Annotated in this window: 49 protein-coding genes and 2 pseudogenes (1 of these 51 only partly in view); 19 read left to right on the top strand and 32 right to left on the bottom strand. The window is 56.4% G+C overall.

Annotated elements, in window-relative coordinates:
* From repC (NXC24_RS21740) to NXC24_RS21725, 4 genes are all read right to left on the bottom strand, one after another.
* The gene (repC, locus tag NXC24_RS21740; protein WP_104825525.1) at positions 1-1,215 is read right to left on the bottom strand and encodes a plasmid replication protein RepC; all 1,215 of its coding nucleotides are present in this window, start codon (positions 1,213-1,215) and stop codon (positions 1-3) included.
* Positions 1,216-1,363: 148 nt separating this feature from the next.
* Entirely contained in the window at positions 1,364-2,353 is a 990-nt protein-coding gene (gene repB, locus NXC24_RS21735; RefSeq protein ID WP_104825544.1) for a plasmid partitioning protein RepB, read from the bottom strand.
* Entirely contained in the window at positions 2,350-3,549 is a 1,200-nt protein-coding gene (gene repA, locus NXC24_RS21730; protein ID WP_104825524.1) for a plasmid partitioning protein RepA, read from the bottom strand. The genes repB and repA overlap by 4 nt, the downstream gene beginning before the upstream one ends.
* A gap of 586 nt (positions 3,550-4,135) precedes the next feature.
* The gene (locus NXC24_RS21725; protein ID WP_104825523.1) at positions 4,136-4,438 is read right to left on the bottom strand and encodes a cold shock domain-containing protein; all 303 of its coding nucleotides are present in this window, start codon (positions 4,436-4,438) and stop codon (positions 4,136-4,138) included.
* A 93-nt stretch (positions 4,439-4,531) separates the two neighbouring features.
* On the opposite strand from NXC24_RS21725, the gene NXC24_RS21720 reads away from it, so the two are divergent.
* Positions 4,532-4,960: a hypothetical protein gene (locus tag NXC24_RS21720; RefSeq protein WP_104825522.1), complete on the top strand. Its 429-nt coding sequence runs from the start codon at positions 4,532-4,534 to the stop codon at positions 4,958-4,960.
* Here NXC24_RS21720 and repC (NXC24_RS21715) read toward each other — a convergent pair whose 3' ends face one another.
* Positions 4,961-6,289: a plasmid replication protein RepC gene (gene repC / locus NXC24_RS21715; protein ID WP_158704521.1), complete on the bottom strand. Its 1,329-nt coding sequence runs from the start codon at positions 6,287-6,289 to the stop codon at positions 4,961-4,963.
* A 334-nt stretch (positions 6,290-6,623) separates the two neighbouring features.
* Between repC (NXC24_RS21715) and NXC24_RS21710 the strand changes: the two genes are divergently transcribed.
* Entirely contained in the window at positions 6,624-6,983 is a 360-nt protein-coding gene (locus NXC24_RS21710) for a helix-turn-helix transcriptional regulator (RefSeq protein WP_104825520.1), read from the top strand.
* A 41-nt stretch (positions 6,984-7,024) separates the two neighbouring features.
* Here NXC24_RS21710 and NXC24_RS21705 read toward each other — a convergent pair whose 3' ends face one another.
* The 6 genes and pseudogenes from NXC24_RS21705 to NXC24_RS21675 form a co-directional block, all read right to left on the bottom strand.
* A complete protein-coding gene (locus tag NXC24_RS21705) occupies positions 7,025-7,351 on the bottom strand; it encodes a single-stranded DNA-binding protein (RefSeq protein WP_104825519.1) in 327 nt (108 codons plus the stop codon).
* A 568-nt stretch (positions 7,352-7,919) separates the two neighbouring features.
* On the bottom strand, positions 7,920-8,132 hold the full coding sequence (locus tag NXC24_RS21700) for a hypothetical protein (protein ID WP_158704520.1): 213 nt from the start codon (positions 8,130-8,132) through the stop codon (positions 7,920-7,922).
* 28 nt (positions 8,133-8,160) lie between these two features.
* Positions 8,161-9,114, bottom strand: a complete 954-nt coding sequence (locus NXC24_RS21695; RefSeq protein ID WP_104825517.1) for a toprim domain-containing protein — start codon at positions 9,112-9,114, stop codon at positions 8,161-8,163.
* A gap of 718 nt (positions 9,115-9,832) precedes the next feature.
* A pseudogene (locus NXC24_RS21685) lies at positions 9,833-10,465 on the bottom strand (plasmid pRiA4b ORF-3 family protein).
* A 181-nt stretch (positions 10,466-10,646) separates the two neighbouring features.
* The gene (locus NXC24_RS21680) at positions 10,647-12,161 is read right to left on the bottom strand and encodes an ISNCY family transposase (protein ID WP_104825515.1); all 1,515 of its coding nucleotides are present in this window, start codon (positions 12,159-12,161) and stop codon (positions 10,647-10,649) included.
* 243 nt (positions 12,162-12,404) lie between these two features.
* Positions 12,405-12,770: a hypothetical protein gene (locus tag NXC24_RS21675; RefSeq protein ID WP_245464015.1), complete on the bottom strand. Its 366-nt coding sequence runs from the start codon at positions 12,768-12,770 to the stop codon at positions 12,405-12,407.
* Between the two features lie 213 nt (positions 12,771-12,983).
* Here NXC24_RS21675 and NXC24_RS21670 point away from each other — a divergent pair, with 213 nt between their 5' ends.
* Positions 12,984-13,586 carry a helix-turn-helix transcriptional regulator gene (locus NXC24_RS21670; protein WP_245464014.1) on the top strand — a complete coding sequence of 201 codons (603 nt, stop codon included), beginning with the start codon at positions 12,984-12,986 and terminating at the stop codon, positions 13,584-13,586.
* A 93-nt stretch (positions 13,587-13,679) separates the two neighbouring features.
* Here the strand turns inward: NXC24_RS21670 and NXC24_RS21665 are convergent, their stop codons facing one another.
* Genes NXC24_RS21665 through NXC24_RS21655 form a run of 3 tightly spaced genes read right to left on the bottom strand, consistent with a single transcriptional unit; the run spans position 13,680 to position 15,320 of the window.
* Entirely contained in the window at positions 13,680-14,378 is a 699-nt protein-coding gene (locus NXC24_RS21665) for a transglycosylase SLT domain-containing protein (protein ID WP_104825513.1), read from the bottom strand.
* A gap of 1 nt (position 14,379) precedes the next feature.
* Positions 14,380-14,886 (bottom strand): hypothetical protein, encoded by a 507-nt coding sequence (locus NXC24_RS21660; RefSeq protein WP_104825512.1) that lies wholly within the window; start codon positions 14,884-14,886, stop codon positions 14,380-14,382.
* Positions 14,887-14,897: 11 nt separating this feature from the next.
* The gene (locus NXC24_RS21655) at positions 14,898-15,320 is read right to left on the bottom strand and encodes a hypothetical protein (RefSeq protein ID WP_245464013.1); all 423 of its coding nucleotides are present in this window, start codon (positions 15,318-15,320) and stop codon (positions 14,898-14,900) included.
* A gap of 402 nt (positions 15,321-15,722) precedes the next feature.
* On the opposite strand from NXC24_RS21655, the gene NXC24_RS21650 reads away from it, so the two are divergent.
* Positions 15,723-15,995, top strand: a complete 273-nt coding sequence (locus tag NXC24_RS21650) for a hypothetical protein (protein ID WP_158704519.1) — start codon at positions 15,723-15,725, stop codon at positions 15,993-15,995.
* 87 nt (positions 15,996-16,082) lie between these two features.
* Here the strand turns inward: NXC24_RS21650 and NXC24_RS21645 are convergent, their stop codons facing one another.
* The 3 genes from NXC24_RS21645 to NXC24_RS21635 all read right to left on the bottom strand — a co-directional run bounded on the left by NXC24_RS21645 (position 16,083) and on the right by NXC24_RS21635 (position 17,628).
* On the bottom strand, positions 16,083-16,499 hold the full coding sequence (locus tag NXC24_RS21645; RefSeq protein ID WP_245464012.1) for a hypothetical protein: 417 nt from the start codon (positions 16,497-16,499) through the stop codon (positions 16,083-16,085).
* A gap of 209 nt (positions 16,500-16,708) precedes the next feature.
* Positions 16,709-17,251, bottom strand: a complete 543-nt coding sequence (locus NXC24_RS21640) for a thermonuclease family protein (protein WP_158704518.1) — start codon at positions 17,249-17,251, stop codon at positions 16,709-16,711.
* A 41-nt stretch (positions 17,252-17,292) separates the two neighbouring features.
* Positions 17,293-17,628, bottom strand: a complete 336-nt coding sequence (locus tag NXC24_RS21635; protein ID WP_104825507.1) for a single-stranded DNA-binding protein — start codon at positions 17,626-17,628, stop codon at positions 17,293-17,295.
* A gap of 273 nt (positions 17,629-17,901) precedes the next feature.
* Here NXC24_RS21635 and NXC24_RS35175 point away from each other — a divergent pair, with 273 nt between their 5' ends.
* The 3 genes from NXC24_RS35175 (at position 17,902) to NXC24_RS21625 (ending at position 18,976) form a co-directional block, all read left to right on the top strand.
* On the top strand, positions 17,902-18,045 hold the full coding sequence (locus NXC24_RS35175; RefSeq protein ID WP_158704517.1) for a hypothetical protein: 144 nt from the start codon (positions 17,902-17,904) through the stop codon (positions 18,043-18,045).
* Between the two features lie 283 nt (positions 18,046-18,328).
* The gene (locus NXC24_RS21630; protein WP_104825506.1) at positions 18,329-18,652 is read left to right on the top strand and encodes a hypothetical protein; all 324 of its coding nucleotides are present in this window, start codon (positions 18,329-18,331) and stop codon (positions 18,650-18,652) included.
* 66 nt (positions 18,653-18,718) lie between these two features.
* Positions 18,719-18,976 (top strand): hypothetical protein, encoded by a 258-nt coding sequence (locus NXC24_RS21625; protein WP_158704516.1) that lies wholly within the window; start codon positions 18,719-18,721, stop codon positions 18,974-18,976.
* Between the two features lie 265 nt (positions 18,977-19,241).
* On the opposite strand, the gene NXC24_RS21620 is transcribed toward NXC24_RS21625, so the two are convergent.
* Together NXC24_RS21620 and NXC24_RS21615 are read right to left on the bottom strand one after the other, a co-directional pair.
* On the bottom strand, positions 19,242-19,688 hold the full coding sequence (locus NXC24_RS21620; RefSeq protein ID WP_104825504.1) for a hypothetical protein: 447 nt from the start codon (positions 19,686-19,688) through the stop codon (positions 19,242-19,244).
* Positions 19,678-19,962, bottom strand: coding sequence for a hypothetical protein (locus NXC24_RS21615; RefSeq protein ID WP_104825503.1), 285 nt, complete (start codon positions 19,960-19,962; stop codon positions 19,678-19,680). Before NXC24_RS21615 ends, NXC24_RS21620 begins: the two co-directional genes overlap by 11 nt.
* A 148-nt stretch (positions 19,963-20,110) precedes the next feature.
* Between NXC24_RS21615 and NXC24_RS21610 the strand changes: the two genes are divergently transcribed.
* Together NXC24_RS21610 and NXC24_RS21605 are read left to right on the top strand one after the other, a co-directional pair.
* Entirely contained in the window at positions 20,111-21,721 is a 1,611-nt protein-coding gene (locus NXC24_RS21610; RefSeq protein WP_104825502.1) for a hypothetical protein, read from the top strand.
* Positions 21,711-22,736: a dienelactone hydrolase-related enzyme gene (locus tag NXC24_RS21605; RefSeq protein ID WP_104825501.1), complete on the top strand. Its 1,026-nt coding sequence runs from the start codon at positions 21,711-21,713 to the stop codon at positions 22,734-22,736. Before NXC24_RS21610 ends, NXC24_RS21605 begins: the two co-directional genes overlap by 11 nt.
* Before the next feature lie 109 nt (positions 22,737-22,845).
* Here NXC24_RS21605 and NXC24_RS21600 read toward each other — a convergent pair whose 3' ends face one another.
* From NXC24_RS21600 to NXC24_RS21580, 4 genes are all read right to left on the bottom strand, one after another.
* On the bottom strand, positions 22,846-23,160 hold the full coding sequence (locus tag NXC24_RS21600) for a hypothetical protein (RefSeq protein WP_104825500.1): 315 nt from the start codon (positions 23,158-23,160) through the stop codon (positions 22,846-22,848).
* A 448-nt stretch (positions 23,161-23,608) separates the two neighbouring features.
* Positions 23,609-23,959: a hypothetical protein gene (locus NXC24_RS21595; protein ID WP_104825499.1), complete on the bottom strand. Its 351-nt coding sequence runs from the start codon at positions 23,957-23,959 to the stop codon at positions 23,609-23,611.
* A gap of 583 nt (positions 23,960-24,542) precedes the next feature.
* Positions 24,543-24,725, bottom strand: coding sequence for a hypothetical protein (locus tag NXC24_RS21585; protein WP_104825497.1), 183 nt, complete (start codon positions 24,723-24,725; stop codon positions 24,543-24,545).
* A 59-nt stretch (positions 24,726-24,784) separates the two neighbouring features.
* Positions 24,785-25,042: a hypothetical protein gene (locus NXC24_RS21580; protein ID WP_104825496.1), complete on the bottom strand. Its 258-nt coding sequence runs from the start codon at positions 25,040-25,042 to the stop codon at positions 24,785-24,787.
* Between the two features lie 260 nt (positions 25,043-25,302).
* Here NXC24_RS21580 and NXC24_RS35790 point away from each other — a divergent pair, with 260 nt between their 5' ends.
* Both NXC24_RS35790 and NXC24_RS35785 read left to right on the top strand, forming a co-directional pair.
* Complete coding sequence (locus tag NXC24_RS35790) at positions 25,303-25,695, top strand: hypothetical protein (RefSeq protein WP_245464011.1); 393 nt, start codon at positions 25,303-25,305, stop codon at positions 25,693-25,695.
* 640 nt (positions 25,696-26,335) lie between these two features.
* Positions 26,336-26,750, top strand: a pseudogene (locus NXC24_RS35785) (transposase); the annotation flags it as partial.
* Between the two features lie 371 nt (positions 26,751-27,121).
* On the opposite strand, the gene NXC24_RS21560 reads toward NXC24_RS35785, so the two are convergent.
* The 9 genes from NXC24_RS21560 to NXC24_RS21520 all read right to left on the bottom strand — a co-directional run bounded on the left by NXC24_RS21560 (position 27,122) and on the right by NXC24_RS21520 (position 33,981).
* Complete coding sequence (locus tag NXC24_RS21560) at positions 27,122-27,841, bottom strand: GntR family transcriptional regulator (protein ID WP_104825494.1); 720 nt, start codon at positions 27,839-27,841, stop codon at positions 27,122-27,124.
* Positions 27,842-27,963: 122 nt separating this feature from the next.
* Positions 27,964-28,386, bottom strand: coding sequence for a RidA family protein (locus NXC24_RS21555; RefSeq protein ID WP_104825493.1), 423 nt, complete (start codon positions 28,384-28,386; stop codon positions 27,964-27,966).
* A 46-nt stretch (positions 28,387-28,432) separates the two neighbouring features.
* The gene (locus tag NXC24_RS21550) at positions 28,433-29,194 is read right to left on the bottom strand and encodes an SDR family oxidoreductase (protein WP_104825492.1); all 762 of its coding nucleotides are present in this window, start codon (positions 29,192-29,194) and stop codon (positions 28,433-28,435) included.
* A gap of 34 nt (positions 29,195-29,228) precedes the next feature.
* Positions 29,229-29,987, bottom strand: coding sequence for an amino acid ABC transporter ATP-binding protein (locus NXC24_RS21545; protein ID WP_104825491.1), 759 nt, complete (start codon positions 29,985-29,987; stop codon positions 29,229-29,231).
* Complete coding sequence (locus NXC24_RS21540) at positions 29,984-30,640, bottom strand: amino acid ABC transporter permease (protein ID WP_104825490.1); 657 nt, start codon at positions 30,638-30,640, stop codon at positions 29,984-29,986. The genes NXC24_RS21545 and NXC24_RS21540 overlap by 4 nt, the downstream gene beginning before the upstream one ends.
* A 2-nt stretch (positions 30,641-30,642) precedes the next feature.
* A complete protein-coding gene (locus NXC24_RS21535; protein WP_104825489.1) occupies positions 30,643-31,305 on the bottom strand; it encodes an amino acid ABC transporter permease in 663 nt (220 codons plus the stop codon).
* Between the two features lie 126 nt (positions 31,306-31,431).
* Complete coding sequence (locus NXC24_RS21530; protein ID WP_104825488.1) at positions 31,432-32,259, bottom strand: transporter substrate-binding domain-containing protein; 828 nt, start codon at positions 32,257-32,259, stop codon at positions 31,432-31,434.
* Between the two features lie 70 nt (positions 32,260-32,329).
* Positions 32,330-33,421 carry an LLM class flavin-dependent oxidoreductase gene (locus NXC24_RS21525; protein ID WP_104825487.1) on the bottom strand — a complete coding sequence of 364 codons (1,092 nt, stop codon included), beginning with the start codon at positions 33,419-33,421 and terminating at the stop codon, positions 32,330-32,332.
* 56 nt (positions 33,422-33,477) lie between these two features.
* Positions 33,478-33,981: a flavin reductase family protein gene (locus NXC24_RS21520; protein WP_104825486.1), complete on the bottom strand. Its 504-nt coding sequence runs from the start codon at positions 33,979-33,981 to the stop codon at positions 33,478-33,480.
* 373 nt (positions 33,982-34,354) lie between these two features.
* Between NXC24_RS21520 and NXC24_RS21515 the strand changes: the two genes are divergently transcribed.
* From NXC24_RS21515 to NXC24_RS21485, 8 genes are all read left to right on the top strand, one after another.
* Positions 34,355-35,281, top strand: coding sequence for an SMP-30/gluconolactonase/LRE family protein (locus NXC24_RS21515; RefSeq protein WP_104825485.1), 927 nt, complete (start codon positions 34,355-34,357; stop codon positions 35,279-35,281).
* 51 nt (positions 35,282-35,332) lie between these two features.
* The gene (locus NXC24_RS21510) at positions 35,333-36,088 is read left to right on the top strand and encodes an SDR family oxidoreductase (RefSeq protein WP_104825484.1); all 756 of its coding nucleotides are present in this window, start codon (positions 35,333-35,335) and stop codon (positions 36,086-36,088) included.
* A 1,087-nt stretch (positions 36,089-37,175) separates the two neighbouring features.
* The gene (locus NXC24_RS21505; protein WP_104825483.1) at positions 37,176-39,104 is read left to right on the top strand and encodes a HAMP domain-containing methyl-accepting chemotaxis protein; all 1,929 of its coding nucleotides are present in this window, start codon (positions 37,176-37,178) and stop codon (positions 39,102-39,104) included.
* A complete protein-coding gene (locus NXC24_RS21500; protein WP_104825482.1) occupies positions 39,104-39,583 on the top strand; it encodes a chemotaxis protein CheW in 480 nt (159 codons plus the stop codon). The genes NXC24_RS21505 and NXC24_RS21500 overlap by 1 nt, the downstream gene beginning before the upstream one ends.
* 39 nt (positions 39,584-39,622) lie before the next feature.
* Positions 39,623-39,865, top strand: a complete 243-nt coding sequence (locus NXC24_RS35170; RefSeq protein ID WP_158704514.1) for a hypothetical protein — start codon at positions 39,623-39,625, stop codon at positions 39,863-39,865.
* Between the two features lie 288 nt (positions 39,866-40,153).
* Entirely contained in the window at positions 40,154-40,588 is a 435-nt protein-coding gene (locus NXC24_RS21495) for a transposase (protein ID WP_104825481.1), read from the top strand.
* Complete coding sequence (gene tnpB, locus NXC24_RS21490; RefSeq protein ID WP_104825480.1) at positions 40,572-40,925, top strand: IS66 family insertion sequence element accessory protein TnpB; 354 nt, start codon at positions 40,572-40,574, stop codon at positions 40,923-40,925. Before NXC24_RS21495 ends, tnpB begins: the two co-directional genes overlap by 17 nt.
* A 44-nt stretch (positions 40,926-40,969) precedes the next feature.
* Positions 40,970-41,883, top strand: partial view of an IS66 family transposase gene (locus NXC24_RS21485; protein ID WP_104825542.1) — the 5' portion only. The gene runs 685 nt beyond the window's last position; the window shows 914 of its 1,599 coding nt (coding positions 1-914); it begins with the start codon at positions 40,970-40,972; its stop codon lies beyond the right edge, outside the window.

The following is a 41,883-nucleotide window of genomic DNA, read 5'->3' as shown; positions in this document are numbered from 1 at the left end:
CTACGAGGCTCTTCGCGCCGTGCCAGCATTCGTCCGCATCAGCGCCATGAGCATCGGCCCAAGCGAAAACTCGCCCCGCTCCGCCTTGCGGCTGAGATCGCGCAGATATCCGCCGGCTGAGTTGATATGCCCTGCCCTCTCGAGAATGCAGGCCATCACCGCCGCCGCGTTTTCGGGACCCAGTGCATCGCAGGCATCCTGGTAAGCGCTCGGACTGACTGCCAACATCGATCGGACCACGACCGCGGCCGACATCAAGTCTCGCCAACTGCCGACGGCGCCGCCTGGACCGTAATTGACGATCTCCGGGCAGGCCTGCAGCACCATTGCCAGCGGAAACGCCTTTATCGGCTCGCGCGTCGGCCTGATATCCTGGCTCGATTTTGCCCCCTGCTCTTTTTCAGAGCTAGGTTCAAGTTCATGGATGGATTCGGATTTTGAATTCTGTTTGTGGCATCCGTTTTGGACAGCATTGCCATCCGTATTTTCAGAATTTTCCTGAATTTCCAGCCGGTTGATGATCTCCTCGCGCAACATCTCCATTTCTTCGAGGATTGAAGTCAGATCCAAGATCATCGGCGAGCGCGGAATCCGGGCAACCAAGGCGATGAACAAGGCTTCGATATGGCTCCAGTCGCCGGGAGCTCCCTCTTCCACCGCAGCCGTGATCAGCTTGCGGACATCACGCCGGCAGACCGTCAGTGCCTCTTTGGCAATACGGAAGCGCTTACGTTCCGCGGCCACCTGCTGTGCGGCATGCGCCAGCTCTTCAGCCCGCGCTAATAGCGGCGCCAGGCTGAAGCCGAACGCATCTTCGATCGCGCCCGATCCGTCCTTGCGTGCATAGCGCTTGCCATTAGCACTGTCCTTGCGGTGGATGAGGCCTGCATCGACGAGCGCGGCAAGATGCCGGCGCAGCGTCGTGCCAGCGATGCCATGGGCGCGCACCGAGAGCTGGTCGTTCGATGGAAAAACCACGAGCCCGCGCTCCTCCGACAGCTCATTGTCCGGATAGAACGTCAGAAGCGCATCGAGCACAGCGAGTGCACGATCCTGGACGCCAAGCATCTCCCTCGCCTCGCAGACATTGCGAAACACTTTCCATTTGTCGGCCGTCTTGCCTGATTTGATTTCGGCCGTTTTCATCTGCCCTCTAACTTGGGCGAGCGACATCGGCCGCCGCCCGAAGGGCGTCGTCACATTTCCAACCTGCATTTTCCTTCACCTTTCAAAAGGCAAAAGAAATCTGCTCACCAAAACGGCGCCAAAGACTCTTGACTGCGATTCGTGGAAATGCGATTCTTCAGTTGCTAAAGAGAAGAGAGGCTTCCACGACGGCAACGTTTGGGGGCCTTTTCTTTTGCTACTTTGTCTCCCTGGTTTTCACAAACTCGTCGTAAAGCTCATCAAGCCGCTCGGACAGATAGCGGCCGAACGGAGCGGCATCATCCGCCTTGAGCGCAAGCGCGAACGATCTCTCTTTGGCCCTTATGGTGCCCACAACATTTCCCCCACGCTTCGGTTTCCACTCACGCTGGTCGGCTATACTTTCACGTTTGAGAATGAGAGAGGCCAAAACGGCCTCGAAACGCTCGTCCGAAGAGAGCTGTAGGAAGCTGTGAGAATGCACTACCCTTGTCACATCCTTTTGCTTAGCGTGGATGTAAATGTTGGCAAATTCAATCCATCTGCGTCTGCCAATGCCACGCGCACTACCGATCGCTTGAATGACGTCGGCTGGAACAGCCGAGGCCACTGAAATCAGTTTCGAAAGCTCTGTCTTGTCCGTCGAAAGAGCCTGCATAATGACCGGTCGTGCGAAGCCACGGCTTTCAAGGGTGAAGGCAAATACGGCACGTTCGATGTAGGACAAGTTCTCTCGCCCGCTGTTCTCAATTCCTTGGGCAACAACCAAGGCAGTATCATCGACCTCACGCACAATTGCGCGAACTTTGATGCCCAGAACAGACGCAGCTTTGAGACGTCGATGGCCATAGGCCACCTGAAAGCGGCCATCTTTTTCGGGATGTGGGCGTACTAAGATAGGAACTTCTTGACCGGTCTCCGCGATGGATTGCAAGAACGGATCGCCCTCAGTGAAGACAATCTCATCGAGACGGTCGCGCACGAAAGAGGAGTCAATTAGTTCTGGATCCAGCTCCTGCACATGCTGTCCGGACTGAAGCGCTTCGTGAAAAGCTTTCGCTTCTTCCTCCATCTTGCCGAGAGTTAGAGCCATAGAACGGACCGGACCCGCCGGACCGCGATGATCGGGCTCCTGATCCAAGTTGGCCGCGGCCAACTCTTGAACAGATTGTTCAAAAATTCCGCTGAGTATCGATCTTCTGCTCATTTGCGCGCCCATACCTTTCGGATGTTTGCGAGAACTTCAGAATTCGCGGCATTCACCGATTCTAACGCTCTGTCATAGGTCGTCTTTCGAACTTGGCCGCGTTCGATTTCATAAAGCGTCTGTTTCGAGAGCCCAGCATCGGAGATTGCGGTGGACTTCAAAATCGTGGCGGTAAGGACATCATCAGAAAAGAGGCTTCTCAAAAGTGCGACGATTTGGGACTGAGGGCCATCGAAAGGTTCATGGCGGGTGACGACGTACTTGATGAAGTCGTGGGAAAGATCACCGCCAGCCTTCCTTACTACAGCCAAAAGATCTGACGTCATGAGAAGGAACTGCGACATCGAAGCCACGTCGACCATCTGAGGGTGAACGGTGATCAGCATAGCCGTTGACGCGCAAACTGCGCCGAGCGTCAGGTAGCCGAGCTGAGGCGGGCAATCGATGACAACGATGTCGTAGTCTGACTCGACCTCGGCGATGGCAGTCCCAACCCGTTGGAAAAATGCCTCGCCCTTCCCTGCCCGTCTCTCGGCCAACGCACGAGGCGTCTCGTGCTCAAATTCCATCAGTTCGAGGTTACCTGGCACAAGATGCAGGCCGTCGAAGTAAGTAGGACGTATGATCTCACGCAGCGATTTGCGCTCATCGTCGTAGCGAATTGCGCCGTACAGAGTGTCACCATCGCCCAGGTCGAATTCGGGCTGTACTCCAAGCATTGCAGAGAGCGATGCTTGCGGGTCTAGGTCGATCGCAAGAACGCGATATCCGGACAAAGCCAGATATTGAGCAAGATATAATGATGTCGTCGTCTTCGCCGAGCCGCCCTTAAAATTGGTGACAGCTATGGTCTGTAACTTCTCTCCGCGTTGCCGGTGAGGCAGGAAGGAAAGAGCATCTTTCGGCTTCGATGTTGCAAGATGGTGGCGGAGCTCGTTAATTTGACTAAGAGTGTAAGAGCGGCGTCCCGAGCTACTCACGTCTGGAGCCGGACCTTTTCCGTCCAATGAAAGTTGCCGCAGATAGCCGTCTGACACGCCAATGAGCTGCGCGGCCTCGCCTGACGTAAACGTTCGCAACGATTTCTGTGAATGCGGCGGGAAAAGGTGTTCAGATAGAACCTTGAGCTGCCGCGAGAGCTGTTTTGCTTGCCGCTCGATACGAATATCAGTTGATGATACGCTGGCTGTGTCCAAGATGGAAATTCCTCGCAAAACGAATTTAGTCTCGATACGGAAACTAATCGTTTCTCATTAAAAAACCGTATCACTTATGACACGATTCGTTTACCACGCCAAATTGTGGACTTTTGCAAAGTTGGCCGCGGCCAACTTTTTAAGAAAGTCAGCCTCTCCAAGCTATCGTGCAATCTCTCTAGAACCGAACGCACGTGGTTTGCACTTGGCGACTCAAGCACAACGCGGAGGCCAGACTGAGCCCCTAGCGAGCGAATTCTGGAAAGAAAGCCCAGACCCTTAGCACAGCTACATCAGTGGCTCAGCAGAGTTGGCCGCGGCCAACTTTTATTCGCGTAAGTAGCGGCAAGCCAGTATCCGTCCTTGCTAACCGCGGAAGGTATGGCTGAAGCTCGGACGGCATGTTCTCCATGAAAAGCACTGCCAGCACTTCAATTGCGAAAGTGGCGGCGGATTGAGCTTTCCATCTCGTTGCGCTTTCCCGAGCTTGGGCGTCAAACTGCCCATGACTTCAGCGAGCGCCAGCAATTCTTCTCGGAACGCAATCCGGAGGCTACGGCCTTCGATTACGATTGCGGGGCTCACTTTAAGCCTGACGTAGTCCCCATTCCTTTTCAAATTCGGCCGCAAAGTCGCTCTCCCGCTCATCCAGCATTCGAGCTGCGGATTTCGTACCCACCGCGGCAACAACTGCCGACAGCTCCTTTGCCGACCGCCTGGTGCCCTGAAGCTCAAGAGAATAGGCGATGGGCATATCTGCTCGCAGATGAGGCAGGTTTGCTTTCATGACCTCACTGAGATGCACAAAAACATCCGGGCTGCCATCGTCCGGCTTTATAAAGCCGTAGCCCTTGGCGGCATCGAACCACTTCACCTTACCTTCGGCCATCTTGCTCCCCTTATGGTCTTACGCATTGTTGACAAAGTTTCGATCGTGTCAAACCGTAGCTCGACTTTCCTGAAATCCGAGTTGAGAAGAATCATGCATGTAATAAATCCCAAAGAGGACTTTCCCGAGATAGGAACGGTCCAAAACCCCGCGGTGTTTTATGACGGGCGAGATGCCTCGGTTTGCTATGAGCCGTCGGTTCGCTCAGAAGGCGGCAATGTCGTTCTCAAATTCCGAGGGGTTATCGATTTCCGAATAACTCCCGTCAACATTGATGGCCTACGAGACTGTAGGTATCCAGTCAATCCGTGGGCCTTTAATGAGGTGATCGGCGGCGCGGAAACGGCCAGATGGCATATCCTCAAAGCGCGGCTCTGGATTGTCACTTTCAATGACCTCACGATCGAAGTTCTCTTCCGGACAGTTGAAATCATTCGCCGCGATGCGGAAGAGGGGCCACAAGATAGAGCGCTGGTAAACACTCTGAACGGGCTCCAAGGTACCGGCATTATTGCACTGTAGTTATCGCGACCGCTGGCGTCGCTTACGCTGCATCGCCATCAACCCCAGTGAAAGATCAAGCATACCTTCGGCAACCTCTTTGGCAACATAGCAGAAGAATCCGCCAGGCTTGCGGATCTCGGGGCGCGGCCGGGCCTGGTCATCGGCATAGAGCTGGTAGACATAGGCGGCGACGAACGGGAACAGCCCCGGGCCAAGCTGCTTTTTCCCCCGTTCAAGTCCGTGCGGTGCGACCTGAAGTAGGTGGGCCATGATCGCGCCGGCTCCGGCAACATCCTCGATCGAGCGAATCTGCGCATAATCCTCAAGCGCGGGGCAGGCGGATTTCCAGAGCGCAACGTCCAACAGCGCTGTCGGCGGGGCGCCTCGCCGAGGAGACGCCGCTTCGCGCCATCCTTCCTCTGTCTCGACCTCAGCGAGCGCTGCAGATTGTTCGTTTAACCGAACAGCTCGCCCCCACTTTTCTTCGAAACTCCCAAAAGTGCCGCCGGAGGCGGCTCCATCGTCTAAATGTTGCGGCGATTTTTCGCCGCTCCGTTTATGACAATTCTCGATAGAGTAATCGGTGTTTGATTCTTTATGACGGCAGAAATTGCCGTCAGTGGCGGCAGAATTCTTTGGTTTGCACACCTCGTAGTAGGTGCGTTCGGCAATTGTTTTCGACATTTGAGCCGCCCCAAGCACCTCGGCCAGGACGTCCGAAGTCACGCGGATACTGCGAGGCGGACGACTGGCCGCTATCGCGTCGTCAAAGCGGCTGGCGAGGTCGAAGCGGCCAAGCTCCTTAAGCGCGGCCACGAGATCCTGGAGATCTTTGTGAATAGCGCTGAGATCGTGGCGCAGCGATCGGACAAGAGCGCGTTCGGCGTCGTCCTCGGCGACCGCCGCCGCGAAGCGCTCTCGCTTCGCGAACAGCGGCCCCAGATCGAAGCCGTAGGCAATGGTGACGCTATTGCCCTGGCGGCGGGCAAAACGCTTTCCATTGGGGCTGTCGATGGCGATGATGAGGCCCTGCTGACGCAGAAGCGCTATGGCGCTGCGAAGCGTCCTCTCCGGCAATCCCGTCTTATCCATTAAGTAGCTGTTGCTCGGCCAGACCAACAGCCCTTGGGCAAGCTGTTGCTCTCCATAGCAGGCGGCAAGGGTTGTGAGGAGAGTTCGGGCAGAGCAGGGTAGGCGCAAAGCGCGTCCGGCATGTCCGGCGGCGGTCAACAGTGTTTTGCGTTCAACCCGACCTGTGAGAGCTTGATGGGCTTCCTCGCGCCACATATAGGTATAAGCGACCGGTGTCCGCCGCCCGTATGGGCGCGGATGGGTGTCTTGATCCAACAATTTCCATCTCCGCTTGCTGGCGGATCGCGGACAATAAAATCCCGTCGCGCGAACGCGCGCCTCTCTTGACGGCAATGTAGCGGGAGGGTAGAAATTACCGGACTTCAGATTTCCGGTGTTGGGCGACGCCAATCGCCTTCACCCTGTCGCTTCGAGAGAGCCCGCCACTGGCGGGTTTTTTCATGTCGCGATCATTGCTCCTCGTTCGATTCGACAGCACACTATAGCCATGCACTACGAGTCTGTCGTTAATTTTGTACGCGATGCCGTATGAGCTAGATGCTGAATCATTCTATTGAACAAATAGCGCAACCAAGCGAGGATGGCCACAATGACTAATCTGCTGCCAATAGGCACCATAAAGCGCCGGCCATCCGCCAATCGGATGGGCTTCAAGGAAGACTGGGCGCACGAAGCGCCATCGCTTTTGGGGCGCATTCGCGCTGTGCTCCTGGAGCACGAGCGCAGATCCGGCCTAACCCGGACCGACTTTGTGAAGACGTCGGGTTTCCCGCGACAAACCTTCTATGAGATCCTGGAAGGATCTGCGAATTTGCGCCTGAGTTCAGTTGATGCAATTGCAAAGGCGCTCGACATCAACATTTATGAGCTGCTGGGCGTACCGGCAGATATGGTCAAGGCCTCGCCCGAAATGAGCGCCGTCCAACAGGCGCTTCCGTCCAAGGATTGAGCGGAAGGGGAGGGGCCGCCCGAAGGCGGCCCGAGATCTTTCTACTCCTCGGCCGTGGTTTTCTTGGGCTGACGGCTGAAGCTCTCCGCTGCAAGCTCGACTGTGTAAACTGTTTCGCCGTTGCGCTCGAAGCTGTTCTGGCGAAGAGTGCCGACGATGCGGACGTAGTCGCCGGCGGTGACGTTCTTCTCGACGAAGGTACGGGTGCTGCCGTCGAAGATGGCGACTTCGTTCCAATTCGTGCGATCCACCCACTCACCGTTTTCCTTGTATGAGGCGTTGGAGGCGATCGATACGCGCACCACCTTGTCGAAGATCTTGATCTTACCGACGCGGCCGATGATTTCGAAGCTAGCTTTATCAAACATAGTCTGTCTCCTGAACTGGCGGCGGGACCATTCCCGCTCGCGATGCGAAACGTCATCAGCCGGAGCGAGCTGAACGATCACAGGAACCGAAGGTGGAGGGGAACCACGTCCGGAGACGGGAATTTTGCAGCGCGGTAGCGCGGCCGCGAGGAGGGCCACAGGACCGGGGAAAATTCTCGGCGCCAGTGGTTGATTGGGCGGCGGCCGGCTGTAGTTGAAAGCATCAGATGCGAGCGGGAAGGTCTCTGCCGGGATTCACGAGATAGGAGGGTATGGCGCAAGCAGCTTCGAGAACATTGAGTTGGAGAGAGCGGAATAGGCACGGACCAGGCACGAGGTTTCGAACGCCCTCGCCTACGTGTGGGAAAAGAAAGGTGCTGGTGGCACGGGGCGGGCGATCGTCCTTGATGAGGCACTATCCGTTCGTCGAGATTGTGCGAAACACCGCCGTCATCTCTTTGTGTCCAAGGCACGGAGCGGGATGACGGTTCTTGCTGGGGGTGAAATGACACGCCGACTATCCCCAGGGCAGCCGGTTCGGCACTCTGCAGCGGGTGGTGTAGCCCTGTCAGGCCGATCTATCGTCCGAAAAAAGCACCAACAGAGTGAATAACACTACGATGATGGCGGCTTGAATCAGCACCCACATTTCCGCTCCATAGACAATAGTCCACAAGGCCGCAGCGCACACGGCAATCACCGAGAACAGCAACATCGTCATTCGGCTCGGGGATTTGCGTTGCCTGTCTGCTTTGATCCTTCGGAAAACGATGACAATCATGACGAGACCTACAAGGAGGAATAGGGACTCACTCATTGCGGATCCTCATCATTGAAAGAGGCGAGGCCCCTGTCGGCAATGGCTCGGACGGGCTGAAGAATTGTTCCAAGGGTAAGATCTCGGGTGTTGGGTTGTCTTCCCAGAGCTTGGCGAAATCTCGATCGTCGGGCGGTCTGTGGATGACGACCTCGCGCTGAGGGTTGGCTTCACGAACACGCTCGGCGGCAGTGAGACCGGGCTTGTCTGGATCGGCGAATACGACGATCCGCTGCACGATCTCGGGTAGCTGAAGAAATGGCAAACGCGTCGCGCCAAGTGAGCACCAGACGGGCAGGCCATAACGCAGCATCGCGGCGTGGCCGGTCTCATAGCCTTCGGCAATTCCAAGGGTGTCAGCGGCCTGGGCGAGCCGCAGGGCAAAGCCACGGCCCGGGCCGATGATCCGGCGCGGTTCGTCCAACGCGGCCTTTTCGGGCCGCGTCCGGTGCAGAAGTGTGAGCTGCACCGAACAAACCGACCGGTCTGGCGCTTGCAGCGCCGCGACGAGTGCCGAAAAGCGTCTCTTCTTCAACCTATATTCTGGCAGAAATCGCAATGTGGGTAATGTCGTCGGCAGGCGGCGAGAGGAGAGGTAGGCTTCACCATGTGTGCCGGCGAGCGCAATCGCACTAGACCAGAGCGCGAGCGCATCAGCCGTGGTGGTTTTGGGGTCAGTCGGACGAACGCGATGTTGAGGCACCGGAGCCGGCTTTGACAGATCGAGATCCGCAATGGCGTTCTCGATATCGATGGAATCGCAGCCGGCAAAGCAGTGGAGCAGAAGGCGATATTCGCCGTCGCGAACGGAGAGGGAGGGATGGCGGTCGCCTTTGCCTTGCCCGTGGCCTGGCACAGGGCAACGGCACAGGGAGCCGCCTCGCGCCGGGAACCCTCCCAAGGCGCGGCGCACTTGTGCAGCGCTCGGCCATGACAGCTTTGTCATCGGCTTACACTGGCATCTTGCGCCTATCGAATCAATAGAATGTCTTAATGACACGATAGTCACGACGGCAATTGCTCCACAAATTTGAATCGCCACGGACTGATTATCGAAGCGATTTCAGCGGAAAGAGGTCTTCGCTGGTTAGGTCGCGTAGCGTGTTCATGATGACTTCCCGAGAGAGCGGATGGTGCGTGAGGAAACTGGGGAGGGGCCGCGGTGGTGCGGCTTTTCGCAGTCGAGGCGGACGATAAGGCCTTTGTCGTCAAGATAGGTGCCGCGCCCTTCTTCCTCCGCGAACAGATCGCGGGTGACATGCCCGCCGGCCGCCTTGTAGGCAGCAAGACCGACGAATTGCACACAGGGATGGTAGCCCCGGCCTTGTTGGTAAGCTGCGCGCAGATGGCATCGGCCGAACGGTCCCAAGAGAGTACGTTGGCAATAATCGCCTCCTGCTGCTCATGATCGTCCGTCAAAGCAACGGGCTCAAGCTGCTGCATCGTGACATCGCCTTGCCTGAACTCGTCTGCAGGCGAGGGCAGACGTTTGCGAGCGTCAGACGGCGACGAACCGTTATTTGTGAATGCCGAACCGGCCGCCAATCTGCTCCGGTGACAAGCTTTCCTCGCGGCGTAAGGTATCGAATGCCACAATCTCATCGCGGCGCTCTGACCTTCTTTCGAGTGTATCTTTGGCTGCAAAGCTCTCTCGCGTCTTTCGATCAGGCACTTTCGAGACGGAAGCGATAGCCGCCTTTTGATTTTCGCATGGCCGAGGCGATTGCTTTGTTGATTTGATCGATATCACAAGCTTATGGATGGAACTTGCGGCCTACCCATCTGCGCATGTCTTTGTGTTCCTCATGCTCAGGATCGAGCCAAGCGTCGAGGAAGTCGGCATAGCCAGAAGTACCTCCAATATCTTCGGGAGGTCCGGAGCGTTTGCCAGCGATACAGCGGGGATATTTTGCACCTTCCTGGCGTGCGACACGTTCCAGCCGCAGCAGATGACGCCAGCAGTCCCCAAAATCGTATTCGTAAAGGATGGTCAAGATGTTCTCGTCGCGATCGTATGGGAAGTGAAGGTCGATCATTCTGACCTCCGTGGCCTCGAAGATCTTGCTGTCGAACATTCCGTCCTCATCGAACTCCGGCGCGCCGAAGATCAGACCACCGATGTTGAACTGGTGCAGATGACTGTCGGTCCAGCCGAAGGCAGCCTGAAGAACTTCATGAAGTTGAGCGAGATTGAGTGTGATCGGCAGCTCGAGTACACGGCTGATCTCGGGTTCGATGTCGAGGATATGGACCTCGGCGCGGACGATGAAGCTATCTGGGTCAAACGGATCAAGCATAGGGGGATCATGCTGCGCGGCGACAATCACGGTGAGACTCGTATTGCCGCACTTAACGATGCTCCCCGAGATTGGCACGTTGCCTCATTCATTTTGCTCCCAGGTTGGAGCGAAGGAGGCCGGGCGCGGAGATGGCAGGGGTTTCGCAGCGCCTGGCCTCCTTCGCGAGCGCCACGGCGCCTCAGTGCGGCCTTGCGATCTGCTGGATCGATGGCTCCTTGTTCAAGGTGCCAAACAGCAACGCGTCCGCCTGTTCGCTACGCCAGACCTTCAGCCGACGCTGAAGTGTTCGAAGCAGTTTGTCGGGGTAATCGCCGGGATACTCGGCCTGCAGTCGTGACAGAAGTTCACTGCCGGTTCGCCATGGTTCGGCTTCGAACCAATTTCGCAAGTCGGTAGTCGCCTTAACGAGAGGGTCAGGACGCCGCCGTCCTCTTTTGGCTTTCGCAATCGGGCGATCCGTCGGCCGGGTAGCTCCGTCCTTCCAGGCAGTCCGCAAACTCGCCAGGAAAAGGTCGATCGGCTGAGTTTCCCCGTCAGTGCGCATGGCCGGCGGCGTGTCGGCAAGCGCAGCGAGTCGCTCCTGTAGGGCGCGAATATCGCGTAATAGCAGGACAGGATCGAGCCCGGCGTAGACTTCCTGCAGACGGGAGCGGACTGCATCTGACGTGCGAGCGTCGGCAACCAGACGCTGATGCGGCGTGGCTGGCGGACTATACGTCTTGCGCACACGAGCGCCGTCGCGCTGCTTCGCGATTAATTTGAATGATGGCTGAAAGAAGTTCACGAACAGCCGCGCTGATCGGTAGAGCTTCGCTAGCAGCGTGGCGGCCTCCAGTCCCTCGAACCGACGATATCCGACCATCCTGCGCACCACGGCACCATTCTTCTGCTCGACAAAGGCCTGGTCGTTCTTGCGGTAGGGGCGGCAGCGCGTGAAGACGATGTTGGCCGCGTCACAATAGGCCTTCAGCGTCTCGTTCATGAAGACGGTGTCGTTGTCCGTATCCAGGCCGAGAAGCGCGAAGGGCAGCTGCCTGCGCAATTCTGTGAGAACACTGCTCAACAGTGTCTGTTCGCGAACCAGCAGCGGCGCACATTCCGTCCAGCCAGTCGCGATGTCGGTGAGCACAAGGGTTTGGATGAAGCTGCCGCGAGCCGAAGGGCCGCAATGGGCGACGAGATCCGCCTCAACGAAGCCTGGCGCCGGATTGTCCCAATCCGCCGACGTTCTAATGGGAATGCTCCGTCGCAGGGCGTGCGCCGCGGGCCGCCGTCGAGGACGTCCCAAGCCCTCTCGGATCGGTCCCAGCGTCCTGTCGATCGTGGCCGCGCTCATCGCCAGCAATTTGCCACGGATCTCAGGCGCGAGGTTAAAATGACCGTGGCGTTCCATCGCCTCGACAAGAACGGGCAGCAACGCCTTCAGTCGCTTCCCGCAGACCCGGTCAGACGCCTCCCACAGCAATATGAGCGCATTGCGTTCCGCTTCATCATAAACCCGCGGCCGCGCTCGCCGACCTGTAGGCTCTCTCTCGTGGCGCCGCAGCAGCCGCATCGCGTGCTTGCGGTGAAAGCCCGTGATGACGACGAACTCATCCAGAATTCTCGCCTTCTCCGCTCGTGTCGAAGCACGATAGCGCTCCGAAACCGCCGCCGTCAGTTCCTTCCTTGTCGCCATGCTCAGCTGTCCCATAGTCGCCCCTGTTGATACCCTCGGTAGGGAGCAAATTATGTGAGGCAACGGTTGAATATTCAGGAACAGTTTCGACGAGGCAATGCGGGTGTTTCGGTGTGAAGTCGTTTGGGAATTCGGGCACAGACGTGTGGGAGAGCATCGAATCATTTGGTCTGCCGTACGAGGAGATCGCAGACCTAATGGAACAGGAGGGCCGATCTGTAGGAGTGATCGAGCAGCTATTGGCGAGGTGGGTAGGCGTTAGAGTTCGAAGCGGCCAAGACGCAGATCGTTGAGGCGATATTGCCAGACCAGGTTCAAATCGTTGGGATCGACACCTGAAGTTGACCAGTCGGGTTCGGACGGGTTACGGAAAGGCAGCTCGTCGTTGAAGCGTGCCGGCTGTTGACGTGGGCGAAATTGACGGCGTTCGATCCCGCGAGCCAAAAGCTCAATGACCCGGACGACCGCGAACGTAGCAATCAGGAAAGCAGTGGAAAAACCGAGCATGCGAAGGCCTGCATCGTGATCAGGTAAAGCGAGGAATCCCAGCACGCTGCCGGCAAAAACTGTAAGCGCAAGCTTCATAAGCATCACACGGCACCTCCTATTCACGACGATGATCATTATAATATCCCGGATAGAAAGTCATTATAATGATCATCGGAGCCGGGACTGTGCCTGCACGGATCAGGCGATTTTTGGTGGCTATGGATCTGCTGCCGCTTTCGCTGATCAAACAGCGCAGAGCGGATCATTTAATTATTCATTTTCAGCGTAGAGCAAGGATATAGAAAATGTCGTGGTTTTGTGAAGGGCCGTCGGATATAGCCAATCGCTTTGCTGCACACTTTCAAGAAATCTGGCAGCGTGCCGCACCACTTTAATGAAAGGGTGAATCAACTTAACATGGGGATACCCACCCAAGTTATTAGTGGACATTTAAAAGAAAAAAGGTCTTATCCGAAGTCGACTGGCGGGAGGATATCTGTGCCGATTTTTAAGAATAAGACCGAAGACTCCGATGGTTGGCTTTCGATCCTGCTTGCCCTCCGACTTCGTCAAATTGAGAGCGAGTATCCAGACTATGCGAGTTTCGCCGATGCGACCGGTCTATCGCGCGGCACGCTCTACCAGTTGCGGACAGGGAAGGGGAATCCCACCTTTGTCACGCTTGAGCGGCTGGCTCGGTACCTGAAGGTACCTGTATGGTCGCTCATCGGAATCCCGGGCGACGAAAAGAATGTAAAACAAGCGATCGAGACGTTCGGTTTCAGCTATGACGAGATAGCGCGGCACATCGAGGCCACGCGAGCAGTCAAGCGCTCGATGACAGAGTTTAGTGGTGTACCGACTTCCCATGAGGACGCTGGTGCTTCTGGGGAAGCTTCTGAGAAAAAGCGGATATCTGCGGCGAAAAAGGGAACCAAGGTAAGCCGATAGTTCTGTTAAAAGTGTTCGGCAAGCTCTCGCCGAGGCATCTGGCCCATTGAAGGCAGTAGGCTGAAGCGGCGACCTTCAATGGGTAAATTGTGATCAGATCTGACCAGCGGCAACGTTGATATCGCTGCCAGCAGGACCAGGGGTGGAAGTGGCGAGCAGCGTATTGCCGCCACCGGGCGCAGAAAAGTCGCCTGGCCCCGTGCAGACTGCTTGCGAGCTGCAGCCCTGAGGAATGCTGGCCTGACCAACTGAATTGAGATCCGCATAACGGCGGGTCACGTCATTCGTCCAGTTTCGGCGTTGGCTTTCAGTGCTGCCGTTGTAGAGATCGGCCAGGCAGCGAATGCTTGAGGTGCCGCCGCATGACTTGACGGCATCGCGAAGGGTCATCACCCCGCCTTCAATGTTTTCGGACAGAATACCGCGATCCATCCCATAGGCGCGCCCTGTTGCCCCTGTGAGCTGCATCGGCCCTAAAACGCCGCTGAAAGAGCCGGCACACGCCGACATGGCGCCTTCATGGGCTGATACCGAGAGGGCCAGCTTGGGATCCACACCATATTTGTTCGCGGCGTCCACGATCATGTTGGCGATATTCGGGTTGCTCTGGATCATGTCTTGCGTGGACCCATAGCTCGGTAGACCAGCTCCATTCGTACACAAGGAACCCAAGCTGGTCTTGTCGTTTAGATTGCAGGAATTCGCATCCTGATTATAGGAGTTCGCCAGCGCAGCCGACGCTTGGCCGACGATCAGAAAGGCGGCGAGGAGCCGTGGCAAAGGACGTAACATCTTATTTCCCCGGGCAGAAGTTGTAGATGGTGCCGTTGATCGCAAGCGCATTGCTTGCTGGCCGCGTAATCTTAATCGGCGTGACGACCGGGGAGCCGCCGCGTTCTGCGCACGAGGCTTGGAACGTGTCGCCCGAATGCTTGCTGCCAGCTATCTTACAGGTGTTGGCGCCGACCGTTATTGCGTCGCCGTCGAACTCGGCAAGCTCGAGGGCGCCAACCCCTTGGTCGAGGTCGGCACATGTACGTGTCGATGCAACATACGTCCCTTGCGGGGCTTTCAGCGGATCGAGCACCTGCGCTATTGCCGGCGAGATCAATATTGCTAGCGTTGTACAGACAAATGGACTGGCCATGGTGAACCTCCGGAACATTTTCTGACGGCGGCCATCGGCGCGAGCGCCGGTCAAGGCCGCGCGTAGCGCGCCAAAGGAGAAGCCTTGACCGGTCAGCGAGGGTTGGTGGCACACTGACGGGTCAAATTGGATCGGGTTCACCGTGTCGACCATGATTGGCTCCTTCAAGGTTGCGGAATTGATACTCGAAATTGGCATTCCTGGGCGATTTCGCCTTGAAAGACGATACCGGCGCGAATGGTTTTGGTCTGAACATCGTAGGCGCCCATCGCGCCATTTCGAGCAAGGTCAGGGCGGGCATTGTTCGGGAGCGGGCCATATTCGATGAAACAGCCGGTGCCGGCGTCGGCGACCTTGGATTGGCCATTCTGGTAGATAGCCAAGCGCATGGGGCATCGTTTCAGTGTGGCATTAGCGCCGGCATCGGTGCGGATCGGCGAGCAGCTGCTAAGCGTGTGCAGGACTGAAAGGACAACCGTTTTCGTCGGACTCCGCACGACGATGTGGCTTTCTGCTGCCGGAGCGTTGGCGGCAGCAAAGCGCGTGTCGCCCTTGGCCGTATAGGCGTTGTTGTTCTTTTTCAGCATGTCGGCCCAGAGAGAAGCGTAGGGCATTGCTTCTGAATTCGGAAGCTGGAGATCGGAATAGGCGACAGCACGCCAGGCGTTCGGGTCAGGCGTAAGAGACTGCGCCGACGCTAGAGGCGCCCACGTAAGGGCAGTGGCGACTGCAATTGGTGTTAGACGTTCGCGCATTCCCTGCCTCGCTATCATGCCCTATGATTAAATCATTGTACCAGTGACTGTCGAGCATGATATTCTGGATGGAACGATAAGTTCGCCTATCGGGGCTGGATGAATTGCGTGGACTGGCGATCGGGCTTGTGGTGCTGTCGCACGTTGTTCTTATGGACTGACGAAGATGGTTGAAGATCCGCTTCGCCATCTCGTCCGCGAATGGTCAAATCGAACTGCGCGGGAGGTTTCACCGTGACGGAAGACAATCGTCAATGGTCGCTTGGTGGCAAGGATGTTGATCAGATTCCACGGGGCGCGAAGGCGCTGGCCGAACAGCTATTGACGGAGAACGGAGGCGACACCGTGGCGGCGCTCGTCGGGGCTTGCTGCATCGTTGGTGCCATGTATCCGGCGATTTCGAGGGGGATGCTGCGCAACGGATCTTCATTCGGAGTCGACATTGCGCAAGTGCTGGAACTGCTCATGCGGACCGAGCCCTCGGCCGCCCACGAGCAGGGCCAGTAGGTGATGACACATCCACTTATTGCTGGTTTACCTGAGGAAGCACGGCTCGCAAATCTCGGCGCGGCCGGTTGGTAGGAAGCCAATCGGTTAATAGCGGTCGCCGAACCAGCCCTTGCTCTTGCGCGGCGAGGGCTCCTGATAAGCCCACGATGCGGCCTTATAGGATGGCCTTGGGTCTCGTATGCGCCAGGCTTTCTGCCAATAGTAGAAATTGAGGGGTACGCGCGCGAGCACGCCGCCGTTAGCCCCTAAGAGGTCGGAGGCACAAACGACGACGGGGCCGTCGTAATGTTGCACGCGGCCCGTATAGCCATCGAGGGCACTCGGTCGGCAGGCGAAAAGGCGAACGCCAGCAGCGACAGCATTCGAGGGCCCTGCCGAGACGGAAATCGTCTTTATGCCTTCCTTGGTAACGAGCGTTCGCACCGGCACGGAACCCCATGACGAGCGGCGCAGGGCGTTGTTCGCCTGCTCTTCAGTCGGATAACCGGTGCGCTGCGTCATGACTGGTGGGAACCGACCCCAGTCAGGGGCATATTCCTGACGGCTACGGCTGACTGAGCCTGGCCGCCAATAGGAATCAGCGACCGGAACTGGGCGATCCAAGCCGGCTTTTGAAGCCTCGGGCATCCGTCCCGCGCAGCCAGCGAATAGGGCCGCGGATGCGACGACCGGAAGGATGTACGGAAAAGAAGACATGTCGTGCTCCGGAATCATGGATTTGGAGGTGAGGATTTCCGATAGAGCCAAGGCATCTGAAAGGTGCTGGCCCAAATACCGCGATGGGATTTGCGCGCATCACGTTCGAGCTGGGCATAGCTCGGAATACGGCGATCGGGAGGGTCGGGGAGGGTGATGGCTATGCCAGCTTTCAGCATCTCGCTTGCGATGTCTGCCATTTCGCCGGTCGCACAGCGGCCGACGATGATCGTTTCGTCTTTCCGGATCGGCGAGCAGACAACCCATTTGTCCAAAGTTGCGCTGACGAGCCATGCCATGGCGACAACGCCACATGGCCACGTCTGCTTGCCGAGCGTCGCGGTCTGACCCATGTCGCATGCGTCGCCGTATAGCCGGTATGTCTGCTTGGTTTCGACATCCTCTAATGTCGTGGGCGAGACGACGACGACCCGCATTGGGTTGGTCGCCTTGCTGTCGCCCGGCGTATAGATGTCGGGCGCCGTGTCGGCGTCCAAAGTGGAGTTCCGCGCTTGGGCGACCAAGGGCGTTGTCAGGGCTATGCCCTGGGATGCCATCAGGACTACAAGGGGAACGCCGATGGTTTTGCACGCCGGCCTCACTGATCGCGACTCGTGCTGCCGGGCACGAAAATGTCGATGTCCTCGGCGATCACATCCGTGGTGTAGTGGGTTAGGCCATCCTTCTGATACGAGCTTTCGGAAACTCGGGCCTGGACAAGCACCTTGTCGCCTTTGTGAACATGGCGCAGGACAAAGTCCGCCATCTTTCCCTCGAAGAAGGTGACGGTGACCCAATCGCTCACCGATTTTCGTTGGCCCTCACTGTCGACCCACGACCGATCAGTGGCGACGCTGAGCTTCACGGTCTTGCCGATCTGCCGCGGTTCCTGGCCAACATTTCCACGCAGCGTGAGTTGGTTCGTGGTTCCCATGACGTCCTCCTCTAAGATTCATTAAATCAATAAACTATTTTACAAATCATTGATCAAGTATCCAGGGCATAAAATCCGGAGGTGGACCTGACCGAAGCTCGATGCGCCGGGCTGCGACCTCCCGTGAGCTTCTCGCTCATCCGATGCTCGACCCGGAAAGCCACGCGCTGGCGGCATCCGGATCGAAGAGTGCGACCGTATTCTCGCCGAACTTCAGCGAGAGCGAGGAAGCGATGACGCATGAAGCCTCAGATCCTGTGAAGTCGAAATCGCATGAAACGCGTCATCGGAATACGGCGCGGCGCCTTCACCAAGCGTTGGATCGGCTTCTGGCCGGAACCTCGCAACATTCCTCGCTGGAAGGGCTCCTTTCGGCTCACCGTTGCTGCGCTGGCACGCGAGGCTGGGCAGCCGTAACACGATTGATGCCGAACACACCGAGTTCCTCGACGAATTGGCGTCCGCAAATCCGCGTGGCCCGGCAAATAATCCACCCGCTCCAAACAGAGACTGCCACACTCCGGGCTTTGATCGGGCAGCTTCAGGAGCAGAAGCGCTTGCTCGCGACAGAGAACGCTGCTCCTGAAGCGGGCGATCGACGCGGAGAAGGCGGTCGCCCGTCTGGAAAAAAAGAATGCGAAGCTGATACAAGACCTAGTAGTCCGTCGGCAGACGGCGCTCCCAAATCTACGGAGGGGATATGAGACTTGATGCAGCAACTTTCGTCCAACCAGGCTATGAGGCGGCGCCAGGTGATTGGTCCGACACAGACAGGCGCGCGATTGCGTCCCTTCGTGGGTTCTATCCAGAAATTGCACATTGGGGTGATTTGGCGATTGGCGTTGCCTTTGGCGAGCTCTCTCAGGAGGTGCTCGATGTTAGCTGGGCCGACTGGATGTTGGACCAACGAGACGAGATTTTCCTGAACTATTGCTGTTGGCGCCAGACCCGAGGCCAATGGGATGGCGGGCTTGATGCTGAAGCTCTGGCACAAGCCAACGAGTGGAAGAAAATGGCTGAATAACCCCGCAGGCATTGACAGGATCTCCTAAGCACCCGATTAGCGCGTGAGCAAGCGGTTGGCATGTCGATGTCTGAGCCCGTGGAAATCGAAGGTCAGTTACTTGAGATATCCCATCATACCATACCGGAACAGCCCGCCTCGAGCACGAGCGGTGCCCCCATTCGCCGGCTCCGCCGGTCGCCTTCGACGATCCTCGACCCGATCTGCTCCGGCATCGTGCCAGTCTCTCGTCTTCAAACAGAGGAGAGACACATGCTTATCGTCTTCGACGAAATCCGGCAGCTGCGCACCGAGCTTGCCGCCTGCATCCACACGCCCAGCTAACGCACAGCAGCTCTGGCGGAGCTCGAAAAGTTTCTCGCAGGGCAGGCAGCGATTGATCGCCAGTTCGACGGGATGATCGCGAACTGCGCCGAGACGTTGCCAGCGACCCCGACGACGAGTGGACGCCGGTGCGATTGGAAAAAATCAAAACCCATCCCGTCCCCAGGGAGAGCATCTTTGCCTTAATGAATGAGGGGATTGGCGCCTTCGTGAGAAGCTACGAGATTGTTGACGTTATCGACTGACGTGCCGGCCCAAGTATCTGCTATGTTCCCGATCCCACTTTGCTCTCCGGTCGTCGGACTACAAAGTTCGGCAGAGATGGATAAAGGCGGAGGACCTCAAGCGCGGTTGCCAGTGCTTTCTCTCGGCGGGTCGTCGGCCATTGGGCATAGATAGAGGTCTGGGCATAGCTAAGAACCGGTAGTCTTTTGCCGCGTTGGACAAAAACGGTCATGCAGCGCTCAATCCCGTGGTCAAGGACAGCAGCCGCAAATTCATGAAACCCAAGAGGATGACGGCGGACCCGTGCAACGGCGATCAACATCGCAGCGATCAGATCAGAGGCGTCCTTCTCGCATGCAGAGCTGCCGAAACAGGCATCGACGAAAGCGATGATCTGGGGGACGTTGGTCGCGCCGGGCAATATCGTGTAAGATGATTTCTGAAGTTCGCTTACTCTGGCGATGCCAGTCACAATTTCAGGCACCATTTTGGCGAACCTGTCGAAGCTGCTTTTCGATCGCGATATAGCGCGCCGTGATCAAATTCAGCTTCTTAAAAAAATGGGTCGTCTGATTGACGTCATCTGGCACCGGGGGAGGGCAAGAAAGAAAAAGAGCTTCACGTTCTGCGTCTAATTGTTCCAGCTCAGTGTTGAGACGGCATATCGCGTGCTCGTCCATGTCAACCGCGTCGGCGGTTATTCTGTGGGAGGAAACGTCACTGGCTGATACCAAAAGCTTCCGGCCGATCGCGCTCACCATTTGATCACCTCACGGTATCTCTTCTGTGCCCCTCTAAAGTTCACAGGGCACTAAATTGCATCGAGCTGATAAAAACGTTGATTACGGACGACGGCACGGTAGGGTAAGAAATTAGACGAAACGAAACGAAATCAAAGCCGATAAGCCTTTGTTAAAAAACGGAAAATTTTTTATCCCTCCGCCGAAGGACGGGAGCGACTTCAAAGAATTGTTCAAGCGATTGGCTGCGGCTGGAGCGAGACGGCCATTGGGCAGCGATGGTTTTCCTGAGGGACCATGGACGCCAGAGCTTCTTGCAGAGGCGATTTCACAGATCGATTCCAACCGGGTTGGGGTGGATCTGCGAACGGTACAGCTTTGGTTTCAAGAGAACGAGAAGGGAATTAGCACTGCCAACATCCGTTGGCTGGCAAGGATTTTTGGGTGCGATGATCCGGCAGCAATTAGCGAATGGCAGATGGAGCTTAGCGAGGCGCAATCTCGGTTGGCGGCCAAGAGGCGAGATGCGAAGAAATCGGGAGGCGGCGCTGCGCTTGCGGTTCCAGGTACGTCATGGACTGCAACCGTCGAGGATGAGACAGGATCCCCGGCGGAGCTGACACGGGAGACCGATATCAAGCGGGCGGAGCGGCGTTTCAGTTTGGCGACAAAATCGGAAGCGCTTTTTAGTCGCGGATCTCCCTTGAATTTGCCGGCTTCGGTATTTGCGGGTGCCTCCGCCCTTGGGTTTTTGTCGTATATTGTGGGGATTCACAGCGTTACCTACGCTCGTGCGGACGGCGTCGTGAAACAGGTTGGGTTTCTTTGGGCACCGAATTGGACATTCCTCTTCATGGTGCTTTTGCCACTGTTTTTTGCGCTCGTCATTGAGCTGCTTGTTTTTTGGAAAGGCGAAGGGCGCCTAAAGCTTTTGGCGCGGGGCGACAAGATGGAAAGCGACCGTGATTGGGGCCGCAATGTAGAGGCTTCCTCCTATTCATATTGGGCCGTTCTTTTGATTTGCGTATTGTTCGCCGGTCTTTTTCAGTGGATCGGCGTATGTTTGATCCCATTGATGAACGGCGGAAACGACTATGCGATAAGTTGGGGTACGTTAGCTATTGTGCACCCTGAACATATATCGGTGCCAATGTCGATTTTGTTCACGGCACTCGCATATCTGTACATGTGCCTGTGCTTTTATCTGTTCTTCGTCGGTCTCATTTTGCTTCACACAATGGTCCATGATCTTTGGAAAATTGAAGAGGCATCGAAGACCCGACCCGAAGTGGAATATCGGCACGAGCTCACCGAGCTCGGCCTAAGGCTGATGCGCGGAATTTTTCGGTGCACGGTGTTGGGTATTCTGGTCGCCATATGCATGAAAGCCCAAAGCTCTTATCTGACATCCAGTCGAGAGAGCATTGTGGCTTGGTTTGTCGGCGATGTGTCATCAGCCCTGCGTCAGCACGCAGATGTTGGTAACAGTTTCGGCTATAGAATGCCGACGCATTACAGCAGCCTTCTTGTCGCTGTTTCGACCTGTGTTGTTTTTCTATATGGGTCCATCCGTTTAGGTGCGGGGAGTCGATTTCATGTACCTTTGTGGAAGATGTCGGCGGTCGTAGCGTTCCTCTTTGCTTGCTACTTGTTGATCGATGCGTTTGCAGGCTTTTCGATCCTTCTCAGCATTGGAGTGCTCCTCGGGGTCTACGGCCTCTGCGATCCAGGGTTTGGGCATCGTCGAACAAGTGAGGTAGGAAATCAGGGTGTATCATAGTTGGCTAGATCGTTGGGATGAGCGGCGGGCGCGGCGCGGCGAGGAGGGGAAGGAAAGAACGGCCCTCGTCCTTGACTCGGCCCGCGCCTTTCCAGGCGCCAAGAAGATCACAAATCTCGAGGAGTTTGGTGTTCTTGCGAACCAGGCGGTGGCTGATCCGTCGTTCTTCGATGAGCCGGGGCGGAACGACCAAGGCTTTCAAAGGCAAGATGGGTGGCTCAAATTTCCATCGGACATGTTTACCGACGTTGAAGAAAACAATGTCGTTTGGGCGAAAATTACAGAAAGCGGATCGTTCGATCAGGTGATGGTGATTTTTCACCATTGGAATGCAAGCGGCCGAAATCGCCAGATTGCCAACTTTTTCTCGAAGCGTGACATCACGGTTGTCGAGATTGCGATGCCCTATCACTTCGAGCGCAGTCGTCCAGGCGCAGCACACGCTGATTACATGCTTAGCCCTAATCTCGGTCGGACGATCCAGTCCGTGAGGCAGGCCGTTTGGGATGGCCGAAAACTCATACGTTGGTTGAAGAGCCAAGGCTATCGAGAAATTTCGGTTCTCGGTATGAGCTTGGGTTCATGGGTTGCAGGGTTGATTGCTGCGCACGACGCGAATGTGTCGAAAGCCTCGTTATTTCTGACCGCGGGAAGTCTCGCTGATATGGTTTGGACGGGGCGAGCGACACGATCGATACGTGAAAGCCTCGAGCCTGAAATGAAGCTGACTGACCTCCGCCGGGCTTGGGCGCCGCTCAACCTCGAGAACTACGTGCAAAATCTCGCACGACCGGATCTCGCCCTTCATGTTGTTCTCGCCAAACGAGACAAGGTGGTTTTGCCCGATCTATCACAGAGGTTCATGCAAAGCCTGAAGGACGCGGGCGCTCAGCCAAATGTCCTGGAATTAAACTGTGGTCATTATTCCCTTGCCATGCCGCCCTACATTTTGTTGGCCGGATTAAGCTTAAAGGGGTTTCTGTCGAGCGCCGACCAATCGGCCCGGCGAGGATGAGCTTGGCGTTTGCCGTCACTTCGCCAGCAAATTCTCCGGCAGGAAGCCCTTGAGGGACTTCGCCTATAGCCGGGGCGTTGTAAATCGTCTCGATGTGAAAAGTAATGATTTACATAATGCTTCGGCGAAAAGAGAGGGCAGGTGCCGCGAGTGCGGATGTTAGGGCAGAAATGGCTTTTGGCGATGGCTGTAGGTGCGGTGTCACAAGTTTCGCAGGTATTAGCGGAGGGCACATTTCCAGCGGTGGCATAGACATGAGACTTTTCTCGGCTGACTGAAACTGAGCCGCTTCTTCCGGTTTCTGCCCCCATTGTGCCGGTGTTAGCTTCGGATCAGTGGTGACCTCCGCAAGCTTGGCAATATTCCCGTCCTCAGATAGCTGGAATATCGTCACAAGTTTGAGTTTGCCATAGGAAGTGAACATCGAAATTTTCCCCGATCCAAGATCAGAGAATGTAACGTTTTGCTGTAAAACGGTAGAATTCCCGCCATCTACATACACAAAGTTGCTATTTCGAACCGCAAGATATGCACTGGCGCAATGCCTGCCGGCCATGTGCAATTCGCTAGTCGTAAATTTCACGATATTTGGACTTTGTTCGCGATCTGAGCATGAGGCCACCCTCGGCGAGCAGGCGCCGGCAAGTCCGTCTACTTCGAAAAGTCTTTCAATATATCATCGCTGAGCAGCAACTAACACCGCGCAATAGCGGTTCCTGATGCAATGCTGTCGCGAGTTGGTTTCAGTTTGATCAATCGCTCGGACTGTTGCAATCGGGAATGCCGGTCCCCCGTCGGACCGAAAATCCGCGCGCCTCAGGAGGCGGCATGAACGAGATTCAGCGGAATAGAGAAAGCCTAGCCGCTATTGGTCAGCGTTCTTCGAATTTCATAGTCCTTTTTTCGGGCTCCAGCATAGCCCTCTTGTCAACAACACGTTCAATTCGTTGGCCGGTGCGATATTTTTCAAGCAGTAGGAAGAAGATTGCGGCCAGCCATAATGCAGCGATGCCCCTGAGTGTCCAGGCGAAGCCTGTTGGACCCAAAAAATCGTACAAATTTCCCATGCGGTGAGGCCGCTTCTCGCCGTCAAAAATAGATGTGTAAACAATGAGAGCTGTGAAGAATATCACCAGCTTATTTTCCTTGAAAACTTTCACTGCCAAGCGGGTCCGGGACTTTCGCTTACCCCACTGGAGCTTATATCGCTGGTCACCTAGCATCCTACGTTTCCATTAAGAGCCGTTTTCAACCGGCCTGATTATAACTCGCTCGTTCGCGCACGAGGTAGATTGCGCTGGCTAAGTCGTGCCGCGAGCTCACACTAGTTCTCAGGTGTCTGGGCGTGAACAAAACGACAGGGCGCAAGCTTTTCTTCAGCAAATGCTATCGCTTCCGAAGAAAACTAGACTGGATTAATCGTAGCGAAGGTCATGTTAAAATTGAGTGCGAATCTTGTCAAAAAACTTACGTCGCTAGCCAGCAAGGGCGCTTTGATGCCACGTCAGGATACTACAAGAAGTGTAATGCGACCAAGGTTCGCGGGACGGCTGAATATTACACGTCCGACAGAGGTTTCGTGGGTAACGACAGAGTTATCTCACTCACCTGATATCGATTTGTTCCATAATTTACCTTACGAACCAAATGTTATAACAGTTCGCCATTAAACTCTAGCAGGATGAATCGACCGACAGCTATCTTACGACACCCATTGATCCTATGAACCAGATCGGAATGAACACGGGCTGGCGAAAAGCTTCCAAAGCGGCCGCCGGAGTTCGTCGCCTCGATCATTCCGAAACGTCAGAGGGCCACGCCAGTTATAGGATCGACGATCGGCCGCTCGCTCTCGTCCTTGCTGCCAGCGGGCTGGACGGTTGGCGGCGCGAGTGATTCTTTGTCGGCCTTTTCAGGCTTTTCCGGTACCGGATTCACGTCCTTGGGTCGTCGCTGCTCGGGCGTCGCATTCGTATCGTTGGTGCTCATCGTCTTCTCCATCAAACTTGGCATCTGCCTAAAAGAACAATGATTGTCGGCACCGCCCCTCAATCGAATTGTTCACCGTGGCCGATCTGTTCGCGAACCGCATCGCCAATTGGCGGATCATCAGCAGGATCCGGGTCCGCACTGTTGGCGTCCTCGAGAGAGTGGGCCGCCTCGACGAGGGCGCCGAGTACCTCTCGCGTGCCCCACCCCGCTTCGTTCGCCGAGGCGATAACTTCTTCCAGGGTTTTTCTGGCCGCCGCCTTCAATTCCTCGAAGCGCTGCTGCAAATCCTCGGATCGTGGTGATGGAAACGGCATGGTCTGCTCCTTTCGTTGACGAGGTAACCCGCAGGACATCGGTCGGTTCCCGCTGGCGCCTTGACGCATCCCAGCGGAACAACATTCATCATCACGGTGCATAGCTCGCCGCCACAGTTCGCCTGGCGGTATCTGTCTTCGGCTCTCGATGAGAGAGTTGCCAAATATGCCGACAACGCCTATCCATCCGGATACTTTCTATGTTCTCTATGCTCCTCGCATTTTTATTTTTATAAAGATTCGCGCCCACTAAAATGCCAATGCATGCAGATTCAGCCGAATTGCGCGACAGGTGCCGCGCTTTCAGTATCGACGAACTGCTGGCGGATGCCTCCTTTGCAGCTGCTCTCCGTGATGCCGCATTGGAGTTGCTGGCGATCCATCGTACGGCGCCGAGAGTGGTGCGTTATGTCGCCGACCTGCAGAAGTGGCTGCTCAGCCAGGCGACATTGGCAATGAATTTTGAGCGTAAGCTCGATCCGAGCTACCCGCCAGTCACGGTTTCCAATCTGAGAAAATTCTTGGTCGAGAACCATGTTGCCAGCCACAACACAGCGATTGTCGATACCGGATCAATACTCCCCAGCGTGTTGCCTCACGTAATTTTGCTATTGTGTGCCTCATCTACAATGCTACTGCCTTGTCCAGCATGAGGGATCTGGAGCGACATGTGAGCCAGAGTGCCGGCGTCACCGATGAGCCGCTGCACGGCTTGCTGTCGCCACAGCCTTACTCGCTTCTGTAGCGTGCGAACCTGTCGGAAGCTGTATTGTCCAGGGTAACGGGCTTGGAACTCGACAAGTGCCTGCCTCTCCTCCCAATGCCATTCCGATGCTGCGGTGGACATCTCCCAGGCGACTGGTGCGGCGACAAACCGCCCGGTCACATCACCGAAGTTCTCGGCGAATATGCGCCTCCGGCATCTTTCGTTGCTGCAACGCAAGCGGCGGAATTTAAAGTTATCGTGACCACCCGCCCTAGCCACGGCAGGTCCGCAAGGCGTCTCTCGTAGTGGCTATGAATGCGATGCGAAGCTTTGCAGCAATCGGGACATTTGGCTCCTGTCGATCGGAAGCGGCAATCGATCGATATTGCCTCCTTTGACTGCTGAATGTGGTCGACGACCAAAGACGGCGGGATCAACGGTAGAATGCGCTCCGCCATTCTATGCTCCTGCTGATTCGGATGTCGAATCAACAGGATTTGCACTGAAAATGGGCGCAACGAGGAACGTGTCCATCGCCCCCCACGATCTCCGCGGAACGCAGTTTGTCGCGAGCGAACGCTAGGATCTACATATTCGGGGCGATCTGCCCGAAGAAGGGTAGGGATGCAGCCATTGTCATGCCCTGGTGTGAAACAGAGGCAATGAACGTGCACCTTCAGGAAATCAGCAGCGAGGTCAATCACGGTGCGCACGCGGTTCTGATCCTCGATCAGGCGGGTTGGCATTCATCGGCCAACTGATCGTCCGGAAAATATCACCTTGCTGTTCCTGCCGCCGCAATCCCTTGAACTGAACCCTGTTGAAAATGTGTGGCAATTCCTGCGCGACAACTGGCTGTCGAACCGCGTCTTCGCACCCTACGACGACATCGTCGTTCATTGCTGCGCCGTTTAGAACGAACTGGTCGACCAGCCTTGGAAGATTATGTCAAGCGGAATGCGCGACTGGACACATCGGTCTGACCAATGCCGATTGGTATAATCAGGAAGCCACCGATAGTTCACCAGGGCGATGATCGTCCGCAACCTGAAATCGTTGCTCGACGTCTAACCGGATCGCTTTGGCCCGATATTTCTATGGTGAAAACGCCGGCGCGGATCTGGCTGCTTAAGATGCCGAAGGAGCAGACAGAAGAAATTGCCGAAGGAATTCTTCGAACCCGAAGCATGAACGCACCAAGCTATTCCGCAGCCAAATCCTGTACTCAGCCGAACAAACAGTTCTGTGATTCGCCCAGCCTGTTAATCGTGCAAGCAACGTTGGCCTGTCACTGAATGGACTCACGCACTTAGTGATGCAGGAGGTATCGGCAAGATACCTCCACCCATCCCGACCGAAACGTCCTGGGTCGACTATCCTGCCTTGCTCGCGCCATCCGAGTTTCCGCGCTCGATAATTGAGAGATAGCGTTCCGCCGCCTTAGCGAATTTGGCCTGCCAAATGGAGTGCGCTTCACGAAGATTTCGGTCACGAATGGCCTCGAACAACTTCATGACGTAGCTTTCCGCGTCACCCTTGCGATCCGTATAGACAACTCCCAGAAGATTGTTGAACCGGCGGACATCGCCGGTTAGTTCGGAGAAATATCGTATCGTCCTCTGAAGGCCCGTTGCATCGATAATTGCCTGTTGGAATTCGAGATCATTGTGAACGGTCTCTTCTTGACTTTCCAGCTCGGCAAAGCGGACAGCATTGTGTGCCAGCTTCTCCAATCGTTTTAGATCCGTCGGAGTAAGCCGGTCATTCTCGCTCATCAGATAGTCGAGCGCTAACATTCCGAGAGCCACCCTGATATTATAGACTTCCGTTACGCTATCGGCCTCCACCGCGCTGACAGAGGCACCTTTGTTGCGCTTGAGTTCGACGAAACCCTCACGGGCGAGCAACCTCAATGCTTCGCGGACCGGATGACGTGACACGTCAAGCATGTCGGTCAGCTGCTGTTCGATCAGGCGATCTCCAGGTTTGAAATGACCCTCTATGATGGCCTTGCGAATCTGCTCTGCAGCAAACTGCGTCGCCTCCATTGTGCTCATAGGAGTGATGACTGGAGTTGAACCGGTTCTAGCCATGATGCCCTCGCTTCAATTGCAGAGCGTCATAATGTATCGGCTTTTTTTTGTCGATTATATACAAAGCCGCGAGACAATTACGGGCTCTCGCTGTTCGGATGAGAAGGCGCGAGCCCGAAGAATCATAGTGAGATCGAGATCTGCTTGGCCGGCTGGGCTCCCGCGCCCCGATAGGCCGTGATTTCGATTTCAAACAGATACTCCGGACCACCGAGCGGGCCACAGCTCACGCAGCTTGCCGGATCGATGCCGCGAAACTTCTCGCCCATATAGGCCATGACATCAGAAACATCCTCCTGCCGCGGAATGAATATCCGCCGCCGGACGACGTCGGCGAGCGAGGCGCCAACTGACTCAAGAGCGCCTTCAACGTTTTTCATCGCTTGCCTGGCCTGCTCGACTGCAGTGTCTGGCATTGCCCGGGTTTTGTAGTCGCGTCCTGCGGTCAACGACATGAAGATCCAGTCCCCGACCGCCACGATGCGGGAATAGCCCTCTTTGTCTTCGAGGATGCTGCCCGACTTGACCTTTACGATTTCCGTCACTGATGATTTCCTTGCTTAAATTCGGTAGAGTTCCGGGAACCAATGCTTAAATCGAGATGCCGCCGTCGATGGCGATTGTCTGACCTGTCGTCATCTTTGCGGCGAATCCGAGATAGACGATGAGCTCGGCGACTTCGGCCGGCGTGGCGAGGCGTTTCATCGGCGTCGCAGCGATCGTCGCCTGGCGGCGCTCGTCGGACCATTCGATGCCCCACGAGCTGTCGACCGCACCCGGCGCGACCGAGTTTACGCGGACGTCCGGGGCTAGCGAGCGGGCGAGGTTCTTGGTCAAGTTGATTACGGCTGCCTTCGATCCACTATAGGCAATGGTGCTCGCGACCGCACCAAGGCCGGCAATCGATGCCGTGTTGACGATCGCGCCACCTACCTCCTTTAATGCCGGTGCTGCGGCCTTGGAGCAGCGGAAGACGCTCATGAAATTCACGTTCAAAAGATTTGCCCACAGCTCTTCGGTGATCGAGTCCAGATCGGTGATCGGTATTGGATGGCGAACTCCGGGCGTCCCAGCATTGTTGACGAGGAGATCGAGACGGCCGAGATCGGCGATCGCCTTCAACACCATGTCCTTCGCACTCTCGGCATTGCCGACGTCGCCGGACGCCGCGACAACCTTGAACCCTTCTTTTTGTAAGGCTTCGACGGCTGCCGGTCCTCGCGGATCATCGGGAAGAAAGTTGATTGCAACCGTCGCACCGCTCTTGGCGATGAGGCGTGCTGCTTCCAGGCCGATGCCGGATGCCCCACCCGTAATGAGGGCTGTACGTCCGGAAAGGTCGAACGAGATCATTTGAATGCTCCTTTGTGTTTAGCTTGCGCCAGCGCTACGCGGCCGACATCTTGCAGCCTCCACCGGCCGGCCGCTTCTCGCGTCGCAGAAACTTCTGAGTTTGTTCCATCCGAGGATTGTCGATAACCTGTTCGGCAGTGCCGAGTTCACAGACCTCCCCCTGGTGAAGGAATGCGACACGATCGGCCGATTCCCGGACGAAGTTGATGTCGTGCGTGACGACCACCATGGTCATGCCTTCCGACTTGAGCAGGCGCATCGTTTCCAGAACCTCACCAACAAGCTCGGGATCGAGCGCTGAGGTTACTTCGTCGAAAAGCATATAGGAGGGCTCCATCGCGAGCGCCCTTGCGATCGCGAGCCGCTGCTGCTGTCCTCCCGAGAGGCGTGAAGGAAGATTGTCGGCCTTGTCCTCCAGCCCGACATACTCCAGATGCTTTTGCGCGATCTGGCGCGCTTCGGCCCGGCTCTTCTTGGCAACCACGCGTGGAGCGAGCGCCACGTTCTCGAGTGCGGTCAGATGCGGAAACGCGTTGTACTGCTGGAAGACAATCCCCAACCGGCGTCTCAGCAGATTGATATTGGTGCGACGGTCGTGCACGGCGATCCCGTCGACCACGATCTCTCCCGACTGGATCGGTTCCAAGCCATTGATGCATTGGAGGAGCGTCGACTTGCCGGAGCCGCTGGCGCCGATCATGCAAAGAAGTTCGCCTTTATTGACGTTGAGACTGATGCCCTTGAGAACCTCGAGCGGACCGAAATTTTTCCTGACGTTGCGAATTTCAATCATATCAAGATCCTTCTTTCCAGGTAACGGCTGTACCGCGAAACCGGGTAGCAGATGATGAAGTAGAAGAGCCCGGTCCCAAGCAGGAGAAGCCAGGTTTCGTGCGTCCGCGTCATCAGCGTCTGCGCATTGCGAGTGAATTCGACGTAACCGATCACGCCTGCAAGCGAACTGTCCTTGATGAGGCTGAGGAACAGGCCGATCCAGGACGTCAGTCCGGCGCGATAGGCAAGCGGGCTCGAGATATAAGCGAGCTCCTGGAAATAGTTCATTCCTAATGAGCGCGCGCCGCGCCGGTAATTTTCAGGTACGGCAAGGAAGGCCGAGCGGGCAACCTCGGCAGTGACCGCCGCCATCCATATGCTGAGCGCGGCAGTGCCAAACCAGAACGGCGACGTCTGGAACCCCGCCGTGGAAAGAAAGCTGTTGGCCAGAATGAGCTGGATGACCATTGGGACGCCGCGGACGATGTCGATCATGGGCGATGTGACGAGCCGGATTGTCAACGATAGCGTGCGCAACCACCCGAGTACGATGCCGACGACGGATCCGATGATCGCGGCGCAGACAGCGATACGAACGGTATTGACCGCACCGAGCAGAAGAAAATAGCTGTCCGACCACTGCAGTCCTTGATGTGCAAGCTGAAACTGCATTGCTAACTCCTGTACATAAATCGGAAAGCCAGCTGGGCGGAGAGCTGCAGAATCTTTGCCATCAAATAGTAGATCGCAGCGGTGACGATGAAAAACTCGAAGGTCCGGAAGGATTGGGATTGCGCATATTGTGCAGTGCCTGCCAGTTCCCTCAGCCCAACGAGCATGCCAAGCGACGTATTGAGCAGGCCCCAGATGCCCTGAGTGACGAACGCGAAGAAGATCACCTTGAACACCTGGGGGAAAATGACGTGCAGGAAGCTCTGCAAGCTGTTCATGCCGAGCGAGCGGGCAGCCGACATCTGCTGACGGGGGATAGCAGCAAGGCCGCCCCTGAAGATTTCGGCAAGATAGCCTGCATTGTTGAACGAGATTGCCGTCAGGACCGAGGCGTAGCTGGAGATGTTGATACCGAGGGTGCCCAGTCCAAAGTACATCATGTAGACCTGGAACAGCACAGGGGTGTTCCGGGACAGCTCGACCCAGGCGGTGGCCACACGGTAGCTCCAGCCCTCCCCACTCTGTCGCGCGACAGCCATAGGCATTGCAAACAGCGTTCCAATAATGAGCGATAGAAACGCGATCTGCAGGCTGATCCAGGCGCCGGCGAGCAGTTGGGGAAGCGCATCCCACACTATTGGCCAATAGAAGTTATATCCATTCATCGATTTCTTCCGGAATCGGCCATCGGCAATTCATTGCCGATGGATAGGCCAAATCAAGATACATCGTTGGAAGCATCAAGGCAGCACGGAGTCCAAGCTGCCCGGGTCACTTCGCATCCTGACAAATCAGAAATCCACGCCTGGCGCGTTCAGGTTCGGCACCTCGCCGTCGCCAAAGAACTGCTTGTAGACTTCCGCGAAGCGGCCGCTCGACTTCTGCTGCCAGACAAAAAGCTTCGCCCAATTGAGAAACTGCTGATCGTCTCGCTTCACTGCGATCGAGACCTGATCGTTGATAGGAGCGAGCCCGGCAGAGATGAATTCGGGGAACTGGCCACTTTCCGACAACGTCTTGAAGACCGCGGTGGCCTGAAGAATTGCGTCGACCTTGCCTTGCTGAAGCGCAAGGAATGCCTCGGTGTCGCTGGCAAAGCCCGTATAGGTCGCACCCGTGTTCTTCCAGCCCTTTTCGATCTGAGAGTTCAGCAGCTGTTCGGTCGTCGTTCCGATGACGCCGCCGAGCTTCGCGCTCTTCAGGTCATCCCAACCCTTTACGCTGGTTCCCTTTCGCGTGATGACGGTCGTCGTATAGTTCATGTACGGCTGCGTGAATGCCACGGTCATTGCACGCTTCGGCGTCGGCGTCGTCGAGGCGATCAGCACGTCGACGCGATTGGACACGAGCGCCGGAATTCTGTCGGGGCTTGGCGTCTCCACGACTTCGGCTTCGACGCCGAGTGCGGCAGCCATGTCCTTGCAGTACACGACGTCGAACCCATCGGGCTCGTTGGAGGTGTTTCTGAAGCCGGACGGCGGCGAATCAAGCATGATGCCGCACCGCAGCTTCTTGCTGTTTACGATGTTGTCGAGCGCCGATTCGGCATGCGAAGGGCCGGCGAAAGCCAATGTCGCCAGAGCGACGCCGACGAGCATGAGGCTGAATTTTGTTTTCATGGTAGTTCCCCTTGTTTTTAAGTTAGGCTTGTGATGACGTGGCCGGACTTTACGCCCCCATCCGCACTCTTTAACTGGCCTTTCGCTGCTGACTTGCTTCGTGGCCACTCGATCCGATAGGACCGAGTTCCTTCTCGATCAGCGGCACCACTTCCTTCTTGAACCGCATGATCGAGTTGTGCGCCTTTTCAATCGGCATGCATCCGAAGGAGAAGTTGCACGTGTAGTTGGTGGGATTGAGCCGCTTGATATCGGCGATCATCTTTTCCGCGACCATATGAGGGTCGCCGACCACCATGTTGTCGGCGTATTGGTCGAGCGTATATTCGCCATCATAGGGTTCGTCGCGGATATAGCCCTTGTCATCGATCGGCAACTCGGCCTGTCGAAGATGGTGAGCCATACGACCAACATAGCGGGCACGCTCGCCGACAGCGAGCGCTTCGCTGCGGCTGTCGGTGATGTTGACGTATTGCATGATCGCCAGCGGCTTCTTCAGCGGGTTCTCACCGATGGATTCCCATGCCTTGTTGAGCCCGTCCCCCATCTTGTACAAAACGGGCGAGCCCAGGGTGCTTGCCGCGATGAAAGGCGTCGCATTCCATTTCTTGAACCTGTCGAGCAGCTTGGGGTGCGACGTCGTCACGAAGATCGGCGGCAGCGGCTTCTGTTGGGTACTGACCGCGAAGCTGGTCTTGGGAACGCTGAAAAACCTGCCCCGATATTCGACTTCGCCGTCGACCAATGCTTTCTCGATGACGTCCCAATATTCGAGGAAGACGTCGACCTTGTCCTCGATGGCGGTACCGTAACGGTCGAATTCATATTGCTGATAGCCGGTTCCCATGCCGACGACCAGGCGTCCTTCCGTCTGCGTATCGGCGACCGCGATCTCCTGGGCAACGCGCAGCGGATTGTAGAGCGGCAGCACGATGACTCCCGGTCCAAGCTTGATCTTATTTGTCCAGCCCGCCGCGTAGGAGCACATCATCAGCGGGGATGGCGAACTGGAATAGTTGGCGAAGTGATGCTCGGCAAACCAGGCGATATCGAAGTCCAATTCCTCGGCGGTCTGGACCATCTTCTTCGTATCGCGCATGACGCCGACGGCACCGTCGGGATGGTCGCGCAAGGTCATAAGGCTGAACAAGCCGAGTTGCATGTCATTCTCCTAAAAACTTTTCTAAGGCGCCGGAGCGCCAAAGGCTTACCGGCCGTTCAGGCCGCATTCGAAAGATGAATCGGAGCGCCGATCGCGTAGAGGCCATCCTGATAGATCAGTGGCGAAACCTCGGCAGCGAAGCGCGAATTGCTCACCCTGCCGATGATGATGTCGTGCGTTGAATAGCTGTAGGCCATATCGATCTCGCAGAAGAGATTGGCCTGGGCGTCGGCGAGATAAGGAATTCCGCCCTCAAGCTCCCAGTTGCCATCGAGGAAACGTTCGCCGGCGGGAACACCCCCGCTGAAACGCCGTGAGATCTCGACCTGCGACGCCTGCAGGAGATTGATGCAGTACCGCCTTTCCTTGTGCAGCGGGGCCAGGACCGAAGCCTTCTGATTGATGCACACGAGGATGGAAAGCGGCGAGAAGCATAGCGACGTCACCGAAGTCACGGTGATGCCATGCCGCACCCCCTCGTTCTGACAGGAAATGACGCACACGGTGGCAGCGAGGCGCCGCATGGATTGACGGAAGTTTTCTTCATTCTGGTCGCGCATTGGATGCTCCCATTCATCACAATTAATTTTGCAGATTATCTACAATCCGTCAACGCACAAATGCGTCGCGAGGAAAGAATGTAAGTAACCGTCGGAATTGGTTCATAAAATCATCTCGAAGCGATCGTGCGCAAATAGATCCAAACCGCAGGCATAACGAACATTATGCGTCTGATCACGTCTGGGATACTGCGGTTAGATCCCTTCAACGGCAAGATGGACTTTCATATCCTCCCTCGCGAAGAGTGCATTTTTTGCGATGAGTCTCTCTACACACCTTGTCGATTGTAGATAATCTGCATTATGATTTACGGGAGAAACTCAGGGAGATCGACGCGGGGTCAGCCATTTGCGATGAGTTTGGGAGGTGCAGATGTTTTCCGACGCTTTTGAAATTCATGACGACCGTTTTCGGAGCCTGATCCTTCCGAACGTTCATGTCGAGAAACTATGGACCGGCGGGCGATGGCTGGAGGGACCAGCTTATTTCGCCGCAGGGCGTTACCTACTTTTTTCTGACATACCAAACGATCGGCTTATGCGGTGGGACGAGACGGACAATTCAGTTTCGGTGTTCGAGAGTCCTTGTGGATTTCAAAACGGACACACTATCGACCGCGAAGGCCGGCTGATCGCATGCGAACACGGATCGCGCCGCGTCTCCCGCGTCGAGCACGACGGCTCGATCACTGTCCTTGCATCGCACTATCTCGGCAAGCGACTGAATTCTCCGAATGACGTCGTGGTAAAGTCCGATGGCTCCGTCTGGTTCACGGACCCGACCTATGGCATCGACAGCGACTATGAAGGACAACGAAGCCCATCGGAGATCGGCAGCTCAAACGTCTACCGCGTCGATCCTGCGGACGGCCTTCTCTCGATCGTTGCAGATGACTTGGTCAAGCCCAATGGCCTTGCCTTCAATCAAAACGAGTCGACGATCTACATCGTTGACAGTGGCGCGACCCACAGCATCGACGGTCCCAGACACATTCGCGAATTTGACGTCGCGCCGGACGGCAAGACCTTGGGTAACGGCCAGGTCCTGGCGACATGCGATCAGGGCATCTACGACGGCATGCGCCTTGATGAAAAGGGAAACATCTGGGTCGGTACGGCGGACGGGGTTCATTGCTTGAGCAGCGGCGGGGAATTGCTAGGCAAGATCCGCATCCCGGAAACAACCGCTAACGTGGTGTTTGGAGGTGCCAAGAGAAACCGCCTGTTTATCTGTGCTACCCAGAGCCTCTATGCCATCTTTCTGCAAACTAGGCCGATGGCTCGACCGGCGACGACATAGGGCATCTCGATCGTGACTACCTCTGCGAACTTAACCAAAGGGAACAAACAAATGAACTCATCCTTCGCTGAACAAGTCATCGTGGTTTCTGGCGCCGCCGGCGGCGTTGGCCAAGAGGTCGTGGTTAAATTATTGGCGCAAGGTGCGCGCATCTGCGCGACAGATATCACGTCGTCGGTCCAGGATCTCGAAAACCTCGCGCCCGGCCGCATCGTCGCCGTCGTGGCAGACGTTACGCGGTCCGATGACGTCGAAGGAATTTTCAACCGTGCTGAAGATGCTTTCGGCCCGGTCGGTATCCTGATCAACAATGCGGGCTTTATCATTTCGAAATCGGTGCACGATACCAGCGAGGAGGAGTGGGACAGCGTCATGAATGCGAATGCCAAGGCGTTCTTCCTGATGGCAAGACGAGCGCTCCCCTCCATGATCGAAAGACAGTCTGGGTCGATCGTTGCAACTGGCTCGATCTCGAGCGTCGTGGGTCTCCCCGAACAAGCCGCATACTGTGCGGCTAAAGGCGCGCTGTTGCAACTCGTTCGACAGATGGCAATCGACTATGCGCCGAAAGGTATTCGCGTCAACGCCGTAGGCGCCGGCTCTATCAACACGCCATTTCTGACACGATACCTCGAAGGATTGGAGGATCCGAAAGCCGGAGAGGCAGCCATCAAGAGTGCTCATCCCCTTGGACGCTGGGCAGAACCAAGCGAGATCGCCGATGCGATTGTATATCTCGCAGGGTCAAGCGCATCATTTGTCACAGGGCACATCCTCATGGCCGATGGAGGCTATAGCGCGCGGTGAGAGGTAAACTGTTGATTTGTCAAACGGGGAAAGAGCACCAAAGCCTTGACTTGGATGAGTGACCGACGGCCCCCAAAAGTGGACATGGCTGCTTTTAAGGTGACGGGAAATCCCCGTTAGCTCAACGCCACTGATTCCTGCGATGGAAGCCCTCACTCCAGATTTCTTGTGCAGGGCAAGACAGTAACATTCTATGTAAGGCGACACGTTGAGGAATATTGCTCCGGTACTGACACGCCGTGCTAAGCGCAATCATCTCACTGTGATCGAACGGGCAACCGGAGCGTCAGATCGCGGGCCTGAAATGTACCGCCGGCTCGTTGGCTATGTCGCGAAACAAGATAGCAAAGATAACTCCGGCATTATGGAGCAAATGCCCCAAGCCGTTCAACGTTGCGCAGAGCCTGCTGGTGAGGGCAGATTCCAAGGTGCCGCTTCGCTTCCGAGGTCGGCCGCATTCGCGAACTGCTCAGCGATCTCCGCGTCGTCTTTGTCCGTCCTAAGCGGCGCAGGATATCAAGCACGATTGTGGCGGTTATTCTTGCCCTGACAAGCTCGGTGACCGCTCGCCGCGCATGTGAAGATGTTCGGTGTGCTTTCGAAGGCGGCGCAACCAGCTTGAAACCGGGATCGCGGAACCCGATCACCTTCTCGAATGCAGCTTTCTGATCGTCGAGAACGAGATCGCTCGCTGCAGCTCCTCGAGCCTGGTGTTGATCTCGACTCGTTTCACTTTCAATTCGTCTACGACTTCCACCATACTCTACACTCCCGAGGCCCCCAAGGAGATTGCATCAGCCGTCGTCGGAATCTTGTGGCACTTGCTTGCTCCATAATGCCGGATAACTCTCTTAGAGAGAACGCTTACTTCAACCTTGGCCGACGCACTGATCGACGTTGCCACATCGGGAAAGGCGAGCTGCTGATATCCAAGTTTTGTTGGCGTATCCGCAAAACGAAACTAACCCATAAGGCGTTGCACAATAAACAAGATCTTAAGTTCCCATTAACCATCTCCAGCGGATTTCGGTCTGGCTCGATCAACGAGCATTTCACATTGCTTCAAAGTTTCAAAAGGCATCGATAAATGCGGCTTACAATTAAATCGACACTGTTTGCCCTCTTTGGCGGCATTGCGGCCGTTTCCATCGGACAGGGCCTGATCTCCGCACGTAGTCTTGCTGTAATCAGTGAGGCGAGCCGTTCAATTGCTGATGACACGGTCCCTTCCGTGCTTACGCTTGGTCAATTGAATGCCGATTACGGCGACCTGCGTGTCGAGCACCAAGCCTATTTGCTAGCCGATGCCGAAAAGCACCAAGCGATTCTTGCCGATATCAAGGAAACAGAGTCCGAAATCGCTAAAGACCTGAAAGCCTATGAGCCCGCTGTTACAAGCGATAGCGAAAGGGCGATTTATCAACAATTTGTCAACGCCAACGTTGTGTACCAGCAAATCTGGCAGCGCGCAAAGGGGCTGGAGGACAGCGGCAAGAGCGCGGAAGCCACTGCTTTGCTTCTTGGCGAAGGTAAGGTAGCTTACGATAAGGCGGGCGACGCGATTCAGCAAGACGTCGACAAGAACGTGGCTGATAACAAGGCGAACCTGGACACGACAGGTGCCACCATCGATTCAAGTTTGACCTTAACCTACGGTGCGCTTGGCATTGCCAGTTGCGTCGCAATTTTCGCCATGGTGCTGACCTCGCGCCGAGTGATGAAACCCCTTAGCCGGATGACCGCCTACATGAATTTGCTGAGCGGCGGCAACACAAGCCAAGACGTGCCCGATCGCCATCGTCATGACGAGATTGGTGACATGGCGCAAGCGGTCGAAGTATTCCGGCAAACGGCGATTTCGAATACTCAGCTCGAGGTTGAGGCGGAAAAACGCCGCCGCATAGCGGAAGCGGACGGCGCCGCGAGACTACAACACGCGGAGAATGAAGCCGCCGAAGTACGCAAGGCGACGTCCAATCTTGCCAGTGGTCTGAAGCGCTTGGCCTCGGGCGACTTGGCATTCCAACTCACCGAGACGCTTACTCCTGATTTCGAGCCGCTGCGGCTTGATTTCAACAACTCCGTGAGGGAATTGGGCGAGACCCTTGCTGCGATCTCTCATTCGACATCGACAATGGATGGCAGTTCGCGCGAGATCAGCCACGGGGCAGCCGAGCTGTCAAAGCGTACTGAGCAACAGGCAGCTTCGCTGGAGGAAACTTCCTCAGCTCTGGAAGAGATCACAGTTGCGGTGAAGAGCTCGACGGAACGGGCTCTGGAAGCAAGTCACATGGTCGACGAGGCGCGCCGCAGCACCGAACAGTCGAGTGCCGTCGTCAGGGATGCAGTTGCAGCGATGGGGCGGATCGAACAGGCTTCGGGCGAGATTGGCCAGATCATCAATGTCATCGATGAGATCGCCTTCCAAACCAATCTTCTGGCTCTCAACGCCGGGGTCGAAGCTGCCCGGGCCGGTGAGGCCGGCAAAGGTTTTGCGGTCGTCGCCCAGGAAGTTCGCGAACTGGCGCAGCGCTCAGCCAACGCGGCTAAGGACATCAAGGGGCTCATCAATCGTTCCAGCGAGGAAGTCAACTCAGGTGTCAAACTCGTCACTGCGACCGGAGAGGCGCTAACGCTAATTCAGGGGCATGTCGTGAGAATCAACGAACATGTCAACTCGATCGCGACCGCTGCGAGAGAGCAATCGACCGGGCTGTCCGAAGTCAACACTGCCATCAATCAGATGGACCAGGTAACTCAGCAGAACGCAGCAATGGTGGAGGAATCCACCGCGAGCACCAGCCAGATGGCGCAGGAGGCGGCTAAATTGCGTGACCTAGTGGCCCGGTTCAAATTGGATACGGCAGCTTCCGTGCCGCGTCAGGTCGTGCGCGCGGCTACCTCCAATAGCAAGCCAGTCGCTTCACCGGCCCGCACGCTCGGCCACAAACTTGCCAGCGCCTTTGGTGGTCGCGCAACTTCCACAGCGGTCGCAGAGCAGTGGGAGGAATTCTGATGTCTGAGGCGGATCATCAGGGCAACCATCCTTCAACTGCGACGCTGGAGATTATCGCCTTTCATCTGGGTGACAGGCAGTTCTGTATCAGGACCACTTCGATCCGGGAAATCCGGGGCTGGGCGGCGGCAACGCCGCTGCCCCACGCGCCGCCACACGTCCTCGGCGTCATGAACCTGCGGGGCTTCGTCATCCCGGTCATTGACCTTGCGGCAAAGCTCGGCATCCCAAGCGCTGTCGACACCAGCCGTAGCGCCATTGTCGTTGTCGAAGTGGGGCAAGGCGTCATCGGCCTGGTCGTCGACCAGGTCTCCGACATCCTGTCTGTCAGCGATGATCGCATTCAGCCGGTTCCGGATTTCGGCGCCGCATTTGATCCCGCCTTCGTGCATGGCATCATCCCGCTCGAACAAAACATGGTCTGCTTCCTCAATCTTGACCACATGTTCGCCAATGTCATGCAGGCATCGACGGCTTAGCAACCAATTTTTTAGATCCAGTCTCCAAAAGGTCAGCTCTTGTCACAGATTATCAACCTGCCAATCACCAAACCCGCTCAGACCGATTCAGTCGTCATGTCGGCTAGCGCCGACGCATCTTGCCAGGCAGATCTGCTTCGGCAGTTTGAAGGCGAGCGAAGAAAGATACTCAACCTCACTAACTATCTGGAAGCACTTTATGCCCGTCTGCTGATCGCCAGCACAAATGATCCGGCCGTTTCGCCCGTCACAAGCAACGCCCTACTCTATAAGCCCCAATGAGGGACCGCAGCTTCCGATACGGTCGCTAAGATGGGAGCATTTAAAGGTTGGTGGCACCGCGCGACCGCTGCCAGTTTCGCATACATTCTTCCTTCAATTTCTGCTCGGGCTCGGCGTGACGGGAGTTTTGCAGTGACCGCGGCACAAAGAGAATGGCGACGGTGATTGATGTATCCGTCTTAACGCGTCGATTACAATTTCGATATCGCGTAAGCGCGCAAATCGCTGCACCTGTTCATTGGCGGAGTGTTGAGCGAATCTGTGTCCACAACGGAGACTGTGGATACAATGACATTGGATGGCGCGGGAATTTCAGGGGAGCTTCGGGTCGTCAAGGTTCTTCGCAATGGCAAGCGGCGGTTTGATCCGGTCGAGAAGGAACGCTTGATCGACGCGGCCCTTGAGCCGGGGGTATCGGTTGCAGGGCTTGCGCTGAAGTACGGGGTGAATGCTAATCAGTTGCGCAACTGGATCAAGCTGCATCAGCGCCGGCAGGCGGAGAAGGCGTTGACGGTTATGCCTTGCGCGCCGTCGGCCTTCGTTCCGGTGGTTGCGGCATCGCCGACTGGACGACCGCCGGCCCCGTCGGCTCCGACATCGCCACGGATGCGCTTGAAGGCATCGCTACCGAACGGCGTGCGGCTTGAGCTTGAAGATGCGGATGCGCAGGCTCTGTCGGCGATGATCGAAGCGTTGGGGCGTTGCGATGTTCCGGCTGGCTGATGATCTGCGCGTCTATCTTCACCGGGAACCGATCGACTTTAGGGCCGGGATCAACAGCCTCGCGATTTTGGTCGAGCAGTCTATGGGCCTCAATCCGTTCGAGCGGGCGGTATTTGCCTTCTGCAACCGTCGCAGAACCCGGATGAAATTGCTGTTTTTTGATCGATCGGGCTTTGTGCTAATTTTGAAAGCGCTGACCGAAGATAAGTTCCGCTGGCCTCGGCGACAGGAGGCTGTGGTGTCGCTTGATGCCGAGCAATTGCACTGGCTGCTCGACGGCATTGATCTCGACGCGATGGTTCGCCATCCGGTGCGACAATATGAATTTGTCGGGTGAATTTGGCGGTTGACGCAGGGGAGCGGTTCAGATTCAAAAATGCGATGACTCGAACCGGTACCCCGACCGTTGAAGAATTGATGGCGCTTTTGGCGGCGAATGCTGCCGAGATTGCCGCGCTGAAGGCTGAGAAAGATACCCTTGCGCAGCGCGTCTTCAAGCTCGAGGAAGAGCTGGCGCTGGCGCAGTTGCATCGTTTTGCGCCGCGTAGTGAAAAGCACGTGGATCGCATCTTCAACGAAGCCGAGCAGAGCGTCCTTGAGGGGGACGAGGGTTGCGACCTCGCCGACGAGGCGGATACCATCGATCTTCCGGACACGGGATTGCCGCAGACCGACAAGCCGGAACGCAAGAAACCTGGTCGCAGGCCGTTGCCGGAAAACCTGCCGCGCCAGCGCGTCGAATATGACCTTGCCGACGATCAGAAGGTCTGCCCGTGCTGTAGCCATCAGATGCACCGCATGGGCGAACTGGTCACAGAACAGCTTCACATCGAGGTGAAGGCGAAGGTTCTGCAGAATGTCCGAGCAAAATATGCATGCCGCAACTGCGACCGGACCGGGATCAATACGCCTGTTGTCATCGCGCCGATGCCGAAGCAGCCCTTGCCCGGCAGCATAGCCACGGCCTCGACGCTGGCCTTCGCGCTCGTCCATAAATATGTCGATGGCACACCGCTCTATCGTCTGGCGCAGGCCTTTGAGCGTGCAGGCGTTCCTGTCAGCCGCGGCGCTCTCGGCCACTGGGTGATCAGTTCGAGCGAGAAACACCTCGTTCGTATCTATGACGCGCTGAAACTGCGGCTCCAATCGCAGACGATCATCCATGGTGACGAGACCACAGTCCAGGTGCTGAAGGAAGAGGGCAAGGATCCCACCAGCATCTCTTACATGTGGGCCTATCGTAGTGGCGAAGACAGTAAACAGCCGATCGTGCTGTTCGATTATCAGGCCGGCCG

This window comes from Rhizobium sp. NXC24, from assembly GCF_002944315.1.
Classification (GTDB): Bacteria; Pseudomonadota; Alphaproteobacteria; order Rhizobiales; family Rhizobiaceae; genus Rhizobium.
This window is presented reverse-complemented; position numbering and strand designations above follow the sequence as displayed.

Bases quoted from the DNA above. Each gene is read 5' to 3' on its own strand.
- repC (WP_104825525.1), bottom strand. From the start codon at position 1,215: ATGCAGGTTGGAAATGTGACGACGCCCTTCGGGCGGCGGCCGATGTCG.
- repB (WP_104825544.1), bottom strand. From the start codon at position 2,353: ATGAGCAGAAGATCGATACTCAGCGGAATTTTTGAACAATCTGTTCAA.
- NXC24_RS21725 (WP_104825523.1), bottom strand. From the start codon at position 4,438: ATGGCCGAAGGTAAGGTGAAGTGGTTCGATGCCGCCAAGGGCTACGGC.
- NXC24_RS21720 (WP_104825522.1), top strand. From the start codon at position 4,532: ATGCATGTAATAAATCCCAAAGAGGACTTTCCCGAGATAGGAACGGTC.
- NXC24_RS21710 (WP_104825520.1), top strand. From the start codon at position 6,624: ATGACTAATCTGCTGCCAATAGGCACCATAAAGCGCCGGCCATCCGCC.
- NXC24_RS21705 (WP_104825519.1), bottom strand. From the start codon at position 7,351: ATGTTTGATAAAGCTAGCTTCGAAATCATCGGCCGCGTCGGTAAGATC.
- NXC24_RS21700 (WP_158704520.1), bottom strand. From the start codon at position 8,132: ATGATTGTCATCGTTTTCCGAAGGATCAAAGCAGACAGGCAACGCAAA.
- NXC24_RS21695 (WP_104825517.1), bottom strand. From the start codon at position 9,114: ATGACAAAGCTGTCATGGCCGAGCGCTGCACAAGTGCGCCGCGCCTTG.
- NXC24_RS21680 (WP_104825515.1), bottom strand. From the start codon at position 12,161: ATGGGACAGCTGAGCATGGCGACAAGGAAGGAACTGACGGCGGCGGTT.
- NXC24_RS21675 (WP_245464015.1), bottom strand. From the start codon at position 12,770: ATGATCATCGTCGTGAATAGGAGGTGCCGTGTGATGCTTATGAAGCTT.
- NXC24_RS21665 (WP_104825513.1), bottom strand. From the start codon at position 14,378: ATGTTACGTCCTTTGCCACGGCTCCTCGCCGCCTTTCTGATCGTCGGC.
- NXC24_RS21660 (WP_104825512.1), bottom strand. From the start codon at position 14,886: ATGGTCGACACGGTGAACCCGATCCAATTTGACCCGTCAGTGTGCCAC.
- NXC24_RS21655 (WP_245464013.1), bottom strand. From the start codon at position 15,320: ATGCTGAAAAAGAACAACAACGCCTATACGGCCAAGGGCGACACGCGC.
- NXC24_RS21645 (WP_245464012.1), bottom strand. From the start codon at position 16,499: ATGACGCAGCGCACCGGTTATCCGACTGAAGAGCAGGCGAACAACGCC.
- NXC24_RS21640 (WP_158704518.1), bottom strand. From the start codon at position 17,251: ATGGCATCCCAGGGCATAGCCCTGACAACGCCCTTGGTCGCCCAAGCG.
- NXC24_RS21635 (WP_104825507.1), bottom strand. From the start codon at position 17,628: ATGGGAACCACGAACCAACTCACGCTGCGTGGAAATGTTGGCCAGGAA.
- NXC24_RS35175 (WP_158704517.1), top strand. From the start codon at position 17,902: ATGAAACGCGTCATCGGAATACGGCGCGGCGCCTTCACCAAGCGTTGG.
- NXC24_RS21630 (WP_104825506.1), top strand. From the start codon at position 18,329: ATGAGACTTGATGCAGCAACTTTCGTCCAACCAGGCTATGAGGCGGCG.
- NXC24_RS21625 (WP_158704516.1), top strand. From the start codon at position 18,719: ATGTCTGAGCCCGTGGAAATCGAAGGTCAGTTACTTGAGATATCCCAT.
- NXC24_RS21620 (WP_104825504.1), bottom strand. From the start codon at position 19,688: ATGGTGCCTGAAATTGTGACTGGCATCGCCAGAGTAAGCGAACTTCAG.
- NXC24_RS21615 (WP_104825503.1), bottom strand. From the start codon at position 19,962: ATGGTGAGCGCGATCGGCCGGAAGCTTTTGGTATCAGCCAGTGACGTT.
- NXC24_RS21600 (WP_104825500.1), bottom strand. From the start codon at position 23,160: ATGTTCACTTCCTATGGCAAACTCAAACTTGTGACGATATTCCAGCTA.
- NXC24_RS21595 (WP_104825499.1), bottom strand. From the start codon at position 23,959: ATGCTAGGTGACCAGCGATATAAGCTCCAGTGGGGTAAGCGAAAGTCC.
- NXC24_RS21585 (WP_104825497.1), bottom strand. From the start codon at position 24,725: ATGAGCACCAACGATACGAATGCGACGCCCGAGCAGCGACGACCCAAG.
- NXC24_RS21580 (WP_104825496.1), bottom strand. From the start codon at position 25,042: ATGCCGTTTCCATCACCACGATCCGAGGATTTGCAGCAGCGCTTCGAG.
- NXC24_RS35790 (WP_245464011.1), top strand. From the start codon at position 25,303: ATGCATGCAGATTCAGCCGAATTGCGCGACAGGTGCCGCGCTTTCAGT.
- NXC24_RS21560 (WP_104825494.1), bottom strand. From the start codon at position 27,841: ATGGCTAGAACCGGTTCAACTCCAGTCATCACTCCTATGAGCACAATG.
- NXC24_RS21550 (WP_104825492.1), bottom strand. From the start codon at position 29,194: ATGATCTCGTTCGACCTTTCCGGACGTACAGCCCTCATTACGGGTGGG.
- NXC24_RS21545 (WP_104825491.1), bottom strand. From the start codon at position 29,987: ATGATTGAAATTCGCAACGTCAGGAAAAATTTCGGTCCGCTCGAGGTT.
- NXC24_RS21540 (WP_104825490.1), bottom strand. From the start codon at position 30,640: ATGCAGTTTCAGCTTGCACATCAAGGACTGCAGTGGTCGGACAGCTAT.
- NXC24_RS21535 (WP_104825489.1), bottom strand. From the start codon at position 31,305: ATGAATGGATATAACTTCTATTGGCCAATAGTGTGGGATGCGCTTCCC.
- NXC24_RS21530 (WP_104825488.1), bottom strand. From the start codon at position 32,259: ATGAAAACAAAATTCAGCCTCATGCTCGTCGGCGTCGCTCTGGCGACA.
- NXC24_RS21525 (WP_104825487.1), bottom strand. From the start codon at position 33,421: ATGCAACTCGGCTTGTTCAGCCTTATGACCTTGCGCGACCATCCCGAC.
- NXC24_RS21520 (WP_104825486.1), bottom strand. From the start codon at position 33,981: ATGCGCGACCAGAATGAAGAAAACTTCCGTCAATCCATGCGGCGCCTC.
- NXC24_RS21515 (WP_104825485.1), top strand. From the start codon at position 34,355: ATGTTTTCCGACGCTTTTGAAATTCATGACGACCGTTTTCGGAGCCTG.
- NXC24_RS21510 (WP_104825484.1), top strand. From the start codon at position 35,333: ATGAACTCATCCTTCGCTGAACAAGTCATCGTGGTTTCTGGCGCCGCC.
- NXC24_RS21505 (WP_104825483.1), top strand. From the start codon at position 37,176: ATGCGGCTTACAATTAAATCGACACTGTTTGCCCTCTTTGGCGGCATT.
- NXC24_RS21500 (WP_104825482.1), top strand. From the start codon at position 39,104: ATGTCTGAGGCGGATCATCAGGGCAACCATCCTTCAACTGCGACGCTG.
- NXC24_RS21495 (WP_104825481.1), top strand. From the start codon at position 40,154: ATGACATTGGATGGCGCGGGAATTTCAGGGGAGCTTCGGGTCGTCAAG.
- tnpB (WP_104825480.1), top strand. From the start codon at position 40,572: ATGTTCCGGCTGGCTGATGATCTGCGCGTCTATCTTCACCGGGAACCG.